This window comes from Streptomyces sp. CA-243310, assembly GCF_050936775.1.
GTDB lineage: Bacteria > Actinomycetota > Actinomycetes > Streptomycetales > Streptomycetaceae > Streptomyces.
The window spans coordinates 57,177-100,796 of sequence record NZ_JBNJMF010000004.1 but is presented as its reverse complement, the minus strand read 5'-3'; the positions used below and the strand labels follow the sequence as shown (position 1 = coordinate 100,796).

Sequence of the window (43,620 nt, the reverse complement as noted above, 5' to 3'; positions counted from 1 at the left end):
AAAGAGAGATGCGCGCGGTCTCCTCCCGGAGACAACACGCGAGGCCCTACGGCCGTCAAGTCGCAGGGCGCTCCGCGCCCTGGACCGGCCTCCGGCCCTGAGTGCATGTCCTTCGGTGGCATGCACGGGCCTGTCGGCGGACATGCGCCGGCAGCAAATGGGGTGGCTCGGTGGAGGTTTGCCGCAGGTCAGGGAGGGTGTGGGTGCCAGGCTGGCGCGAGGGGCCTGGCCCCTCCGCGCAGGCCGGGCACACACCATGGCCTTCACGGCCACCTCCTGATGGTTACGTCACCTTACGTAACACCCTCCAACAGGCCCTCAGGTAACCCACTCAGCAGGCCCCATCCTGGACCCGCACAACTCCTGACAAGCCAGGATAGACCACCATTGAGTGGACCTGGCTGAGTTTTGCACAAAGCAAAAGAAAAACCCCGAAAACGAAATCCAGACACCGCTTCAAAAAGCCACCGAGACGCGAGATCGGAAAACGCACACCCCGAAATACAACCGGCCCGAAGAACTTCCACCGAATTGATGCACTGCTGCGAATCCGAGAAACCCCCACCCCCGGTGGAAATCCACCAGTCGACTGCCAGCAAGGCCAACGCCGCGCCTCAGCGGCGCGAGGTCAGAGAATGCCCAAAGCAAACCAAGGCCCTCCTGCCCTGACCGCTCCTGACAGCCCTTACGTGACGTTCTGGGCTGCCTGAGGCTCGTCCAGAGGTCCAGTAGGCAGCAGGAGGCACGCAGTGCCGGAACACAAGCCGAACCTGGGCAGGCGATGAGCGTTCTAAGAGGGAGGCGACCAGATTGGTGCTGGCAGAGCCTTGCGAGCGTAGAGATACGTTCAGTGCAGGGCTTGACGTATCTCTACGCGATATGCCAGTGCAGCACTGAGCTGCAGTCGCCTGAAGGTTGTGCAAAAGTGCAACAGAGCTAGGGAGTTCGTTGCAGAAAGTGCATACCGAACTCGGGTTGGTGGAGTGTGGGGCGCTTCAGAGGGTGAGCTGCGGCAGTCCTTGGTGCGAAACTGGTGGGTGACTGGCAGGCGGGATCGGTGATCGAACCGTGTGCCCGATGGGGTCAGCTCTGTGGACTGAAACCTCGGTGAGCTGCCTGGCCGTTTGCCTTGAGGGAGGGATACGTCAGTGCAAGGGCTGGACGGTAATCTCGAAGTTCTGGTTGCAGATACGGCACGCCGTGGAGCCGTGGCAGCACTGCAACAGTTCGACTAGTCTTGCCCTGGCGAACCAGGACAACGAGGGCCCAGCGAATGCAACCGTACGACTCCGGCAGTGCCGATGCCCGCTCCCGCCCTCGAAGGCGCCCGGGCGGCCGCTGCCTGATGAGGCGGCTACCGCAACGGTGCCCCGTGGCGAACAGGTAGCTCTTCCCCCGGGGCATGCGAGCACGTCTATACCCTCGTGGCTACCGCGAAGGGTTCATCGGTGGACGAGCTACAGCAATGGAGCAGCGTTGGCTTTCATGCTCTGGCCAGCGGCGGCGGTATCAAGATCCTGTAGCAACCCGGGTTCATGCCTGGTCGTGCTCGCTGTCGCTCTGATCTGCGGCCCTTCAGCAGAGTCGGAGGGCACGTGTGAGCAGGACTTCAGGACGAAGATCGGCGTAGAGATCGGTGGCTACAGCCGGTGCACACGTCTCGTGGGCTCTCAGCGCCCTCCAGGAGGACGGCGCCCTGCGGCCGCGTGCGGCGCGGCGTCTACCAACTTCTGCTGCCGGAGCACTCCGCGGAGGAAGTCCAAGCCCCGAACACGGGGACGCGTAAGCTCCCGGGAGCGGGTGAGTCGGGTCGAGCAACTCGACTTGCCTGAGGGACCATCCTGATAGGATCCTGGCTGCCCCGCCGCGTTCAGGGCGATGGCGGAGGTGGTGGCGAAGTTGCCGAAGGACCCGGCCAAAAGCGAAAAGGGGAAGTGATAGTGAGCGTTGCGCCCTCTCGCGTGGCCCCACTCAGGACGTGGTCATGATGATCTCGGTTCAGGCCCTGGATACATCCCCCGACTGCCCCCACCGCATACGCCGATGCTTTTCCACCATGCTGACCCAAACAGCAGCCCGGGGGACTCGTACGTGGCCACTTCTACGGTGAGCTCGCCAGCTCGGCCTCGGCACTCGAACCGGGGCGTCATCAGTCGCGGCCATGCCCTATCTCGTGGGCCGCGCGTCTGGGTGAAAGCCGCCGGCCGCGCCGCCTACAACTCCACCCGATGGCTCGTTCGGGCATACCCCAACCCGGACGGACCGTGGAAGCGGCCCTGCGCCGCGCTGCCCGTCGAGGAGCGCCTAGAGGTCGGCCACTTCCGAGGACGAGTACGAACGACGTCTCGCCCTCTATCAAGAGGAGAAGGCGCGCCGAAAGGCGGAGAACTCCCGCAGGGCCGTACGCGGACATCTGCGTAGCGTGCACTGAACTTGGCATGGCGAAGGGGCCCGCAACCAGCCAGGTGCGGGCCCCTTCGCCATGCCAACTCAGATTCAACGGCAACCCGTCGATTTCAATGCTCCGACTTCCGATGGAGCCCACATATGCGTACGCCGCATAGTCCCGGAATCCAGGTCGGTGATTCACGTCGTCCCAGATCTCGTCCAGGACGGCCAAGGTCGCCCTGACTCCAGGCGTCTACCGCGTCGTCCCAGATGTTACCGGGCCTGCACGGACCGCTCGCTGACGGTGGGGCCGGCGCCGTTTTCTCGTCCACCAGGGTTTGGTCCACCGGGTAGATCTCGATCCGCCGGCCCCGGCCGCCGTTGTCGAGGAGGCGTTTCAGCGCCCCGGAGCGTACGAGGTTGGCCCGGCGGCGCTCCTGGTACGCCTTGTCCACGGCGTCCAGCTTGGCCCGGCTGGGACGGGCGCCGCGGTCCCCAGGAGCGCAGCAGGCGGGCGCTGATGCCGTTGCGGTCGAGCACACTTGCCGCCGGGTCCGCTGGACAGATATCGCAGCCGCGCGGACAGGCCGCGCTTCGCGGTGACCGGGGTCGCGATGCGCCGCCCTCCCCGGCGATTCGGTCGATCTCCGCGGCCAGGGCCTCGGCACCGCTCATGCCGACGGGCGCCGTGTTTTCTGCCATTCGCCCCAGAGATCGGTGGGCTCCACTCACGGTCTAACTCCCCCAGCGTGTAAATGGTCCTTGGCCTTGACCGCTGGCTGAGGTCGCGGCCTTCCGGGAACACCTGCTGCCAGTCACCGGCCACATTGCAGTTCGTCGGTGCCGGACATTTCGACCACGGTTCAGACCGGTGGTGTGTTGCCTTATCGCTTTTAGCCACAGGTTTCGCGAATGCCTGAGAGCGGGATGAATGTGCATCCAAGTCGGGGCGTCCGGATTTCCCGATTCGCCGTGCTCTCACCGATGGTTGACACGAACTTAGGAATACATGGACTTCACGTACTCATTCGTCACGTCATCGCCCATTGGCGATGGCTTCTTTCCGGACCTCCGTGAGAGCGCGGCGCATTTTTCTCCAACAGGCCCTCGGATGCTCCGGACGTCCCACGACTCGTGAATGACCGGCGCCTGGCAGAACCCCAACTTCGCGCACCTCAGCAAGGAGTCGCAGGGTGGGTTCGGTAATCCACAAGTCCCCCGGCTCTTTCCGGCACCCAGCGGGGACGGCAGATCAGGCATCTCCCACACGGGACCGGCGTGACCCGGTGGACACCCGAGCGCTTCGGGTTGTGCTCCGCGCCCTCGGAGTGGACGAGCTTGCCGATCGCAACCACGTCTTCCAACGCCGCGAGGTAGGCGGCGTTCATGTCGAGCGCGGTGACGTCGAGGCGGACGTGGCCGGCGCGCGCGGCTTCGGTGCAGTTCCTCTGCCCGCCACTTCGGACGACCTTCCCAGATCTGGTCAGCGCCCTTCTGTGATGCCTTCTTGAAGGATGTCGGCGGTCGGCGGAAACTCGGGAGTGCTCGTACCGGCCGCCGACCCGGGACGCGGCGAACAGGGCCATCACGTCGGGGACCGGCCGTCTTGATGAGGGCGGCCCGCGCCGCGTCCTGGTCACCGCGTGGACGGAGAGCTCCGTGGTCGACGCGGACACGGATAACGGTCCGCCAGCGGACCGGCTGGCGCGGCAAACGTGCTTGGGCGCGGGCGGCGCGGGGGCGGCCGGTGCCGGTTCCGCAGCGGGGGCGCGTCGGGCCGGGTTGCTGCGGGCGGTCCTGGCCGGGGCCGGCTCGACCGGGGGTGGCGTCGGGGCTGGCTCGACCAGAACGCCGGGGCCGGGGTGTCGAGGGGCAGGAGCGTCTGGGTGCCGCCAGCGGCCAACCCGGTCGGCGGGCAGGCAGGTCAGGGCGTGCGTGGGACCCGCGAGGAGGTCGAGGGTAGGCATACCCCAGTGCGCGGCGAGACGGTCACAGTCGGTCAAGGTCCAGGAGGCCAGGCCCCGCTGTCTGCGGCTGATCTGACTCTGCGTGAGCCCCAAGACGGCCGCCCACCTCGGCCTGCTGCTCCCCCGTGCGGTTGGGTTGATCGCGGGGTCACCGTAAACCGCAACATCTCTTCCGTGGTCATTCGCCATACCTCTCATCCTAACTCAGGAATGCGATTACCGCATCCACTATGTATTCATCGCATTCCGCGTGTGGCCGCTGTATCCATCTGAGTTGAGCTGAGGCAATGTACCGCCTCGGGGCGGGGCTCGGATGATGACTCGACGCGAGCGGTCAAATGCCCTCGCCTACCGCGGTGTCTTGGACGTGCCGCCGGGCGTCAGGAACCTGGCAGCCTGGTCCGCAGCCGCCAACAGGGCATCGGCGACCGGGAGGACTCCCCGTCGTCCCACCGTGGGGACGGTAGGGCCTGTGCGGGTTCAGGTGAGGAAGGCGGCGAGGGTGCCAGCCACGGCGAGGGTGAGGGTGATGACGGCGGCGAAGGTGGTTGCGGCGCGGGTGAGGGCGGTGGGGTAGGTGGCGCCGTCCATGCGGGCGAGCTTGCCCGCGCCGGCGCCGGCCAGCAGGGCGACGACGGTCACGAGCGCGGTGGTGAGCAGAAACGACGGCGACGGTCACGGCATTCTCCGGATGCTTGGTGGGTGTTGACGTGGTCCAAGGTCTCGGAAGTGGTGCGCGCCGGGGTTCGTCCGGTCGAAAGATGAACACCGGCGAACACATAGGTCTCGGGGCGGGTTACGTGCACAGCGAGCAAGATCATCAGGGTGCGGCGCTCACCGAGTTGCGCAGGATGCTGGACGACGGTCGGGCTCGGGCTGGGCTGAAACAAGTCACAGCTGGCCGCCCGGACGGCCCTGGGGCGTACCACGGTGTCGCAGGCGTTTCCAGGCCGATGGTGCGGGTGCCGTCGGCGGACACGGTGGCGGCGCTGGCCGACGCGTTGAAGCTTCCGCAAGGGAAGTTGCTGGATCTGCGGCGGGAGGCGGCCGGGGACAGTGACACGGCCGCGGGAAGTGTGTCGGGGCCGGGTAAGCCGATCTCGGAGTGGGAACCGCACGCGTTGGAGGTGCATCCCGCCGGCCCCGTCACAACCGCCGTCGGCCCCGCAGTTCGAGGTCGGCGGGTGCTGTCGGGCTACGTTCGGCGCGAGCATGATCAGGTGCTCGCTGCGGCCGTGGACGACGTCGCAGCCGGCCACAGTCGGATCGTGGTCTTGGTGGGAAGTTCGTCGACGGGCAAGACACGGGCGTGCTGGGAGGCTGTGCAACCGCTGGCCGAACACGGGTGGTTGCTGTGGCACCCCTTCGACCCGACGCGTGCCGATGCCGCCCTCGAAGCCCTCCGCCACGTTCGCTCGCGCACCGTTGGTGTGGCTGAACGAGGCGCAGCACTATCTGGGCGACGGGGCGGACGGTGAGCGGATCGCGGCGGCCGTGCACCACCTGTTGACCTCACCCCGAGCGGGGGCCGGTCCTCGTGCTGGGCACGCTCTGGCCCGAGTACGCCGCCCGGTACACGGCACTTCCTGCCGCCGGTGGGCCTGATCCGCAACAGTCGGGTGCGGGAACTGCTGTCCGGCCGGGTGGTGAGCGTCCCCGAGGTCTTCGACGACGCCGCCTTGGCCCGGGCTACCGAGTTCGCCGCGGGCGGTGACCGGTTGTTGGCCGACGCACTCACGCGCGCCCAGGCCGACGGGCGGGTCGCCCAGGACCTGGCGGGCGCTCCCGAAACTCCTCAACCGCTACCAACACGCGACGCCGGCCGCCAGAGCGGTCTTGGAGGCGGCCATGGACGCCCGCCGGCTCGGCGTCGGCCTGCAATCTTCCGCAGGGCTTCCTCACCGACGCGGCCACCGACTACCTCACCGACACCGACTACGACCGGCTCACCGACGACTGGGCGGAACAGGCCTACGCCGAACTCGCCGAACACCGTCCACGGCAAACAAGCCCCCCTACGCCGCACCACCCCCCGCCCCGCACGACGCCCACCCACCCCCACCTCCTCCCCCGCCACACGTCCCCCGGCACCGGCATCGTCAGGGCCCGTGTTTCCGGCTCGCCGACTACCTGGAACAACACGGCCGCACCACCCGCGCGCACCTCTGCCCACCCGCATCTTTTTGGCACGCCGCCCACACCCACGTCACCCACCCCGACGACCTGCGCAGCCTCGCCCGCGAAGCCTTTGAACGCCACCGCCTGCAATGGGCTCACCACCTCCTCCACCGCGCCGCCGACCTCGGCGACACCGACGTCTTGGGCGACCTTGCCTATATTCAGGAGCGGGCCGGGGACCGGGAGGGCGCCGAAGCCCTGTACCGACAGGCCAGCGACCGAGGCGACGTCAGAGCCCTGAACGCCCTTGCCGAGATGCGGGAGGAGGCCGGGGACCGGGAAGGCGCCGAAGCCCTCTACCGGCAGGCCGCCGACCAAGGCAACACCCACGCCCTGCTCCGCCTCGCCGTGATGCCGGGAGGAAGCCGGGGACCGGGAAGGCGCCGAAGCCCTGTACCGGCAAGGCCGCCGACCAAGGCAACACCCACGCCCTGTTCTCCCTTGCCGTGGTGCGGGAGAGGGCCGGGGACGGGGAAGGCGCCGAAGCCCTGTACCGGCAAGCCGCCGACCAAGGCGACCCCCACGCCCTGCGCCGCCTTGCCGTGATGCGGGAGGAGGCCGGGGACCGGGAAGGCGCCGAAGCCCTGTACCGGCAAGCCGCCGACCAAGGCGACCCCCACGCCCTGCGCCGCCTCGCCGAGATGCGGGAGGAGGCCGGGGACCGGGAAGGCGCCGAAGCCCTGTACCGGCAAGCCGTCCACCAAGGCGACCCTCGCGCTCTGTTCTACCTTGCCGAGATGCGGGAGAGGGCCGGGGACGGGGAAGGTATCGAAGCCCTGTTACCGGCAGGCCGCCGACCAAGGCGACCCCCACGCCCTGCTCCGCCTTGCCGAGAGGCGGAAGAAAGCCGGGGACCGGGAAGGCGCCGAAGCCCTCTACCGGCAGGCCGCCGACCAAGGCAACACCCACGCCCTGCTCCGCCTCGCCGTGATGCGGGAGGAAGCCGGGGACCGGGAAGGCGCCGAAGCCCTGTGCCATCAAGCCGCCGACCAAGGCAACACCCACGCCCTGTTCTCCCTTGCCGTGGTGCGGGAGAGGGCCGGGGACCGGGAAGGCGCCGAAGCCCTGTACCGGCAAGCCGCCGACCAAGGCAACACCCACGCCCTGCACCGCCTTGCCGTGATGCGGGAGGAAGCCGGGGACCGGGAAGGCGCCGAAGCCCTGTACCGGCGAGTCACTGATTGCGGCTTCCGCAAGGAAGAGTTCGGAAAGTCACCCGGGTCGCTCGGGATCGAAGGGTTGTGGCCGTATGGCTTGGATCCGGATGGCCGGCCGACCCCTCCGTGGCAATGAAGCAATCCGTACGCGGTCGTTGACACAACCTCCTGGGCTGGCGAGCCGTGGGTAGCGAGGCGCACGTCAGCACCGACGGGCAGGGCTTGCGGACCTTGGGGCTCGATGATGTAGCGCGTATGAGGTTCCCTGTTCGTCGGTTGACCTGGTCTGTCACGTGAGGTTGCGGAGCTAACCCCCGGCTCCCACACAGTGCGTTCACCCCGCCGTTGATGGCGGGTGATTCGTACTGACCCACAGAAGAGGATTGTCATGGACGCGACAGGCAAGTCGACCGGGCCGCTCGGCGAAGAGCCTGAGTCGGAGCGGGAGTCGGGGCAGGCCGGGCAGACTCGGCCGGCGCCGGAGCGCAAGCGGGTGCGGGCGCTTCGAGCGGGGGTGGAGTGTCTTGGCCTCCTGCTGGTGCGGGTTGCGGTGGAGCACTGGGCGCCGGAGTGGAGCGAGCCGGCCGGGTACGCGGTGCGGGCGGCGCTGGGCGCCTGGAAGGGGCAACGTCGGAGGCGCCGCCGCTAGCGCCGACTCGGCCCTGCCATGAACCCGAACGGGTCTGTGGCGGGGCCTTCGGGCGTGACCACCGGTTCAGTGGGGACCCGGCGGCTGACTGGCGGGAGCGGGGCGGCGGTTCACCCGCCCGGGTGAATTTGTTCCTCGCGTACGCGGGCGCGGATCCAACGGCGCTCCCCCAACTCCCTCCATCAGCGCGGCACTTGACACAAGTCGTGTCATATCGGCATGTTTCGGGCGCGGTCCGATGGTCGGGCCGCGCCTTTGTGCGTTTGGAGTGCGTTTCATGGTGGTGCGTGGATCGGTCGAGGGATTGTCGGAGTTCGCGGCGGCGTCCCGGCTCGGGGTGGCGGTGGGGGCCTGGCGGTGGGCCGTGGCCACCGGTGTGGTTCCGTCGGCGGACGCGGGCGAGGGGTCGTGGTCGCGGGCCGTGGTCGAGCGTGCGGACGTCGAGGGGGTGCGGGCGGGGCTGGTGTCGGTGTCCGCGTTCGAGGCGGCGGAACGTCTGACGGCCGCGCTCGGCACCCCCTTGCCGCCGCTAAGGCCCGCGGTGACGGGTCGGATGATCGGGGACCTGACGGGGGCCGGCATCCTGCTCCGCCTGGAAGGCCCCCGCGAGACCCCGGTGGTCCACGCGGACCAGGTCGCCGCGCTCACCCGCCGGCGCGACCTCGCCGCCCTCCTCGACCGACACACCCTCCTCGGCCCGGACCAGAGCGCCGTACGCCTCGGGCTGCGCCGAAGCGACGTCGACCACCTCGTGCGGCTCGCCATGCTGCGCCCGACACGAACCGGCTTCGTGGACTACGGGCGGGCCCGAGGCGGGGCCGTGGAGGTGTCCCTCTACCGGGGCCTGGACGTCGCCCTGCTCCCGACACTGCACCCCGAAATCGACTGGGCGCGGCTCCGGTCCCTCGGCCCGGGTGCACGGTCACCGCTCGCCCGCTTGGCCCCGGCACCGACCGGGGAGGTTGACGTCGTGACGTCGGCGGACGTCGCTCGGATCGCGGGAGTGGGCCGGGCCACGGTGACGGCCTGGCGTCGGCGACACGACCACTTCCCCGGACTGGCCGGCGGCACCACCACGACACCGGCCTTCGATCGGGGCGCGGTGGGCGCGTGGCTGCTCGACCACGACAAGATCACCATCCCCGCGCCCATGGCCCCCGCCGCGCGCCTGACGCTGCGCACGGGCGAGGTGGTGGAGCTGTACGACGCCGCACTCTTCGGAGAGGGCGAGGGCGCCCGATTGATCGGCCGCGCGGAGCCGGCCGCGGCGGAGCATCTGGCGTGCATCTCGTCGCAGTCCGGCGGGGTGGAGCTCGCGGAGGTCGAGGGCCTCCCCGGCCGTGGCCCGTTCGGGGCCGAGGGCGCCGTCGTGACGGCGGGAGAACTCGTGCTCGGTGGCCGGCTGCGGCGTGTCGAGGTGTCGTGGTCGGGGCCGGTAGCCGGGCCGCGGCTGTGGCGGCATGCATGCCCGCTCGCCGGGCCCGGCGGCGAAGGGGCGGGCTGCTCTTGCGAGGTGGCGGTGTGCGGGGGCCTCCTGGTCGACGATGCCGGATGTCCCCTGCACGGTGCGCAGGCGGGACCACCCGCGATGGAGCACCACCGAGCCGGCAACATCCGATGTCAGGAACTTGCGGTGTTCTGGTTCGCACCGCCTTCCGCTGATTCGGGGCGGGTTGCGACTTGGCCATGACATGATCCCCCACCTTTATGAACCGGGGGGGGGATCCATGCGCTTGACGAGCGACGTGCGCCGGCAACTGCTTGAACAGAATGAGGGCTTCGAGCGGGAGACGAAACTACGCCGGTAGGAACTTCAGCGAGTCCCGGCGGTACCGGATCACGGGAGGGGAGTTGCGCATCCACTCCAGCGGCAAGACGTCATGGGCGGACAGCCGCTTTGACAACGAAGTGGTCGCTACCGACGAGCAGACGCGCCGGTTCCTGCGGGAGTATCTGACCGAGCTGAATACTGACGGGCTGTAGGGAAACCGCAGATCGTGATTCTGCGGCGCCGACGCGTCGCTCGTTGTCATGATGGAGGGCTCGCAGTTCGTCAGGCTTCACCTCGGGAGACCATGTGAGAAAGCACGTGCCTTCACGACGGTGCCCCCATCGCTTCTGCGGCCTACTGCACATCGGCATCGCCATTACGGCTCTGGCAGCGGCGGTCACCGCGTCCAACCTGGAACCGCGGTTCGTGGGGGTACTGGCGATCAGCTGCCTTGCCGTCTTCGCGGGAACGATCGCAGTGCACCGCAAGACCCCGGTCCAGATGTTCCGGGCGGAAGCCGAGGAGGCGTCTCAAGACAGTGCACGGACGACGAATCTTGTCGTTCATCACGGCTATGCCCGGGCGGCCCTTGCCATGGATGTCGTCGTTATGGCCGCCACGCTCGTCTCGATGGGAACCATCCTCAACATGACGGGACGAAGCTCCGATCAGGGCGCTGCTCCGTCGTGGGGCGCCTTGATCGTCGGTACGGGCGCTTGCCTCTTGTGGAACTGGTTGCACCGCCGTGCCACCCGGCCGGGCAAGTCCTTGCGATTCAGGGTCCCCCAGACGTCTTGACACCGCCGGCCCGGGGGAGGGCCGGCGGCGGTCAAGGCCTCGCGTGTCACCACCGCATCATCAGCGTGTTCAGGATCTGTACGCGTTCCGGGCTGAGTCCGTCTCGGCGACGGCGTTGACGTTGGTTGTTGATCCACGTTCCGAGTTTGAAGCCCTGGCGGTCGCAGTAGGACTGCGGGACTTCGAGGTTTCCGAACTCCGCCAGGTAGGCGCGTGCCGCGGCAAGACCCTTGTGCCACGCGACCTCGTGCGGAGACGGCGGGTTCCAGTCGATACCGATGTCGTCGAGGCGTTGGATCTGTTCAGGGGTGAGTTTCTGGCGTGTGCGGGCCTGAGCGAGCAGCCATTCCCCGAGCATCAGGCCGCTTTCAGTCTTGTGGGTTCGAAGTACCCCGGTCAGGCTGCCGTGCGCGGCTTGGTGGGCGCGGGCGGCCTGGTAGCCGCGACGCCAGGCGAGCGGCCAGGGCGCGGCCCAGTCGGGGTCGAGGGCGTCGAGTAGGGCCCGGTTCTGCGGTGTGATCTGGTCGATGCGTTCGCGCAGGTTGACGATCCACACGCCGAGCTTGAAGCCGTCGACCTCGTGGGAGACCGGAACGGCGAGGTGGCCGTGTTTCGTGGCGTAGGCCTTGGCGTGGACGTATGAGCGTTGCCATTGATCAGCGCGGGGCGACCAGATCATTCCGAGGGCGTCGAGTGCCGCCGCTCGTTGGTCGGAGAGCTGGCCGGCGCGGTACAGGTGGCGTTGCCACGACAGCCACCTGCCGAGGGCGAAGCCGGTGCGGCTGGTGACGTAGGCCTGGGGTGCGTCCAGGTGGCGGTGTTTGCGGTGGTAGGCCTTGGCGGCGGTGTAGCCCAGGCGCCATTCGGCGCTCTTCGGTGACAGGACGCGCAGGTCGATGGCGAGTGCCAGCCGGGGCAGGTCCGGCGCGTGCTCCCCCAGCGAGCGCAGCCAGGGTGTGGCCGGGGCCGCCCTCGTGGAGTCTTCCCGTTCGGTCGCCGTCAGGATCTCCACGCGCTCCGTGAAGCGATCGTCGTGGGCGCGCAGGGCTCGCAGGGTCAACCACAGGGGAGCGTACGCGGAGGATTCCAGGATGAGTTCGGGGTCCTCGTCGGTGCCGGTGTAGACGGGGACGATGATGCTGGCCGTCTTCTTGGGTGCTCCGGGCTTTTGGCGCAGGGCGCGGCCGATGGCCTGGACGGCGTCGATGGAGGACCCTCGTGCGTCGGCGAAGACGATCCCGTCGATGCCGTCGATGTCGATGCCCTCGGAGAAGACGCGGGCGTTCGCGATGAGGGCGACGCCGTCGTGCTCGGTGAACTCGCGCAGTAGCCGGTCGCGGGTCCTGAGACTGTGGGACCCGGTGATGGTGCGGGCCAGGACGGGCGGGAGCGGCGGTGCGCCGGTGGCGGCTCGGGCGGTCTCGGCGAACGTGTCGGTCAGGGCTCGGGCGGACGCGACGCGGTGGTGATAGCTGATCACCCGGCGCACGCCTGTCTGTTTGATGGCCCGCACGATCGCCGTTTGGAGCGCGGCGTTCCTGGTCTGTTTGTCACCCGGGGCGCGGCCGGTGGTCAGGGTGTCGGCTAGGTCGGCGTCGGTGACCACGGGGACGAGGACGTTGTAGTCGGCCAGCAGCCCTCGTTCGATGGCCTCGCCGAACCCGAGCCGGTAGGCGACCTGACCGAAGATCCTGTGATCGTCCATGGTGGCCAGTGGGGTGCTGTCGCTGGCGTTGCCGGCCCACACCCGTGGGGTCGCGGTCTGGTAGAGACGCCGGCGGGCCGGGATCACCTCGTCGTGGTGGATGGCCGCCCACGCCTTTCCCAGCGCGCCGGCGGTGCGGTGGGCCTCGTCGATGATCGCGAGATCCCAAGCGGGTAACGCGTGATCACGATGGGCGGCGGTCAAAACCGGCAGCGAGGCGTACGTGGCGTAGACGCTGACCGGAGCGCCATTACGGGACAGGGCCGCCAGTTGTGACGGTGAGCTGGTCACGTCGCCGCCTCGGTGCTCCATCACCTCCTCGGCCGAACAGACCGCGATGGCGACGCCTTCACGGCCGGCTGCCTGCCAGGTCTCCACGGTCTGGGCCAGCAGATCCAGGGTCGGCACCAGGACCAGGGTCCTGCCCCGGGGCGCGATCTTCTCCGCGACCCGAGCGGCGATGTACGTCTTGCCCGTCCCACACGCGGCCACCAGGGTCGCGCGACGGTTCGGGGTGAGGTGGCTGGTCACGGCGGCGATGGCGTCACGCTGATGCGGCCTGCTCATCATGGCCCGGCGGGGAGTGATGGAGGCCGGCCGCGAGGTCGTCTCTCGGGCGGCCTGCCGCGGCAGGCGTTCTTGGGACGGCGCGGGCACCGTGTCGCTCGTGACGAGCGCCTCGAACAGGGGCAGGTCCGGATGCAGGGCGGCGGCCTCGTCGACCGCGTGCCGGAACTTCTGATCGCGTTGGAAGCGGTCTTGAATCCACGCCACCGTCACCCGGGCCGTGCGGGCGGCCTGCTTCAGTGTCGAGCCCGCGAGCAACGCGTTGACGACCGTTTCGGCCGCCCGCGCCTCACAGTCCTGAGCGGATGATGTGCGGGCACGGCTCGTGCTCACCGGATCCTCCTGGGAGATAGGGCGGTGCCGGCGGAGTCCGTGAGGAGCCAGCCGGTACGTGCCTGCGAAGTGTTGTGGTTACGGTTGCTGCGGTCGGTCAGGCCGGCCCGGTTGCTCGGGAGCCCAGTCCTCTGGCCGCCAAGGCGGCCACCCCTCCGGTTGGTAGGGGCACAGGACCGCGGTGGACGTGCTCAAGGTCCACCACGAGAGGTCGTGTGGTGCGGTGTTCGTCGTGGCTGGGGTGTGCATCGTGCTCGGGCCGGCTGCGGCCCCGTCGGTCATTCGGCCGTGGGTAGAACGTCGGACTCCTGCCGCAGGGCTTCGAGTACGGCAATGGCCTGCACCCGGCTCCACGACCGGACCGCGGCCGCCAGAGCGGTGGTGTCGATCCCGTTGAGATCCGCGTCCTCCACCTCGCCGGCGAGAAGTCCGGCAGGATCCGCCAACCACGTCACGTCCACGACGGTGCCGCGTATCAGCCAGCCCAAAGCCCGCCACTGTCCTGTGGTCAGGGGGGTTACGTCGGCGAGTTCGAGTTCGAGGATGCGTTCGAGCAGGTCGTAAGGGAGGTAGCCGGGGCGGCCTGCCGTCTTGGCGCGGGCGATGGCCTTGTCCACCGCGCCGACGCGGGTGCCCAGCAGGGCAGCGACCGTGTCACGGCCGCCCTTGCCGGACGTCTTCACGCCGAGCTGGATGTCCAAGGCTCGGCGGTCGGCGATTTCCTCGGCGGCTCGATGCAGCTTCCCCAACTCCCGGTCGGCGTCGTGGACGCCACGCAACCAGTCGGGGGTGTCCTGCTGAGTCATGGGCTTGCTCCTCTGGGAGGGGGTGGGATCAGGCAGCGGGGGCCCAGTCGGTGAACGGGCCGGGCCCTCACGACGCGTGGGTGGGGCGCGAGGTCAGTCCTCGTCGTTGACGAGGTCGTCGCGCAGGCTCCGCAGGTGGTCGGTGAGACCGACGATCACAACGTGCGGCAGATCCTGGCCGTCGCGGAACTCCTCTGTCAGCTGCGTTTCGATCTCGGCCAACTGCGCGTCGGTGGTCTCGGCCGTGATCCCCGCCTCGTCCGCGTCCCACGCGTGGCCGATGGTGTCCATCGTCCAGACCGACAGGACCGCCGGGTTCGAGTCGTCGTCCTTGATGCCCTCACACCGCTCGGTGATCGCGTCGTGGGCGGCGTGCGCGTCCTCGGTGAGAAGCCGGCCGACGTGGTTGTTGCCATCCCACTCGACCTCGGAACCGTCCAAGATGCGCTGTGCGAGCGGCGCGAGTTCCTTCAACAGCTCGTCGGCCGCCTCCTGGTTCAGGGCCGGAATCGACCACCGCAGGTCGATCCCGTGATGGACACTCGCGGGGCCGCCGGGCCCCACCACCGCGTCGTAGGACGCAAGGAGGATTCCGTCCCCCAAACCGAGCTCGACGTAGGCCGGCTGAGCCTCGTTCTGGCCCTGGTACCAGGCGTGCAGCGCTTCGGGGCCGGCGACGGGTCGGACATCGACGGTGACGCTCATGGGCGTACCCTCTCGGCATGGCCCGGCCGGTGTTTGCCGCACCGTACGGGCTGGTTGGTGTCGGCGTTTCCCGACACCAACCACGCTACCCCCTGGGGGATAGTATTTCTACCCCCTGGGGGTAGCTGCCGTCTCGAATTCTCGTTCCCCATTCTGCGGTGCCTCCGGGCGGTGGCGGCAACGCCCGGTGGAGACTTGGGACCATGACAGACCGTCGTACTCTGGGCACCATCCCCCACCCGCTCGCCGCCATCTCGCCCGCACCCGCACGGCGCTTGGGTGTCGGCCGTCCTGCCGTTCAGTGGACGGTGGCTCTCGCGATGTACCGGTTCTGGACGTGCTTAAGAAAGTCGTGCGTATAGCGGGCGAGTGGTCGGTGTTCGTCCTCGTTGATGACGAGAGCCATCAGGTAGTGGTCGGGGCCGCCTCGTAGCGCGTCGATGGGCGTGGAAACGCGCAGGTTGGGCCAGTAGCGGCCGTGGGCGAATCCGGACGCTGCGTTCCAGACGGCGGTGGCCTTCTTGGGCGCCAGACCGGCGCCCTCGGCCGCCTCCTCAATTACTTTCCCCGCCTGAGGTTTGGCGCGCGGGTGAGCGATGCCCAGGGACAGGGCCAGAGCCTCAATCTCTTGGACGCGTTCACGTCCCGTCTTGCCGCCGTCTTCGGGCACGTGGGCGGTGATCTCTTCGTGCTGGGCGCGGTTGCGCATGTCTTCCCGCCACAGGCGCAGGGTGCGAAGTCGTCGTTCGGGTCGGTCGCTGCCCGCGCCCAGGAGCCAAGCGGCCGTCGCGAAGTTTTCCAGCGATCCCCGCAGGAGAGTCCAAGGGCTCGTCGGGTCCATCTCGCCGGCGTCTCGAAGCCTGCGGAGCGCGTCGGCGTGTGCCACTCCGGCGGCGAACGAGGCACGTATCAGCGTCGATGCCGCGTACTCGCCGAGCGGAGCGTCGTCCGTGGCGATGCTGCTCGACGCCTGCGGTGCCGGGAGCTGCCGGTAGACACCTTCGCCCCGCAGACTTTCGATGTCGGTGAACAGGGGCTGGAGGTAGGCGTACTTGAATCCAGTCTGCTTCATGGCGGGAGGATAGAGGCGACTACTGACATCGCCGGATACGGGTGGTTGTCAGGTCCTAGAAACGTCATGGCTGGCCGCCTCACCCTGGATACCGTCATCGATCCTGGCCTAGCGGCTGGTGAGGGCGGTGATCTTCTCCGCTGACTTCCGTTCCCGCTCTGCGGCGGCCTGCCGCTTCCACTCCAAGTACGCCTGGCTGGGCGCGGCAGCGGCCTCCCAAGCACCGTCCTCGGGGTGTTGTTCCTCCCCGGCGGGGCCGTCGTAGTCGATCTCCTCCTCGTCGGCGGGAGCATCGTCGTGGACCGGGTCAAGTTGGGCCGGCAGTGTGGGCCGGTCGACCGCGGCGGTGTCCAGTGCGGCGAACTCGGCGGCCACGGCTGCCCGGACGCGGGTTGTCTCGGCCTCCTCGTCGGCGTCCCGGCTCCTGCGGGTGTGCTCGGCCAGGGCGGCCACGTGGTCCCGTGCGACGTCGGCGGCCAGGCGCTCGGCGGCCTGCTGCCGCATTCGTGTCCAGCCCGCTTCCAGCTCGTCGACGATCTGCCGCTCCTTCGCCGCGGTGATCCGCTGCACGATGCGGTATTCGCAGATCCGGCAATCCTCGCCGGAATCCAGGAGTACGCCGAGCTCGCAGTTCGGGAGCTCGCAATCCTGCGCGTCCAGCAGGGCCTGGAGGTAGCCGGCTGGCTTCACGATCCGGTCGCAGTTTTCCCGGGAGGCGGTGCAGCCCGACGGAGTGCACTGCGGGCAACCCACAAAGGCGCTGCTGGAGCGGGCGGGCCCGTGAGCGCGGTGCCAGCCGGCGCTGATCCGGGTCACGGCGTGTTCGGCTGACCGCGGGTAGAGGAAGCAGGCCCGCTCTCGCACCTCCGCGCCCCGATGCCCGAGGAACTCCCGTACGGACCGGCGCAGCGGCGGGATCCTGTCGGAGGGCGAGGAGAGGACCCCCAAGGCGTCGAGGGCCGCGTACACCTCGTCCTCGCCGGGCACGGGCACTCTCTCGCTGACGACGACTGCCTTCTTCGACGGGGGCCACTTCTTGCGGACGGCGGCGGAGCCGCCCCGGGCGGTCGGACTTTCGGCCGCCGCGGCTTCGCCCACACCCGCAGGTGTCAAACCACCCGCACCTTGGCCTACGGCCGTCACCCCTGTTTGTGCTGTGGAAGAAGGGTCTGGAGAAACACCTCTAGATAGGGCGTCACCCATGACGCCACCGTACGCGTCACCCATGACGCCACCGGTAGCGTCACCGGTGACGCTACCCCCCTCCCCCGTGCCCTCCTTTGGGGTGGCGTCACACATGACGCCACCCCCCTTCGGAGTCTTCGGCTTCTTCCGGCGGGCGTTCTCCTTGCGCCGCTGCTCGGCACGCTGCGCCTGCTGCTGGCGCACCTGCGCGTCGTAGGCCGCGCGCCACCCGCGCAGGTCCCAGTCAGGTGCGTGCTCGCTCATCCACGCCTCGATGTCGAAGCCGGGGATCGTATGCCCGTACCGGGCGACCAACTGGGGCGGGGTCCCCGCCGGGGCCGGGATGCCGTGGATCAGCCACGCGTCGAAGATCTCGTAGACATTGGCGTCGTTCTCCTCCTCCTTCCCTTCCACCTTCCGGCGGTGGATCCGCACCAACCCGATCGCCTCCTCCAGGTACGCGGCGGCACGGTCGACGGTCTGCTTCGAGCAGTCCAGAGAGCCGGCCAGGGCGGCACGGTAGGGGTAGCCCTGCGACGTGTCGCGGGAGCTCACGTCCGCGTACGAGATCAGCAGGGTGTAGAGGGACTTCGCGACACTCTTGTTCAGGCCGGGGTCGGGGTCCCGGGTGACGCAGACGGCGAACATCCCGAACCGCAGGCCGCCGGCACCCGGCCGGCTCACCGTGGGGCGATGCGCGTTAGACGGACGGCGGCTCATCGGGCACCCCCGGCGAGGATCACGGAGGTGGCGATCGGCATCGCCTGAGCCTCAGACGGGGTTGGTGCCGGGTAGGTGTGCAGGTCAAGCACGGAAGGGATCTCCCCTGGGACGGGGAGTCGCGGACGACGATGTGACCAGACAGGGCCCATGGATGGTGGCCTGCGTGTGAGGACACGTCTATCCTGGGTATCGGTGACCACGCGGGCCTTCGGGCCCACGGGTTTCACCCCCGGCGAGGTCACCTCACCGGACACGACTCGGATTGCTTCTAGGCTGGCGAGTCGTTCGCTGTATCGAGGCCGTTCCCTGTTGGCGCAGGGGCGGCCTCACAGCATTTCTAGGGGCCTCCGGTCGTGGGCGCGACGGCGTCGGGGTGCTGTTCCGCGAGGATGCGGAGAAGGCCGCTGTAGGCGCGACGTCGATCGCCGCGGGGCTCGTTGGTTCCCGTCTCCCATCGAGCGACCTGGACCCTCCCGACTCCGAGGGTGGTGGCTACGTCTGCTTGTGTGAGGCCGGCTGCCCTCCTGAGCGCCCCCCGGACGCTCGTCGCAGGTAGCCACGCGGCTTTCGACAGCAGCACCTGGACGTCGTGATCATGCTTCGTCACTTCGCACCCCCAACATCATTCTGCGAAAACGATACACAATTGCTACAGCCTCTCGGGCCAAACGCCGCCGTGTCGCGGCACCTTGTCAAAGAGGAAGGTCGTCGTAAGTGAGCTTGAGCCGGTCCGCCGGGGCGACTGCCCGAAGTACTTCGAGAGGGTGTCCGGCCACGTCGCGGGTGAGGCGATCGAGGGTGAGCACGGCGACTCGTCCCCCGATGCGCAACTGTGTGGCCTCGGACTCCGTGGGCGTTCTGGCGCTGACCGTCTCCGTGGCGCTTGCGGGCCGGTGGCCGGCTGCCGCAAGGGCGTCGTACGCTCCGCCGATGATCTTGTCAGTGCTGTCGAGTCCGGCGACCTCGGCCAGCCTGGCGGGATACCAAGCGTGCTGAAGCTGGACGACGTCCGACGGTCGAATGAGCGCGTGACGGATGCGGCACACAAGGTCATCGCCTTCGGCGAGGCCGAGTTGGGCGGCTGTGCCTGCGTCCGCCCGTACATGCTCGACGGAAATCAGTTCCATGTGACCATCCAGGCCCTGGGCTGCCGTGGCGGTCTCCCACGGGCCCCGCGTGCTGCCGGGTGAGAGCGTCGCTCCGTATCTGCTGAACGGAATCTGTATGGCCTTCTGGGCCCGGACGACGGTGCCGGCGCGCTTCGAGGAATAGACCAGGCCCTCATCTGCGAGTGCGCTGACCGCCTTCGTCACCGTTCCCTTGGATACGCCGTGGGTGCGCATCAGTTCGGCGTTGGTCGGCAGCTTGCTGCCTACGGGGAACTGGCCTGCGTGGATACGCCGGCGCAGCTCGGCGGAGAGGTCTCCGGAACTGGTCATGGTGTCACCTCCTGTGTCGGCCTTGGGAGCCACGCCCACCATATCGCCTAGTCGTTATTGACAACATGCCGCTGGCCGGGCATTCTCATTAATGCCTAGGCAATAAGTGCTGGCGGTCGATCCTGTCGGCCTTGGTCTGACGTGCCTGGTGAACGATCCCGCCCTGCAAAAACGCAGGTGCCCGGCCGGTGGTAACGACACCGGCCGGGCGGCGGCCTCGGGGTTGCACCCCCTGGGCCGTCGTCGGGTGGTCCCATCTGAGAGGACGCCGACAAGATGATGTTTGCAGAAGCGGGGCGCTGGTGGCGCCCCCGGCGGGGCACTGCCCCCGCCCCGACGCAGACCAGGACGGCTTTACCGTCACGGCGCTGCATTGCAGGACGTGTTGAGCCCCCCGTCCCGGCGCCGGAGGTGCTGGGTCTGGGTGGGGATGAGCTGCGGGTGCGTGCCGGCTTGCGGGTGCTGGGAGTGGAGCTGTGAGCGCCGCGCGTCCGGCGGACTGGCTGGACCGGCTGTGGGAGCACGAGGACCTGGCCCCGGCGCCGGTGGTGCGTGGGGAGCGGTCGGGTGGGCCGGCCTGTGTCGGTGTCGACCCCGAGACGTTTTTCCCGCAGCCGTGGGAGCTGACCGCGGTCGAGCGGGAGCCGTCGCCGGCGGAGCGGGAGGCGCTCGCGGTGTGCGCCGGCTGCCGGGTGCAGTCCTGGTGCCTGGCCCGGGATCTGGAGCAGTGTTCCGTCCCGTCGCGGCTGCGTGGGGTGCGGGGCGGCATGCGGCAGTCGGAGCGCCGGGCGCTGCACATCCGGCTGTTCGGCCGGCGGCCGCAGAACGGGGCGCAGTCGTGAGCGCCACGTCCTGGGCGCGGGCCACGGCCCGCCGGAAGATGATCAACCAGGGCGCGGACGTGGACGCGCTTGAGGCCGATGCCGTTCCGGTGGCCGACACCGAGGTCGCCGCGGAGGAGTCGCCGTACTTGACTCGCGCGGACATGGCCGCGTTCGCGGACCGGCTCGGCGCGGTCATGGCCGAGACCTCCGAGGAGCGCCGTCACCGCCTCCACCTGGAGCGTGAACGGCACTTCGAGGAGCAGGGGGAGACGCGGGTACAGCGGCGGATCCGGCACCACCAGGAGCAGCGCGAACAGCGCCACCGTGACACCGCCCTGCATCGTGTCCGTCACTCCGAGCGGGCGCGCCGGTTCCGGCGGTGGGTGCTGTTGACGGCCGCTTCGGCGTCGCTGGGGTTCGCGTTCGGCGCGGTGCAGGCGCTGACCGTTCCGCCCCGGCCGGTGGCGTACGCGGTCCTGGTCGGCTCGTGGGTCCTGGACTGGCGGGTTCGGGGCCGGGGTGCGCTGCGCCTGTCCGAGGTGCGCGGCGTGGGTCTGGTGATCGCCGTGATCGTCCGTATCCCGTTCGCGTCTGCGCTGGCCGTCGTGTCCGGCCTCGGTCCGCTGTTCGGCCTCTCTCCGTTCCACCACTGAGGAGTCATCACCATGTTCGGAGTGTTCGGCACGGGCGGCGCGCTGCTCGTCATCATGGTCGCCCTGTTTCTGCACAAGCGGGGTGGAGGGAAGCTTCAGCCGGTCAAAGATCACCACGTCGTCTACTGGGGTGCCGCGATCGGGACCCTGGCCGCCGGTGCCGGTGAGGCCTTCCAGCAGGTCGGCACGGTGTCCGAGACGTTCCAGAGCGCCATGCAGTCGCAGTCCACCACCGTGGGCACGGTCGGGCCGGCTGCCACCGCCGCGATCCTGGTCCTGATCGCGTTCGGCTCGAAGCCCGCGTTCTTCAAGGACCTGCTCTGCGGGGTCGCGGCGCCCGGTGCCCTCTCCGCGGCCGGTGCGGCGTGGGCGCTGCCCGTCACCATCACCGGTGCGCTCCTGCGCTCCGTCGTGGGGGCGTGATGCGCTACCTCGAAGGGATCAGCCTGGACGCGTTCGGCCGTGGCAACCGGCGCATGCTGGCCCCGGTGCTGGCATGGGCGAAGGAGCCGGTAGCCGTGCCCGTGCCGGAGGCCGCTACCGAAGGGCCTAAGGCAGCCGAGGGAGAGAAGCCCGCCAAGGACTCCCCCGCCAGGAAGCCGGAGAAGGCGCCGTTGCCGAAGACGCGCCGGAGGATCGGTGTGCGTCACCTCGGCTACGCCGCCGGGGGCGCGTTCCTCCTGTGGCCGGTGGTCGGGGGATGGGCGCCGACCGTGCTCACCACGGCCCCGGCCGTGTGGGTCGTGGCCGCCCTGATCGCCGGTCAGCAGGACGACCACGATCACGACCCCGACGCCGAGGGCGACGACGACCAGGAGCAGCCGCAGAATGCCGAGGCGGCCGAGGCCGACCGCGGTACGGCGCTGCTGCTGCACGTGATGACCGCCCTCTCGGCCGCGGAGTCCTCCAGGCGGACCGGGGTGCACCTGGACGTGGTGCTGGCCTCGGCGGTGACCCGGGGGCTGCTCCCGGAGGGCACGGAACTGAGCACCTTCCGGGGGTGGGTGGAGACCTGCGGCCTGCCCACCGTGGACAAGTTGGGGATGCGGATCGCGGGGAGTCCCGTGACCCGTGTGGGGCTGCGGGTGGACGCGACCACGGCGGCCCTGGGCATGACGCCCACGGCCCTGCTGACCGCCCGCTCCCAGGCCCTGGTCCAGGGGTCGGAGGAGGCTCCCGCGGCGGCCGTTCAGACCCCCGCCCTGGTGCCCGCTCAGGCGGTCGGGGAGAGGCCCGCCGAGACGGCCGCACCGGCCCCTGCCAGCCCCCCCGCACTGGGCGCCCTGCGGCTGATTCCCGGGGGTTGCCGCACCCCGATTCGGCCCCTTCCCCGGCCCTCTCCCAGGGGCACGCCCAGGAAGCCCGTTAGAGCGGCCTATCGGCTGTCTGACCTGCGGTTCTATCGGCCGCCTTACGGGGCCTAACTGTGCCCCTGACGCCCTTCCCTGACACCCGGACACCGGCCCCCGAGAGGGGCCGGGAGAGCCCTACCGACCTCTTAGAGAGGGACACCCATGACCCTGAACAAGATCAATGACGACGGCGGCGAACCGTCCTGGTGGCACAAGGTCACCAGCGAGATGAGTGACGCCGAGGTCAATGACGCTCGCGCCTACTGGGAGGCCCGGGGCGAGAACTGGATGGAGGGGGAGTGGCTGCGCCGCCACGGTCTCCCCGAGGACTACGGCGACCCCCAGAACTGAGCCTGCCCGCTGCCCGCCCGCCCCCGTGTCGCACGGCCCGGGGGCGGGTCGAGGGGAGCCGTCAGACGGCCCCAGAACACAGCACGGAGCGGCCGTCCACTGCCAAGAAGCCGGCCGCTCCGCATCCCGTTCGACAGGAACAGGTGAGCCACATCATGGCATTTCGTAGGAGCATCTCCCAGAGCGATCTGGCCCAGAGCCAGAGCGACGCCGACCGCAGCCAGAGCGACGCCGACCGCGAGCAGCACGGCCGCTCGTACTCCGCTGGCACCGGCGGGTGGACCGAGCCGGCCACGGAGCGGCCCACGGCCGGCACCGGCACCACCGACCAGGACGCCACGGGCGCCCGGAAGTGGTGGAGCCGATGAGCCGCCATACCGCCCCGGTCTGCCACGGGCCCATGAAGTTCGATCCCCGGTCCCGGCAGTACGTGTGCAAGCGCTGCGGGACCTGGACCACCCGACTGCTGGCTCTCGCCACCCGGGGCCCCCGATGACGCATGCGTGGGCTGTGATCGCCCACCTGTGGCAGTGCGCCCGGTGCGGCGCGTGGGTGGACACCGAGACCATCAACGGCCAGTGCGGGGGCTGCTGATGACCGCCCCGCTGCCGGTACGGCCCACCCCGCACGAGAGGGACGGGCGTACCGAACCGGACCCCACTCCGGCTCGCCCCCACCCGACACCGTCCAACTGACTCCGCCCCTGCCTCCGACGCGGAAGCGCGCCCGACCCCCGGGCATCGCCACCGCGACACCGGCCGCAGGAACCGGGCGGGGCTCCGGCCCCGCCCGGCCCCGAACCATCGAGGGAGAGAGATGTCCACCAGCCTGATGCCGACCGGCCGGCCGGCTCCGCCACGGCAGGGCCCGGTCCCGGCCTCCGCCGACCCCACTCCGCCCGCCACAGTCGGCGCTCCGCCGGCCGCCCCGACGGCTCCGCCCGCCTCCGAGGCCGCTCCGGTCGACCCGCGCCAGTGGCCCGCGACCGCAATGGGCGCCCTGATCATCGCGGCCGTTCTGTGTGCCGCGGTCATCGCCGGGATCGGGTTCGTCGGGTCCTACACCGCCCTGAAAAACCTGGCGACAACCCGAGGCTTCGGCTACTTCGCGGCAGTCTTTCCCATCGGCGTGGACGCCGGAATCGTCGCGATGTACGCCCTCGACCTGATCCTCGTGTGGCGCCGGATGCCCAAACCGCTCCTACGATTGATCGCCCACGGACTGACGCTCGCGACCATCGTCTTCAACGCGTACTCGGGCGCACGGTCCCCGCTTGAGGACCCCCTCACCGCGGCCATGCACGCCGTCATGCCCATGCTGTTCCTCGCGGTCGTCGAAGCCGTGCGACACCTGATCATCCGCACGAACCGGCTGTCGATGTCCGCCGACTCGGATCGGGTACCGCTGCACCGCTGGGCCCTCGCCCCCTGGCCTACCTGGCGCCTGTACCGCCGGATGCGGCTGTGGGAAATCAACTCGTACACGCAGATGGTGGCCATGGACCGGGACCGCATCGTCTACCGGGCCTACCTCAAGCACAAGTATGGCCGGGGGTGGCGACGGAAGGCCGGCGCGAACGCCCTACTCCCCTTCACGATGGGCTCCTACGGGCTGACCGTCGCCCAAGCATTGGCCCTGCCTCAGGAGCAGAAGGAGTCCGAGGCCAGGCGCGCGGCTGCCGAGCAAGAGCGGATCGCGACCGCCACGGCGCGGGAGGAACAGCGCATCCTGGACGCCGAGGAGCGAGCCGCGGCCGCTCAAGTTCGGCGCCTGGAGATCGCCGCCACAGTGACCGCAGCGAAGCACCGCATCGCTGCGGAGACCATCGTGGCTGAGGCGGAGGCCCGCGCGGCCGAAGTGTCCGCGACCTCGGAAGCCGAGTCGGCGGCCCACACCGCGCGGCTGTCGGCGGAAGCCGCCCGCAGGCAGGCGGAGCGAGACGCACAGACGGCGGAGCTCACCGCCGAGCGAGCGGAGCAAGCCGGGCGAAGCGCCGCCGAAGCCGAAGCCGAAGCCCGCAAGGAAGAGGCCATTCGGATCGCGGCGGAGCACCGCAAGGCCACCGCTGCCGCCACGGCGGAAGCCGCGGAGACCGAGCGGAGCGCGATGGAAGACCGGCGGAGGGCGGCAGAGGCCGACCGTATCGCGCAGGAGCACCGCGAGGCCGAAGCGGAAGCCGAAGCAAAGACGGCGGAGTTGAATCGCCGCACGGCGGAGCACCGCGAGGCCACCGAGCGAGCGGAGGTGGCCGCCATGGAAGCCGAAGACCTGGCCCGCGTGCCCCTTCGCGAGCGGGCGGAGCGGAAGGTCGCCCGCATGATCCTGGCCGCGTGGAACGCGCTGCCGGCCGAACAGCGGCCGGAGCGGCCCGACATGTACGCGGTGTCCCTGGATGAGGTCGGCGAAGCCCTCAGCGTCAAGCAGAGCGTCGCCGGGGTGCGCCGTCAGGCGGCCGCCGACCTGATCGCCGCTGGCTACACCGGCTGAATCCGACAACGAACCCGACCAAGAGGAGACCCACATGGCCCCCCTCACGGATGTAACCGCCACCGCACTCGCGCTGATCGTGGACCCGCACGACGACGGATCGGCAACGCTGGTCCTCTTCACGGAAGAGGTGGCGGGTCCTGCGGGCCGGTACACCTTCCACCTCGACGAGCACGTGGCCCGCAGTCTGCGGCTCGCCGCCGACTGGGTAGGCAAGGAGTGATGCCGGCCCACGGCAAGGCCGGCGCCTGCGCCGCACCGGCCCCGTGGCTGGTCGAGGGGTACAGCGGGAGCGGCGAGGCAATGAGCCTGGACCGCACCGTGTACGCCTGCCAGGTACACCTGGACACCGCCGAGACGCAGTGGCTGCGGGGCCTTACCCCATCGACCCGAACCGCTGTCGGACTCCAGTGGTGCGGACTGTGGACGGACTACGTGCCGCCCGGCGAGGGATGACGACCGAGACCATAAGTGGGGCCCACGGCGCTCTAATCGCCGTGGGCCCCCGCCCGTTCTACCCTCTGCGGGAGCCTTCATCAATACCCGAAGTGGGCAGATCAGCCGTGGTGAAAGATGTTCGCGACTTCCTTGACGAGCACCGTTACGCAGCCGGCCACGAACGCGCCAAGCACTCGTTGCAGCATGCTGGGTGCCTTGGCTTGTCGGTGTCGGCGGACGGGTCGAGGGCAAGGGCGGTGCTGCTTGCGACGGGACATGGATGCTCCAAGACGAGAGGTGCCCTCGCGGTTCCTCAGCTCGATTCGAACCGCGGCCGCGACGGCTGCTGATATCACTCCAACCACCCTGCCGGGGGCGGAATCAGTGAGCCTCGGAGAGCATGCAGATCTCGGTGTAACTTCCAGAGGATGGAAGAAGAGCAGGTCGTCGAGTGGGAATCAGGCACGGCCGAAGACCTCGTGCGCGACGCGCAGGCCCTCGGTATCGAGCACGTCTCGTCGCGGATGATCACGGACTGGGTTGAGGTCGGCCTCTTGGCCGCTCCCGACTTCCAGAAGACGACGCAGCGAGGCAGTGACAGTGGGCTGTTCCCCGCTGTCCAGCGCCGGCTGTTCTCCGAACTGCTTGATGTTCGCAAGAGATCCCCCCTCAAGCGGATCCCCCACCGGACCGTTATCCCGGTGGTCCTGTTCGTCTGGCTGACGAGCGACACCGTCGTTCCGGTGTCCCAAGCGCGCAGGGCCCTGCGTACGTGGGCGCAGGCGACCGGCAAGGTCAGTGGAGCGCGCCGGCAGGAGACCGCCCGCCGGCTTGTTGAGCAATTCGCCCACCCCTCGGCTACCTACCGCCAACGGCGCACGGCTCAACTTCTGATCGAACAGGGCGAGAAGACCCGCAAGCCCGACTGGCCCAAGCTGCATTCCGCGCTCACCGCCGTCTGCTCACCGTGGCCGACTGCCGGCATGCCCTTGCTGGAGCGAGGCATCGGCCGCCCGGACATGCCCATGACGGTGACCGACTCCATCGTGATGAAGGTGGCCGTCGATCAGCTCACCACCCGACTGCGCGTCGAGCGGGTCGAAGAAGAGGATCTTCTGACAGCGCGAGCCATGCACCGGAGCGCCTGGGCTCGGTACGAGATGGACCGCACCGAGAAGCAACCCGCAGGTACGACACCCGGCTTCTTCGCTGCCCCCGAAACCATGGAGGCGCGAGTCAGGGAGCAAGTAGCCGCATACATGGGTGCCCTCGCAGGATCGCTAGGCATCATCACGGAGGTGGCGGCAAAGGCGCGCGTCAGCAACCCCTCGTTCTGATCACCGTACGCACCCCCCGGTGGGGCATCGCCGCGCAACCTCCGGACGTCGTCGAGTACGGCCCGCAGCCCTCCTGACTCACTCAGGGTGTGAGAACCGCCAACCTCGATGAGGTCGACCAAAGGCGACTACAAAGGCAGGCAATGGTCATGTTTCGGGAAAATGGGACGCACAGAATGGGGGATCACGCGGCCGATCGCTGAGTCCCTGGTGTGATGGCTCGGCGGAGGGTGCCACGGGCCCTCAGGGGGGCGTACAACGGCGCGGCAGCTTTCCCCGAAAGCGTCAAGGTAAGTAAGCTCTCACCATGTTGCCCACAGACGAGCAAGAGGACCGACCCGACCGGCAGAAGGTTACCTTCAAGCTTTCGGCGTCCCTCAAGAGCGATCTCAAGATCCGCGCGGCAGAACTTCGTGTCGACATCCAAGACGCGGTGGCCGGCGCGATGAGCGAGTGGCAGAGCGCCCCCCACTCCGCGGTTCCCACTCTCGACACCGCAGGAGCACCCCCCTTCGCGACCTGGCTCACGGACACGGTCACCGCCGAGTTCAAGCAGGAGTGCAGCCAACGAGGCATCCCCTACGTTCAAGGTCTCGCCCAAGCCATCACCCTCTGGCTCGGTTCGCACCCCTCGCCCCGTCACCAACCGCCGGAGCGGACCACCCGCCGAATCATCGTCTGCAACCAGAAGGGTGGCGTCGGCAAGACGGCAGTCTCCGCCAGCCTGGGAGGCGTGTTCGCCGAAGACGCGGAACTCGCTCGAATCGCAGGCGGAGCCTTTCCCGGCAACGCGAGCTTCGCCCGTGTCGGCGCACCCGACGCCGACAAGGAAGCCGACGGCTCCACGCCCATCGAAGCGGACGAATCGTATGAGGCACCACAACTGCGAGTACTCCTGGTGGACTACGACCCTCAAGGGCATCTCTCCAGGCAACTCGGCTTCAAGCAACTCCCCGCAAATGGCCCCAGCCTGGCGAAGTTCATGGCGAAGCAAGCCGACGGCGACATTCACGACCTCGTCGTCCCCGTGGACGAGGAGCGCTTCGGCGGCCGCCTGGATCTCCTGCCCTCCTGCCAGGACGCGTTCCTGCTGGACGTCATGATCTCCACTGCCCGCAACCGGCAAGCCACGCTGGAACGTGCCCTGGGACCCCTCGAAGCGCACTACGACGTCATCATCATCGACTGCCCTCCGAGCCTGGGCATGGCGATGGACGCGGCAATCTACTACGGCCGCGAACGAGACGGTGAGCGCATGGGGGAGTCCGGCGTCCTCATCGTGGTGCAAGCAGAGGACTCCTCTGCCGATGCCTACGACATGCTCGTCGGTCAGATCGACGACGGCATGCTCGAATTCCAGATCACGACCGCCTACCTCGGACTCGTCGTCAATCTCTATGACGCACGAGACGGATACGTCATCACCAGCTCCCTCAAGGAGTGGCGCGCACTCGGAGATCCCCGCGTCGTGGGAGTCATCCCACGCCTCAAGGAACAGCGGGAAGCGGCCCGCGCCCGGCGGACACTGATCGCCTATGACCCCTCATGTACCCAGTCCCGCGTCATGCGCCAGATCGTCCAGGAGATCTCATGACAGCCGCTCGTAAGACGCCGGCCGCCCGGACCGGGCCCAGTGCCGCCTTCGGGGCGGCAAGGTCTCGGAGCACGCGCGGAGCGCTCATCGACTCTGTGGTGGGTGCCCATCCGGTTACGGTTCCCACCGATACCGTCGCCGAGAACCCGGACAACCCCCGTCGCGAGTTCGATCCGGAGTACCTGCACGGCCTGGCCATGAACATGCGGGAGGTAGGCCAGATCCAGACGGCCACCGTCATGACCCGACTCGCATTCCTCGTCGCGCACCCCGAGCACCAAGACGCAGTGCCTGCCAACCGCGACTATGTCGTCATCGACGGCCACTGCCGCCTCCGAGCGGCGAACGAAGCTGGCATCGAACTGCGAATCACGGTGGACGACTCATCCGCAGGGACTCGTGAGGACCTCCTGGCTGCGGCTCTCAGCGCCAACCACTTCCGCAAGGACCTGACGCCGATCGAGGAAGCGCAAGCCATCGAGGCTCTCGTGGCCTTTCATGGCAGCGCATCAGCCGTCGTGTCCGTCCTCGGCGGCGCGGTCAATGACTCCTGGATCTCGACGCGGCGGGCACTGCTGAAGCTGCCCGAGCCCATCCAGGGCCGAGTCGCGTCGAAGGAAGTGCCCATTGCCATCGCGCGCAAGGCCGGCACGCTACCCGCAGAAGAGCAGAGCGCCTTTGTCGACGCCAAGATGGCGGAGCGGAAGGCAGCACAGGACCTGAAGCCCAAGCCAGTGCGCGGGCGGGCCGCCGCTGCCATCAAGAAGGAACAACCCCTAGCTGCCCCCACGGCGGGCACAGGCATTGACACACCGCCGCGTAACGAGACGGCGCCTGCCTCGACTGCGACTCACCAAGCGGTTCCGGAACCCCGAAGCGAGTCACCGGAACGCGAACCAGACACCCCGGTCGACTGGACAAACGCTGACGCGGTCACCACTGCCATCCTCGACCGCTGCCCGTCAAGCACCGTTCAGCAGATCGCACAACAGCTGCTCGACGCCCTGTGACGAGCACGGTTTTACCGCGTAAAAGTCTGACCGGGGGACGAGCCGCCGTGGCCAGCGCAGAGCTCTCCCCTCGGTCGGTTTTTTACCGCGTAAAACTCCGGCTGCGGATCCTCGAACCCCGTGACCGGCAGCCGACGACTTTTACGCGGTAAAAAACCACCGCCTATGGAGCTGGATCCCGAGAGCCGGCCGGCCTTCGTGGCCATGCCACCCGCCCGGCCCAGTCCACCCCGTGAGTACCTCGCCGACGATCTGAAGCGAACTCAGGTGCTACAGGTGACCCACCGTGAGAGTGTGAAGATGATGAAGAAGACGCAGGAGGGACGGGGATGACCGGGGGCAACTCACCAATCCTGCTCACGCGCACGCACCGGATACTCATCGGCGTCGTGGTGGCCGGTGCTGTGCTCATTGCGGGGATCGGCTTCGCTGGCTCGTACGCCGCGGTGCGCGCGCTGGCGTTGCAGAAGGGATTCGGCGGCTTCTCGCTCGTCTTCCCGATCGGTATCGACGCCGGAATCTGCGTACTCCTCGCGCTCGACCTCCTGCTGACCTGGTTGCGGATCCCGTTCCCGCTGCTGCGTCAGACCGCATGGCTGTTGACTGCGGCGACGATCGCGTTCAACGGCGCGGCCGCCTGGCCCGACCCCCTGGGCGTGGGGATGCACGCCGTGATCCCGATCCTGTTCGTGGTCACCGTCGAGGCGGCCCGCCACGCGGTGGGCCGGATCGCGGACATCACCGCCGACCGGCACATGGAGGGCGTCCGCATCACCCGCTGGCTGTTGTCGCCGCTCCCGACCTTCAAGCTGTGGCGCCGCATGAAACTGTGGGAGCTGCGCTCCTACGAGCAGGCCGTCGGCATGGAACAGGACCGGTTGATATACCAGGCCCGCCTCCAGGCCCGGTACGGGCGGGCCTGGCGTCGCAAGGCCCCCGTCGAAGCGCTGATGCCGCTGAGGCTGGCCCGCATCGGCGTCCCCCTGGCACAGACCGCCTCCCACGGCCTCACCGCGGCCGGCCTCGAACCCGCACTGCTGCGCCCCGCGACGTCGTCGGTCGAGCACGAGGTGACGGTCGAACGGGACGACACCCTCCCGCCGGCGCCGACCGCGCCATCCGAGCCCGCTCCTCTCACACAGCCGGAGCACGGTGAGGGAGTTCCGGTCGAGGCGTACGCCGAACCGCTGGAGCGGGAGCACGACTACGCCGACACCCGCCACCAGGCGGCGGTCTCCCGACCCGCCGTACAGGACAACGTGTTGGACGGGGGAGGGCTGTTCGAGGCGTACCGCTCCTTCGCCGCGGCCACCGGATCGGCGCCCAACGCGAAGACCTTCGCGGCGCACCTGGCCGACGCCTACGGCATCCGAGACGTCACGACGGGCGCCCCGGTGACGGCCGATGAGATCACACTCCTGCTGGCCCCGTTCGCGGAACTCCCCACTGCGACGATTGCCGGCCAGGCGCCCGATGATCTCGTTGACGGCCTTGGTCCCGACGACGAACCGGTGTCACCGGCACCTGAGGAGCCGGTGGAGCCTCACCCGTTCTTCGCCCCTCGGACGGAGCACAGTCCCGCTCCGGTCCCGGCTCGCACGGCAACCTTGTCGACCGCGCCGGAGGCCTCGACGGTCGACGCCCGGGCGGTCCCCCGGCAGCACCGCCGAGACGTACCGTCCCCCGGGAGCGAGGTTCTCGCGGAGACGTCGACCGCTGCCGGCGGAGCCGTCACGGCGCGGCTGCCGGAGCAGGAGCCTGACGCTGACGACGGCCTGACGGAGACTGAGCGCCAAGTCCGCCAGGTGGCTCTGTGGCTGGACGAAGCCGACGCGGAGGGCGAGAAGCTCGCGGGCGCGGAAGTCGCCCGCCGGCTCGGGGTCTCTCCCAGCACCGGTCAACGTCGCCTGAGCGGCGCCGTCCAGTACCGCGAGGAACACCGACGCCAGTCGGGGCGCGGACACCTTCGGTCGGTCACCAACCGCGCCTGACCCCGCTACCTGAGGTACCGGTGACCGATCGGTCACCGGTCCTGGCCGCGACCGGTCTGCCCGGTGACTGATGACCGGTGACCGATGACTGTCGCCGGTGACTGGCCTCGACCCGCTCCATCCGACCGGTGACTCACCGGCTGTTCGCGTCAGCCAGCGTTCTGACAGACCGGCTACCGGTGCGGGTGACCGGTGACTGACCGCGTGCACGGTGGCCTGGGGCCGGTGACCGATCGGTCACCCGCCCCAGGCCCTAACCGGGTGGTGACTGGTGACCGGTGGACCCGACCCTGTGACCGGTGCTGGCTGAGCCGCTGCCTCCGCCTGGCACCCGTGGTCTGGGGTACCGGTGACTGATCGGTCACCGCCTTCGTCTGGCCGGTCCGCTGTACCGGTGACTGACCGAGTGCGCGCCCACCGAGGCATGGTGACTGATCGGTCACCGGCCGGGAACGAGCGCCTTTGCGAGGTGACTGGTGACTGGTGGGTCCGCCCTGTGACCGGTGCCGGCTGGCCGGAGTTACCGGTCATCGGTGCCTCTTCCTGGTACCCGCGGTCTGGGATGCCGGTGACTGATCGGTCACCGGTCTTGGCCAGGCCGGTTCCACCCGGTGACTGACGACCGGTGACCGGTGACCGGTGACCGGCCTGGTGACTGGCCTCGGCCCACCCCCGAAGAGCCGGTGACTGACCGGATCTTCGGGGGTAGGCCGTCCGCCGAAGCCGTGATCGGTGATCGACGTCCGGGCGACCGGTGACTGACCGCGTGCACGGTGGTCGGGGACGCCGGTGACCGATCGGTCACCGGCCCCGGACCTGACCGATTGACCGGTGACTGGTGACCGATGACTGACCGGTCACCACCTCCGCCCTCGTGGAGCCGGTGACCGATGCCGGTGACCGGTGACCGAAGGCCGACCTGGTGATCGGCCCGAGAGCGCCGGTTCAGTGAGTCACCTGGAAGCGGGCAGGACCGGATGGTCGATGTGATGGTGCTCGACGTCGACACCGCACTCACCGCCCCAAGCTGTCCAGACTCGCCGGGCGACCGCCTCCGCGACTGCCACGGAGCGGTGCCGGCCCCCTTGGCATGCCACAGTCAGGCGGACCAGGTGTCCTCGTGGGACCTCATCGGCCAGGGCGCGGAGCTGAACGGCGGTTCTGGCGATCAACTCCCTGGCGCCGGGGGTGCGCAGGACGTGGGCGTACACCTCCCGATGCAGACCGGTGAGGTAGCGCATCGCGGGGTCGTGCGCGGGGTTGCGCAAGGCCTTCGACAAGTCGAGATACAGGCCGTCGGTGACGAGCTGGTGGGCGCCGTCGTGGCGGACACCGATCGAGCGGATGACGGCGGTGACGGGGCCCAGCCCGTCAAGGTGTGTGATCTGCATGCTGACCACGATTCCGCGCCGGCCGGTCCGGCGATAGGCGTTGCCCGTTGCCTCTCTGGCAGCGTGCGGGACCGGTTTCCCGACCGTGGCCCGACGCCGCTTCAGGGGTCATAGCCTGGTCCCAAGTTCAACAGGTGGGAGACATCATGGATGCGCTGCGGATCGATACGGACGGCTCGGTCGTCGCGCTCTCGTGGCCGGAGGAGTACGCGGCGCGCAGGGAGACAGTGCGTACTGCCGTGGGCGGATCGGCGGACGCCGCCATCTATCACCGCCGGGCGCACCTGCATGTCCACGGGAACGGGCAGGCGGAGAACCTTCCCATGAACCTGGCGACATGGGTGCTCGCTTCTCACTGGCGGGGAGTTGAGATCCCGTACGGCTTCCACGGGCCCGTCGTGGTGACCGGTCCGCAGTTGGCCGGGCTGGACGAGACCTTGGCGGGGCAGGTGTTGGCGATGTGTGCCGCGGTGGCGGATGTGCGGGCGGAGTGGGTGACGCGGTTGCCGGTGGGGGAGTCGCAGGCCCGCGCCGAGCTGCTGGCCGCCGCGCGGCACGCGGTCGCGCCGCCGGCCTGACCCCGGGACTGCCGGCGCCCTGTGACGAGCACGGCTTGCCCCCGTGCAAGTCCGGCCTGGGTGGCCGTCCGTGGCGGGTGCTGCGCCGGCCCCCGGTCGGAGTTTTACCGGGTAAAAGTCTGGCTGCGGGTGCAGACGCGTGCGGGGCCTGCCAACGGCAGGCCCCGCACGTTCGTTCTTCGACGCTGGTCGTCAGCTCGTCGCGGCGCGGTGCGCGGCTGGGTAGGGGTCCTGTGACAAGGCGCGGGTGATGGTGTCCTCGGTCGAGTCGTCCAAGGTGATGTCGTAGGTGCGAGCCATCTGCTGGACCCTGGCCGCCGTCTTGCGGACCGCAGTCGTGTTGCCGGCGGTCCATTCGATGTGGAGGAGGTCCCGGTAGAGGACTTCGGAGGTCTCTTCGATTTCGAGGGCTTGGAGGACGGCGTGGCGGGCGGCGTCGAGGTCGGGGGTGTCGCCGTCGGTGTGCCAGCGGGCGAGGGTGTGGGCGGTGTCGGTGATCCGCGACAGCATCTCCTGGATGACGGGATCGGCCCACGGAAGGGTGCGTCCGTCGAACGGCTTCCCGCGCACCAATGCCATTGCCGCCTCCAGGTCTGCGGTGCCGGTCTTCGGGCCGGCGGCCAGCCCACGGGAAGCCAACGCCTTGAACTGCTCCCAGTCGGAGGTCACCGCGGGGTGGAAGGTGTACCCGTCGCCGGCTTTGGGGCGGGGGAGGAGTGGGTGTCCGTCCTCGGTGAGTCCGACGACGTTGCGCAGTTCCGAGAGGCGGGAGTGCAGGGTGCGCGTCGACCACGGGTTGATCGGGTCCATGGCCTGGCAGACGGCGTCGGCGCCGCGGCCGGGGCGCAGGTGGATCAAGGCGGCGAGGGCGGTGGTGCGGGAGGCGTGAGCGGATCGCACGCCGCCCTTGATCCCGAGCGGGCCGAGCATCTCGATGCGTACTTCCCCGGCGGTCGCGTTCTTGTCGGCCGCGATGGTAGGCGGCTGCGGCTGTGCGGCTTCGGCGGGCGTGGATCCGGTGTCGGGGGCCGTAGCCTGGGCGGCCGGTTCGTCGACGGGCACGGCCGGTGCCGGGATGGTGGTGGCGGTGGCGGTGGCGGTGGGGGCGGGGGCGGGGGTCGGGGTGGGGAGTCCGGCGAGGAGCGCGGGGAAGGGGTTCCCGGGGTCTTGGGCGTCCTCGCTGGTGATGCGGACGGTGAGCGGCTGCCCGCTGGCGGCCGCCTGGTCGTGGCTTTCGGCGAACTCCCACGCCCCGGTCGCCGGTGCGGCTTCCTCGGCGGACACCGTCAGCGCGTGGACGTACTGGCGGTACTGCTCGTCGGTGATGCGCTGCAAGGTGACGGGGAGGTCGAGCGGTTCGAGGCGGGTGGCCTGCTCGCGGGTGGTGTCGAGGATCTCGGCGTGCGGGAACGCGCGCCGGGCCGCCGCGGTGGCGGGCAAGACGATCGCGGTGTGCAGGGTCCGTGCGGCCGCGAGGGCGTCGGCGAGGTGCGTGACGTGTTCCTCGTCGTGCTCACCGGCGCCGATCATCAGCCAGGGCAGGACCTGTTCACCGCTCTGGTGGGCTTCGAGGAGGAGTTCCCCGAGGTCGGTGGCGACGGCCGGGAGGTGGGGCATGGTGCGGATGCGGCCCTGCGGCAGGAGTCCGGACAGTCGGGCGCCGAGTCCGGTGGTGAGGATCTCGCTGTAGTCGGTCCAGCGGCAGGTGCCCAGTTCCAGGGCGAGGGCGCGGGCGACTTCGAGGACCTCGTCGGGGGTTCCGTCTAGGAGCAGGACACCGCAGGTCGTCAGGTCCGCCAGGAGGAGACCGTCGTCGTCCGCGCCGAGCGTGACCAGACCGGGGTAGGGGGCGTGGACGTCGCCGAGTTCCTCGACCGTCGCCAGTACCGCAGCGGGGTCGAGTGCCCAAGTCCGGGCCTCGGGACCGGTGGTGAACGGGGCGACGGGATCGGCCGGCTCATCCAGCAGGAGCGTGATCCCGTCGGCCGTGAGGCGTGCACCGCGTAGCGCCGGCAGGCTGATGCCGTCTTCGCCGGCCTGGTGGGCCAGGGCCCGCAAGGCACGGTCGAGGAAGTCGATGCCCTGCGGCTCCGCTGCCGCGTCGAGGACCTGTTCCACCTCGGTGGGAACACTGTCCTGCGCGATCGTCTCCCCCGCACGGCGTTGACGCTGTTGCAGGATCCGCCGCACCCCCAGCGCGCCGGCGAGGGACGCGGCCAGGAGCGTGCCGATACCGGCGACCAAAGCCCAATTGACGCTGCTGCCCGTGAGCTGCGCCCGAGGCGCGGCCGGCGCGGGTGCGGGTGTGGCTGCCTCCGGGGAAGGCGACGCGGCCGGGCTGGGCTGCGCGGCGCTCGCGCTGGAACTCGCGGCCGGGCCGGCTTGCGGCGTCGCGCTCGCGTGCGGGGTCGTGTTGGTCTTCGGCGTGGGCGAGGCCTTCGCGGTGGGCGCGGCGGCGCTCGGCTTCCGGCTGGTGTCGGCCTTCGGCGTCGCGCTCGCCTGCGGCGGGGGAGTGGCCTTCGCGGTGAGGGCGGGGGCCGGGGTGTCGGCCGGCGGGGTGGTGGGGCGGGAGACCTCCGGCGCGGGGGCGGGAGCTTCGGGCGCGGGTGTGCTGTCCGTCGCGGGGAGGGTGATTTTCTGTCCGGGGTAGATGAGGTCGGGGTCGGTGAAGGCACCGCCCTCGGGGAGCGGGGCGCCCTGGTTGAGTTCGAAGATCTCCGGGTAGCGGTCGGCGTCGTCGAGCAGTTTGTCCGCGACGGTGGACAGGCTGTCGCCCTCCTGGACGGTGTACTCGGCCTGACCGACCGGGGCCGTGTGGCTGGTCTGTGTCCGGATGCCCGAGGGCGTGGTGGTTGACGCGTCGGCGGGCAGGGTCAGGACCCATCCGGGCTGGATCGGCTGATCCGCGCGGAAGGTGCCGCCGTCGACCATGACGCGGCCTTCGTTGGCGGCGGCGATGTCCGTCCATCGTTCCCCGTCGCCCAGGGTGTGTTCGGCGATCGACCACAGGCTCTCGGCCGGCTTCACGTCTCGCACCGTGTACGTCACCGCCGCGCTCCCGCCCTCGTCGGCGGACAACGTCGCGGCACCGGTCGTGCTTCCGGCGGTCGTGGTGCCGGGTGTGGCGGTCGTGCTGATGCTGACGGGGGCGCTGGTGGGTGCGGCTGTCGCGGGCGCGGCGAGGGCCGTTCCGGCGGGCAGGGCCAGGAACACCGCGCCGACCAGGGCGGCGGCGGCCCGCTGCCCGACCAACCCCCGGATCTGGGGTGCGGCGCGGCCGCGGAGCTGTGCGGGAATCTCCAACAGCACCGCGCACGCGAACAGTACCCATCCCACCCATCCGGCGACGGCCAGGACCAGAAGGAAGACCTGGCCCGAGTCGTCGGTGGAGAACAGGTGGGCGAGGGCGTCGAGTCCGAGTGGGCCGACCCTGGCGGTCGCCCACCACAACAGAACGGGCAGACCCACCAACAACGCGGCCAGGACGGTGAGGCTGAGGATGCCGCGCAGCAGCGCGGCCGCGGTCTGCGCCGCGCCGCGTACGGGAGAAGCCGGCTTGCCGGCGGTGGGGGGCTTCGACATGAACCGGTCCTATCTGGCGGGGCTATTCGGGCTGAGTGACGCCGTGGAGGAGTCGGGCGTTTCCGTGGCCGGTGACGCTCATCGATCCGACGCCCACGATCGCGAGGAACCGGGTCGCGTAGGTGTCGTGGACGGTGACCGTGAGCTGGGTGCCGTCCGCGGACAGGGCGGTGGTGCCCTGGGTGCCGGCGCGGGCCAGGTAGGCCTGGGCGGCGGCCTGCGCGGCCTGCGGATCGACACGGACACCCGTGCCGGTGACGGCCGATGCGGGGTCGATGGCCTGACCGGCGGCGCGGGCGGCCTCCATCGCGACGGAATCGGCCCGCTCGGTGGCCCGCAGCTTCCCGCCCCCGTCGATCGCCAGACCGATGATCCCCAACAGGGCGACGGTCACGATCGCCGTGTAGATGGCGATCCCGCCCTCGTCACCACGCAACCGACCTCGACGTGAACCCGACTCCGGACCCGTCTGCGATGCGGTGTCCGGTCCGGTGGGTGGTGTGGGCGCTGTGGGTGAGGTCATGGCCTATCCCTCCCGGGAGCGGTACGCGTCGACCACTGACGTGAACCGGCTGGTCAAAGTCTTGGATCCGGGAACGCCGGGAAGTAGAAGGTCGGCCATGGTCACGGTGCACGAGATCGTCACGGTGACGGTGCCGACTTCCCCGATGGGGACGGCGAGACCGGAGGTGTCCACGCTGGTGCTGCTCGATGCGCAGTGCACGCCCTGGTCGTCGAGGGAGCGGGCCGCCGCGGCGCTTGCCTCGGCTTGCGCCCCGCCCTGGGTGCGCGAGATGGAGGCGGCGCGGGCGGCGTCCTCGGCGGCGGCGTCGATCTTCGCCCCGGCGGTGACGATCCGCCCGCCGGCAATCGCCATGCACAACAGCATCAGGAGCAGCGGGGTGACGATCGCGGCCGCGATCGTCTCGCTGCCCCGATCCTCCCGCCACCGCCTCGCCCAACGGCTGTGCGCGGTAGGGGTGTCGGTCACGGGCTGGTCCACCTCTCGCGGGGGGCGCCCGCAGACTGGGACACGCTCAGTCCGGCGATGCCGGGGATCATGGACGGGGCGTGGCCGGTGACGGTCACCCGTACCTCGGTGGCACTGCTCCCCGAGGTGCTCACCGTCGTGGCGGTGAGGCTGTCGCCCGCGATACGACCGAGCGTCTCGCGGGCCCGCGCGGCGCCGGCGCCTTCGGGGGACTGGTAGACGCGGGCGGCTGCCACGCCCTCGCGGGCCGCGGTCAGCGCGATGTTCCGGGCGAAGAACCACATGGCCGCCTGCACCACGCAGATGGTGACCAGGAGAACGATCGGGAAGACGATCGCCATCTGAATGGACGACTCCCCCCGATCCTTCTCACCTCGGTCCCCACCTGTGGCCCCCTCGGCCTCTGGCGTGGATCCGCCCAGCGCGGTTTCCGACACCTCGCCCTCCCCCTTCGTCGTTCCGTCGCCGGCCGGGCCGTCGTCTTCCTTCGTGCCTAGATCCCGGAGAGCTTGCCGTTGTACTTGGTGACGACGATGCCGATCGTTCCGGCGATGGCGAGGGCTCCGGCGACGGCGGCAACCCAGATGATGATGGTCGTGATCGAGATGTCGCCCCGGTCCTCGGCGGCGTGCTCCTGGACCTCCTCCCAACGGGACTTGAGGGCCACCGCGAGACGGATCGCGTACTTGGTCATGAGGGAGTCTCCTTCGTGTGAATCAGGTGTTGATCATGCGGATGACGCCGGGAAACGCGATGAGGAGCATCACGAGGACGGCCATCAGCGCTCCGGGGGCGGTCATCTTCTCCGAGTTGGCGTTCGCGTCGGCCGCCTGCGCGGCCAGCAGTTCGGTGCGCAGGTTCCTCGCGCGGGAGCGGAGGGTGGCGTAGACGGACGCGCCGTCGTCGGCGGACTGCCGCATGATCGCGGCGAGGTCGTCGAGGACCGGCAGGTCGAGTTCGGCGGTGAGACGCGCCAACGATTCCCAGTGGGGGACCTTGTCGACCCGCGAGCGGGCCAGAGCGCCCCGGATCCGCTGGAACGCCCATCCCTCGCCGACTTCGGCGGCCTGCTCCATCGCCTGCTCGGCGGACACGTTCCCGGCCCGGCGCAGGGCGACGAGGTCGAGGTAGGCGGCCATGGCGTGCGCGAACTCCGCCCGCGCCCGCCGGGCCTTGTCCCGCAACGCCAGATCGGGGGCGAACCACAGGACGACGGCGGCCAGGATTCCGACGATCGCCGGGAGATACAGGGGCAGACCGAGGAGCAGCAGCGGGATCGTGGACAGCGGTGGCAACAGCAAGCCCGCACCGGCCAGCGCGACCTTGGCCAGGAGGAAGCGGGCGGGGGTGGCGCCGGTGAGGGCGAGATCCTTGTACGGGATCCGCACCCCCGGCACATCGGACAGCCGCTCGACAAGCCACTGCCCCCACCGCTCGTCCCGATCGGTGCCCTCGCCGCCCACGGCGGCCTGGGGGACTGCGGGTTGGTTGAGGCGGCGCAGCGCCGGCCCGAGGGCCGGGGCGGGGCGCAGCACCTCGCGGATCAGCAGTGCTCCGCCGGCTCCGATGGCGGCACCGGCCAGGATCGCGGCAACAGGCGCCGTCATACCCTCACCTCCACGGGGGACTCCTCTGATTCCTCGTCCGGGACGGGAACGACGGCGACGGCGCTGCGCGGGTCGGCGATCAGGAAGCGGGGGACGGGCTTGGTGTCGGCGATCTGCCGCATCAAGGAGAGGACCCCGACGAACGCGGCCAGCAACACCGCCAACACGATCTGACCGATGGTGGTGCCGTAGGGGGCGGTGTAGGAGGGGACCAGGAACCCGGCGCCGATGATGCCGAGCGTGATGATCGTCATCCACCGCATCGTCGTGCGCGGCTTCGCCCGGTCGGCCTCGATCACCCGACGCCGGGCGACCTCCTCGTGGACGGACTCGGCGAGATCGTCCAACGCCTGCGCGAGACCGGGACCGCGGTCGGCGGCCGACAGGACCAGCGCGGCCACGACCTTGTCGGCGGTGACGTCGTTGAGGGCGTCGCCGAACTGGCGCAGCGCGTCGGTGGGCCGCCAACCGACCTGAAGCCGATCCACCAAATCCCCGACCTCACCAGCGATGTCCTCCGGGCACCCCTTGCGCGACACCTGCAACGCCTCGTCCAGGCCACGCCCGAGACGGAGGACGTTGCCCAGGCGCTGCGTCCAGTCGCCGAGCGCCTCAAGCTTTCCGATCCGAGTCGTCGCCGACTTCGTGGGCGACAACAGCCAGGGCACCCCGATCACGGCGAGGAGCACCATTGCCCCGGCGACGAACATGCCCGTCACGAGCCAGACCAGGACACCGGCGACGGCCCCGAGGGCGAGCCGTGTGCGGCGGGCCATCTTCTCGTCGCGGGACGCGAGCGTGCGCCCGGCTCGAAGCCGCGCGCCGATACCGGGGCCCTTGGGGGTGGTGGTGCCCACGATCCCGGTGACGAGACCGACAAGACCGCCGGCGACGGCCAGGCCGGCCAAGACCCACATCAGAAGGACGGTCACAGTGCGTCCTCCGTGATCAGGAGCGGCAGCGACGTGGGCCAGGTCCCGCCGGGCTCGTTCAGCAGCGACGCGTCGAAGCCGACGCGGCGCAGGTCGTTGATGCAGCGCGGCAGCATGAGCGGGACCGCGCGGGGCTCGTTCCACTCCGGGCGCGGGCCGAAGATCGCGTTCGTCTCCGGGCGGCCGCCCTCACCGATACCGGTCACCTCCAGGACGTGAGAGAGGAACCGGTGACGGTGTCCGCCGATGCGCGTCTCGTCGATCGAGGACACGAAAACGATGAAGTCCAAGCCGTTCGCGGCCTGCCGGTAGGCGAGTTGCTCGCTCATGTTGGCCTGCGCCAACAAGTACAGCTCGGCGATTCGGTCGAAGACCACGGAGGGGCGGATGGCGTGGAGGGTGCAGAGGTTTCCGCCGGCGCCGTTGGTCATGGCCTGGAGCATCGCGACGATCTCCGGCCCACGGACCTCACCCACCACGATCCGGGTCAGCGTCATGCGCAGCGCCCGATACATCAGGTCCATCAGCGTGATCTCACCGGCCGCGACCCCGCCGACCATCTCGCCGTTGGACTCGCGGGCCTCCATCGGCACGACCTGGCGGTGAAAGCCGTTCTCGTGGGCGAACAGCTCGTACTCGGTCTCCAGCGTCGCGAACCGCTCGTCGGGATCGATCTCCCGCAACAGCGCGCGCAGCAGCGTGGTCTTGCCCGCGGCCTGGCCGCCCACCACCATGATGTTCTTCTCCGCACGGACTGCGGCGCGAAGGAAGGCTTCCAAGGTGGTGTCGAGCATGCCGCGCTCGACCAGTTCGGGCAGGTCGGCGTCACGCATGCTGTGCCGGCGGATCGTGACGTAGGCGCCCGGTGTCACCTCGATCATCGCCTGAAGACGGGACCCGTCCGACATGCGCAGCGCGAGGAACGGGTCCGCGGTGCTGAGGCTGCGTTCGCTCTGGCCGGTGGTGCGACGGGCCAGATCCCGCAACAGCTCGCGCAACTCCTCCTCGGACTCCGCGACCGGCGCCACCCGCACGCGGCGACCGTCGGTGAAGTCGAGCCAGACGTCGGTGTGTCGGTTGATGAAGATGTTCTCGACCAACGGGTTGTCGAGGTGGGCTTGCAGGCGGCCGGCCCGGAACTGGAGATCGAAGACGGCCTGCGCCATGATCGCGTCCTCGGCCGCACTGCTCGCGGCACCCCGACGAACCGCCTCGGCATCCGACCAGATCGCCACCTGCTCATTGATCAGGTGGCGTCCCTGCTGCTCCTGCGCCTCCGAGGAAAGACCCGGGCGCGCCCGCAACAGGTCTGTCAGTCGCTCGCCGACCTCCTTCTTGATCAGGCGTACGGCGGCGTAGTCCAGCGTCACTGGCACGACCGGCGTCGTCTGGGCAGGTACGAGCGCACCCGCGCTCGGGGCGCCCGAGGCAACGACCCATGGGTTGGCGGATCCGGGGCTCGTCGGCGCGGGCGCCGGCTGGTGCGCGGGAGCGGGCACCGCCGCGCGGGAACCCGCGAGGCGCGCGGTCAGTGACGAACCGGGGGTGACCTGCGGGTTGCTGTGGACCGGGTTAGCGCGCACCACTGACCACCCTTCCCGAAGGCGGCTCGGGTGGCGGCGGGGCCAGCCGGGAACGGCGGATCTCCACCAGCTCCCGAACCCGCAGCGCGGCCGACCGCGCCGACCGCATCAACTCACCCACCTCGAACCGGCGCGGCTGCTCCGCACCATCCGAAAAGACGCGTGCCTCCTTGGGCCGCCACGGCATCACCGCGACCACCGGCACCTCCAAGTGCTTGCGGACCTCCTCCTTGGGATACGGCCCCTCGTCCACCAGCAGAATCCCGATCTCCGCGCTCCCCCCGAGCTGCTCGCGCAACGCCTTCAAGCGCACCTCGGCGCCCTGCAACCCGCGCATCGTGTTGCGAACGACCATCAGGACGACGTCGGCGCGCTGCGCGAGGATCGCGGACGCGCCGACCGCCCCCCGCCGACCAAGGTCCACCAAGACGTCGTGCCCGTGCTCCTCGATCCCGGCAAACAGGGCCGCGAGCGGCCGCCACACCGGTTCCATCGCCGACGCGTGCGCGGGATCGTAGAGACCCGGCAGCACCAAACGATCACGAGTCTCGGCGTCGGTGACGTCGACCAACTGCCGCCAAAACGCCTCGGCCAACTGCTGCTGACGGGCCGCCACCGCCAGATTCCGCAGGCCATGGGTGTTGTCCAAAGTGCCCTGGAGCGCACCCGGCAGGATCGCCCCGCCATCGGGGTCGGCCTCGGCCAGCACCACCCGATGCCCCTGCGCCAACGGCCACCCCATCAACAAGGCCATCGCGGTCGTGGTGACCCCCGGCGCACCGAGACCACCCACCAACGCCACAACCGCCATCTAGTTCGCCTCCTGCGGCGCGATGATCAACGCCACCGCACCGGTCGCCACCCGCGCCGCCAACGTCGGCCCATCCGCGGCCGGCACCGCCACATCCACCACGACCACCCCCGTCGCCGGCGCCGCCACACCCACCGCCACCACCGTCGCCGCCAACGTCTTCGGCGCGGCCACCGGCTCACCCGCCTTCCCACCACTCGCCGCCGCGGCCTGGGCAGGGTCGGGGGTCGACACGATCAGCACCTTCTGCCCCGGCCCCAACCGCGTCGCCGGAAGCTGCGACGGCTTCAACGCCACACCCACAAGCTGCTCACCGGCCTTGACCAGCGACACGGACGTCACCTGACCGGGAGACAGCAGCGAACCGGCCTTCAACGCGACGGCGGCCCGCTGCCCGACCATGCTCGACTTCTTCGTGACCGGGACGGCCTTGACGGCCGGATCCAGGGCGAGCGACGCGGGGGCCAGGTCGGCGGCGGTGATCGTCGCACCCACCGGCACGTCATGCGCCACCACCAACACACTCGACCGCTCACCCGACGCGGTAAACAGCAATGCTCCCGACAGGCCTCCAGCCGCGATCAACGCGACGGACAAAGCGATCAACCCGGGACGGCGGCGCCGCTGACGCACCATGCGCGGCGCGGCCGCCGGCTCAACGCCAC

Annotated in this window: 39 protein-coding genes (1 of these 39 cut by a window edge); 19 read left to right on the top strand and 20 right to left on the bottom strand. The window is 69.6% G+C overall.

What is annotated here, in order from left to right:
* Nucleotides 1-4,835: 4,835 nt before the first annotated feature.
* Both ACQEVM_RS37825 and ACQEVM_RS37820 read right to left on the bottom strand, forming a co-directional pair.
* Nucleotides 4,836-4,997, bottom strand: a complete 162-nt coding sequence (locus ACQEVM_RS37825; RefSeq protein ID WP_433087163.1) for a hypothetical protein — start codon at nucleotides 4,995-4,997, stop codon at nucleotides 4,836-4,838.
* 1,329 nt (nucleotides 4,998-6,326) lie between these two features.
* Nucleotides 6,327-6,863 (bottom strand): hypothetical protein, encoded by a 537-nt coding sequence (locus ACQEVM_RS37820; RefSeq protein WP_433087161.1) that lies wholly within the window; start codon nucleotides 6,861-6,863, stop codon nucleotides 6,327-6,329.
* 600 nt (nucleotides 6,864-7,463) lie between these two features.
* On the opposite strand from ACQEVM_RS37820, the gene ACQEVM_RS37815 reads away from it, so the two are divergent.
* From ACQEVM_RS37815 to ACQEVM_RS37800, 4 genes are all read left to right on the top strand, one after another.
* Nucleotides 7,464-7,826 carry a hypothetical protein gene (locus ACQEVM_RS37815; protein WP_433087159.1) on the top strand — a complete coding sequence of 121 codons (363 nt, stop codon included), beginning with the start codon at nucleotides 7,464-7,466 and terminating at the stop codon, nucleotides 7,824-7,826.
* A 790-nt stretch (nucleotides 7,827-8,616) separates the two neighbouring features.
* A complete protein-coding gene (locus ACQEVM_RS37810) occupies nucleotides 8,617-10,029 on the top strand; it encodes a hypothetical protein (protein ID WP_433087157.1) in 1,413 nt (470 codons plus the stop codon).
* Between the two features lie 161 nt (nucleotides 10,030-10,190).
* Complete coding sequence (locus ACQEVM_RS37805) at nucleotides 10,191-10,322, top strand: hypothetical protein (protein WP_433087155.1); 132 nt, start codon at nucleotides 10,191-10,193, stop codon at nucleotides 10,320-10,322.
* Nucleotides 10,323-10,416: 94 nt separating this feature from the next.
* Nucleotides 10,417-10,908 (top strand): hypothetical protein, encoded by a 492-nt coding sequence (locus ACQEVM_RS37800; protein ID WP_433087153.1) that lies wholly within the window; start codon nucleotides 10,417-10,419, stop codon nucleotides 10,906-10,908.
* A 46-nt stretch (nucleotides 10,909-10,954) separates the two neighbouring features.
* On the opposite strand, the gene ACQEVM_RS37795 is transcribed toward ACQEVM_RS37800, so the two are convergent.
* The 7 genes from ACQEVM_RS37795 to ACQEVM_RS37765 form a co-directional block, all read right to left on the bottom strand.
* The gene (locus ACQEVM_RS37795; protein ID WP_433087151.1) at nucleotides 10,955-13,513 is read right to left on the bottom strand and encodes a Helicase associated domain protein; all 2,559 of its coding nucleotides are present in this window, start codon (nucleotides 13,511-13,513) and stop codon (nucleotides 10,955-10,957) included.
* 278 nt (nucleotides 13,514-13,791) lie between these two features.
* A complete protein-coding gene (locus ACQEVM_RS37790) occupies nucleotides 13,792-14,319 on the bottom strand; it encodes a hypothetical protein (RefSeq protein ID WP_433087149.1) in 528 nt (175 codons plus the stop codon).
* 93 nt (nucleotides 14,320-14,412) lie between these two features.
* On the bottom strand, nucleotides 14,413-15,024 hold the full coding sequence (locus ACQEVM_RS37785; RefSeq protein ID WP_433087147.1) for a hypothetical protein: 612 nt from the start codon (nucleotides 15,022-15,024) through the stop codon (nucleotides 14,413-14,415).
* 298 nt (nucleotides 15,025-15,322) lie between these two features.
* Nucleotides 15,323-16,096 carry a hypothetical protein gene (locus tag ACQEVM_RS37780; RefSeq protein ID WP_433087145.1) on the bottom strand — a complete coding sequence of 258 codons (774 nt, stop codon included), beginning with the start codon at nucleotides 16,094-16,096 and terminating at the stop codon, nucleotides 15,323-15,325.
* Nucleotides 16,097-16,204: 108 nt separating this feature from the next.
* Entirely contained in the window at nucleotides 16,205-17,965 is a 1,761-nt protein-coding gene (locus ACQEVM_RS37775; RefSeq protein ID WP_433087143.1) for a hypothetical protein, read from the bottom strand.
* Between the two features lie 376 nt (nucleotides 17,966-18,341).
* On the bottom strand, nucleotides 18,342-18,584 hold the full coding sequence (locus ACQEVM_RS37770; RefSeq protein ID WP_433087173.1) for a helix-turn-helix domain-containing protein: 243 nt from the start codon (nucleotides 18,582-18,584) through the stop codon (nucleotides 18,342-18,344).
* Nucleotides 18,585-18,696: 112 nt separating this feature from the next.
* Complete coding sequence (locus ACQEVM_RS37765; protein WP_433087141.1) at nucleotides 18,697-19,443, bottom strand: GntR family transcriptional regulator; 747 nt, start codon at nucleotides 19,441-19,443, stop codon at nucleotides 18,697-18,699.
* A gap of 476 nt (nucleotides 19,444-19,919) precedes the next feature.
* Between ACQEVM_RS37765 and ACQEVM_RS37760 the strand changes: the two genes are divergently transcribed.
* The 14 genes from ACQEVM_RS37760 (at nucleotide 19,920) to ACQEVM_RS37695 (ending at nucleotide 31,480) form a co-directional block, all read left to right on the top strand.
* Complete coding sequence (locus ACQEVM_RS37760) at nucleotides 19,920-20,285, top strand: WhiB family transcriptional regulator (protein WP_433087139.1); 366 nt, start codon at nucleotides 19,920-19,922, stop codon at nucleotides 20,283-20,285.
* Nucleotides 20,282-20,920 (top strand): hypothetical protein, encoded by a 639-nt coding sequence (locus tag ACQEVM_RS37755; RefSeq protein ID WP_433087137.1) that lies wholly within the window; start codon nucleotides 20,282-20,284, stop codon nucleotides 20,918-20,920. Before ACQEVM_RS37760 ends, ACQEVM_RS37755 begins: the two co-directional genes overlap by 4 nt.
* A 12-nt stretch (nucleotides 20,921-20,932) precedes the next feature.
* Complete coding sequence (locus tag ACQEVM_RS37750) at nucleotides 20,933-21,343, top strand: hypothetical protein (protein ID WP_433087135.1); 411 nt, start codon at nucleotides 20,933-20,935, stop codon at nucleotides 21,341-21,343.
* Entirely contained in the window at nucleotides 21,343-22,344 is a 1,002-nt protein-coding gene (locus ACQEVM_RS37745; RefSeq protein WP_433087133.1) for a hypothetical protein, read from the top strand. The genes ACQEVM_RS37750 and ACQEVM_RS37745 overlap by 1 nt, the downstream gene beginning before the upstream one ends.
* Nucleotides 22,345-22,434: 90 nt before the next feature.
* Nucleotides 22,435-22,623: a hypothetical protein gene (locus ACQEVM_RS37740; RefSeq protein ID WP_433087131.1), complete on the top strand. Its 189-nt coding sequence runs from the start codon at nucleotides 22,435-22,437 to the stop codon at nucleotides 22,621-22,623.
* A gap of 155 nt (nucleotides 22,624-22,778) precedes the next feature.
* Nucleotides 22,779-22,991 (top strand): hypothetical protein, encoded by a 213-nt coding sequence (locus tag ACQEVM_RS37735; protein ID WP_433087129.1) that lies wholly within the window; start codon nucleotides 22,779-22,781, stop codon nucleotides 22,989-22,991.
* Entirely contained in the window at nucleotides 22,988-23,119 is a 132-nt protein-coding gene (locus ACQEVM_RS37730; protein ID WP_433087127.1) for a hypothetical protein, read from the top strand. Before ACQEVM_RS37735 ends, ACQEVM_RS37730 begins: the two co-directional genes overlap by 4 nt.
* A 320-nt stretch (nucleotides 23,120-23,439) precedes the next feature.
* Nucleotides 23,440-25,110, top strand: a complete 1,671-nt coding sequence (locus ACQEVM_RS37725) for a DUF2637 domain-containing protein (protein ID WP_433087125.1) — start codon at nucleotides 23,440-23,442, stop codon at nucleotides 25,108-25,110.
* A 34-nt stretch (nucleotides 25,111-25,144) separates the two neighbouring features.
* The gene (locus tag ACQEVM_RS37720) at nucleotides 25,145-25,333 is read left to right on the top strand and encodes a hypothetical protein (protein WP_433087123.1); all 189 of its coding nucleotides are present in this window, start codon (nucleotides 25,145-25,147) and stop codon (nucleotides 25,331-25,333) included.
* Nucleotides 25,333-25,566 carry a hypothetical protein gene (locus ACQEVM_RS37715; protein ID WP_433087121.1) on the top strand — a complete coding sequence of 78 codons (234 nt, stop codon included), beginning with the start codon at nucleotides 25,333-25,335 and terminating at the stop codon, nucleotides 25,564-25,566. The genes ACQEVM_RS37720 and ACQEVM_RS37715 overlap by 1 nt, the downstream gene beginning before the upstream one ends.
* 410 nt (nucleotides 25,567-25,976) lie before the next feature.
* The gene (locus tag ACQEVM_RS37710; RefSeq protein ID WP_433087119.1) at nucleotides 25,977-26,885 is read left to right on the top strand and encodes a hypothetical protein; all 909 of its coding nucleotides are present in this window, start codon (nucleotides 25,977-25,979) and stop codon (nucleotides 26,883-26,885) included.
* 307 nt (nucleotides 26,886-27,192) lie between these two features.
* A complete protein-coding gene (locus tag ACQEVM_RS37705; RefSeq protein ID WP_433087117.1) occupies nucleotides 27,193-28,479 on the top strand; it encodes a ParA family protein in 1,287 nt (428 codons plus the stop codon).
* Between the two features lie 98 nt (nucleotides 28,480-28,577).
* Complete coding sequence (locus ACQEVM_RS37700; RefSeq protein ID WP_433087115.1) at nucleotides 28,578-29,489, top strand: ParB/RepB/Spo0J family partition protein; 912 nt, start codon at nucleotides 28,578-28,580, stop codon at nucleotides 29,487-29,489.
* 329 nt (nucleotides 29,490-29,818) lie between these two features.
* Nucleotides 29,819-31,480 carry a DUF2637 domain-containing protein gene (locus tag ACQEVM_RS37695; RefSeq protein WP_433087113.1) on the top strand — a complete coding sequence of 554 codons (1,662 nt, stop codon included), beginning with the start codon at nucleotides 29,819-29,821 and terminating at the stop codon, nucleotides 31,478-31,480.
* Between the two features lie 953 nt (nucleotides 31,481-32,433).
* Here ACQEVM_RS37695 and ACQEVM_RS37690 read toward each other — a convergent pair.
* A complete protein-coding gene (locus tag ACQEVM_RS37690) occupies nucleotides 32,434-32,871 on the bottom strand; it encodes a RapZ C-terminal domain-containing protein (protein WP_433087111.1) in 438 nt (145 codons plus the stop codon).
* Between the two features lie 134 nt (nucleotides 32,872-33,005).
* Between ACQEVM_RS37690 and ACQEVM_RS37685 the strand changes: the two genes are divergently transcribed.
* Nucleotides 33,006-33,449 (top strand): hypothetical protein, encoded by a 444-nt coding sequence (locus ACQEVM_RS37685; protein ID WP_433087109.1) that lies wholly within the window; start codon nucleotides 33,006-33,008, stop codon nucleotides 33,447-33,449.
* A 192-nt stretch (nucleotides 33,450-33,641) separates the two neighbouring features.
* On the opposite strand, the gene ACQEVM_RS37680 is transcribed toward ACQEVM_RS37685, so the two are convergent.
* From ACQEVM_RS37680 to ACQEVM_RS37635, 10 genes are all read right to left on the bottom strand, one after another.
* The gene (locus ACQEVM_RS37680) at nucleotides 33,642-37,031 is read right to left on the bottom strand and encodes a LysM peptidoglycan-binding domain-containing protein (protein WP_433087107.1); all 3,390 of its coding nucleotides are present in this window, start codon (nucleotides 37,029-37,031) and stop codon (nucleotides 33,642-33,644) included.
* Nucleotides 37,032-37,053: 22 nt separating this feature from the next.
* Entirely contained in the window at nucleotides 37,054-37,554 is a 501-nt protein-coding gene (locus ACQEVM_RS37675) for a TadE/TadG family type IV pilus assembly protein (RefSeq protein ID WP_433087105.1), read from the bottom strand.
* Between the two features lie 3 nt (nucleotides 37,555-37,557).
* Nucleotides 37,558-38,022 (bottom strand): TadE/TadG family type IV pilus assembly protein, encoded by a 465-nt coding sequence (locus ACQEVM_RS37670; RefSeq protein ID WP_433087103.1) that lies wholly within the window; start codon nucleotides 38,020-38,022, stop codon nucleotides 37,558-37,560.
* On the bottom strand, nucleotides 38,019-38,369 hold the full coding sequence (locus ACQEVM_RS37665) for a TadE family protein (protein WP_433087171.1): 351 nt from the start codon (nucleotides 38,367-38,369) through the stop codon (nucleotides 38,019-38,021). Before ACQEVM_RS37665 ends, ACQEVM_RS37670 begins: the two co-directional genes overlap by 4 nt.
* 146 nt (nucleotides 38,370-38,515) lie before the next feature.
* Nucleotides 38,516-38,716, bottom strand: coding sequence for a hypothetical protein (locus tag ACQEVM_RS37660; protein WP_366000496.1), 201 nt, complete (start codon nucleotides 38,714-38,716; stop codon nucleotides 38,516-38,518).
* 22 nt (nucleotides 38,717-38,738) lie between these two features.
* Nucleotides 38,739-39,629 carry a type II secretion system F family protein gene (locus ACQEVM_RS37655; protein WP_433087100.1) on the bottom strand — a complete coding sequence of 297 codons (891 nt, stop codon included), beginning with the start codon at nucleotides 39,627-39,629 and terminating at the stop codon, nucleotides 38,739-38,741.
* Nucleotides 39,626-40,546 carry a type II secretion system F family protein gene (locus ACQEVM_RS37650; protein WP_433087169.1) on the bottom strand — a complete coding sequence of 307 codons (921 nt, stop codon included), beginning with the start codon at nucleotides 40,544-40,546 and terminating at the stop codon, nucleotides 39,626-39,628. The genes ACQEVM_RS37655 and ACQEVM_RS37650 overlap by 4 nt, the downstream gene beginning before the upstream one ends.
* Before the next feature lie 11 nt (nucleotides 40,547-40,557).
* Entirely contained in the window at nucleotides 40,558-41,937 is a 1,380-nt protein-coding gene (locus ACQEVM_RS37645; protein WP_433087098.1) for a CpaF family protein, read from the bottom strand.
* A gap of 196 nt (nucleotides 41,938-42,133) precedes the next feature.
* Nucleotides 42,134-42,955: a MinD/ParA family ATP-binding protein gene (locus ACQEVM_RS37640; RefSeq protein ID WP_433087096.1), complete on the bottom strand. Its 822-nt coding sequence runs from the start codon at nucleotides 42,953-42,955 to the stop codon at nucleotides 42,134-42,136.
* Nucleotides 42,956-43,620, bottom strand: the 3' portion of a protein-coding gene (locus ACQEVM_RS37635; RefSeq protein WP_433087094.1) for an SAF domain-containing protein. The gene runs 58 nt beyond the window's last position; only the last 665 of its 723 coding nucleotides appear in the window; the start codon falls outside the window, past its right edge — the gene reads right to left on this strand; it ends in the stop codon at nucleotides 42,956-42,958.

Bases quoted from the DNA above. Each gene is read 5' to 3' on its own strand.
- ACQEVM_RS37740 (WP_433087131.1), top strand. From the start codon at position 22,435: ATGACCCTGAACAAGATCAATGACGACGGCGGCGAACCGTCCTGGTGG.
- ACQEVM_RS37720 (WP_433087123.1), top strand. From the start codon at position 25,145: ATGGCCCCCCTCACGGATGTAACCGCCACCGCACTCGCGCTGATCGTG.
- ACQEVM_RS37660 (WP_366000496.1), bottom strand. From the start codon at position 38,716: ATGACCAAGTACGCGATCCGTCTCGCGGTGGCCCTCAAGTCCCGTTGG.
- ACQEVM_RS37745 (WP_433087133.1), top strand. From the start codon at position 21,343: ATGCGCTACCTCGAAGGGATCAGCCTGGACGCGTTCGGCCGTGGCAAC.
- ACQEVM_RS37715 (WP_433087121.1), top strand. From the start codon at position 25,333: ATGCCGGCCCACGGCAAGGCCGGCGCCTGCGCCGCACCGGCCCCGTGG.
- ACQEVM_RS37785 (WP_433087147.1), bottom strand. From the start codon at position 15,024: ATGAGCGTCACCGTCGATGTCCGACCCGTCGCCGGCCCCGAAGCGCTG.
- ACQEVM_RS37655 (WP_433087100.1), bottom strand. From the start codon at position 39,629: ATGACGGCGCCTGTTGCCGCGATCCTGGCCGGTGCCGCCATCGGAGCC.
- ACQEVM_RS37735 (WP_433087129.1), top strand. From the start codon at position 22,779: ATGGCATTTCGTAGGAGCATCTCCCAGAGCGATCTGGCCCAGAGCCAG.
- ACQEVM_RS37730 (WP_433087127.1), top strand. From the start codon at position 22,988: ATGAGCCGCCATACCGCCCCGGTCTGCCACGGGCCCATGAAGTTCGAT.
- ACQEVM_RS37695 (WP_433087113.1), top strand. From the start codon at position 29,819: ATGACCGGGGGCAACTCACCAATCCTGCTCACGCGCACGCACCGGATA.
- ACQEVM_RS37790 (WP_433087149.1), bottom strand. From the start codon at position 14,319: ATGACTCAGCAGGACACCCCCGACTGGTTGCGTGGCGTCCACGACGCC.
- ACQEVM_RS37780 (WP_433087145.1), bottom strand. From the start codon at position 16,096: ATGAAGCAGACTGGATTCAAGTACGCCTACCTCCAGCCCCTGTTCACC.
- ACQEVM_RS37710 (WP_433087119.1), top strand. From the start codon at position 25,977: ATGGAAGAAGAGCAGGTCGTCGAGTGGGAATCAGGCACGGCCGAAGAC.
- ACQEVM_RS37705 (WP_433087117.1), top strand. From the start codon at position 27,193: ATGTTGCCCACAGACGAGCAAGAGGACCGACCCGACCGGCAGAAGGTT.
- ACQEVM_RS37815 (WP_433087159.1), top strand. From the start codon at position 7,464: ATGCGGGAGGAAGCCGGGGACCGGGAAGGCGCCGAAGCCCTGTGCCAT.
- ACQEVM_RS37810 (WP_433087157.1), top strand. From the start codon at position 8,617: ATGGTGGTGCGTGGATCGGTCGAGGGATTGTCGGAGTTCGCGGCGGCG.
- ACQEVM_RS37640 (WP_433087096.1), bottom strand. From the start codon at position 42,955: ATGGCGGTTGTGGCGTTGGTGGGTGGTCTCGGTGCGCCGGGGGTCACC.
- ACQEVM_RS37750 (WP_433087135.1), top strand. From the start codon at position 20,933: ATGTTCGGAGTGTTCGGCACGGGCGGCGCGCTGCTCGTCATCATGGTC.
- ACQEVM_RS37675 (WP_433087105.1), bottom strand. From the start codon at position 37,554: ATGACCTCACCCACAGCGCCCACACCACCCACCGGACCGGACACCGCA.
- ACQEVM_RS37690 (WP_433087111.1), bottom strand. From the start codon at position 32,871: ATGCAGATCACACACCTTGACGGGCTGGGCCCCGTCACCGCCGTCATC.
- ACQEVM_RS37725 (WP_433087125.1), top strand. From the start codon at position 23,440: ATGTCCACCAGCCTGATGCCGACCGGCCGGCCGGCTCCGCCACGGCAG.
- ACQEVM_RS37680 (WP_433087107.1), bottom strand. From the start codon at position 37,031: ATGTCGAAGCCCCCCACCGCCGGCAAGCCGGCTTCTCCCGTACGCGGC.
- ACQEVM_RS37650 (WP_433087169.1), bottom strand. From the start codon at position 40,546: ATGTGGGTCTTGGCCGGCCTGGCCGTCGCCGGCGGTCTTGTCGGTCTC.
- ACQEVM_RS37765 (WP_433087141.1), bottom strand. From the start codon at position 19,443: ATGACCAGTTCCGGAGACCTCTCCGCCGAGCTGCGCCGGCGTATCCAC.